The organism is Variovorax sp. KK3, from assembly GCF_001984055.1.
Taxonomy (GTDB): Bacteria; Pseudomonadota; Gammaproteobacteria; order Burkholderiales; family Burkholderiaceae_C; genus Variovorax.
Genome location: NZ_LYVO01000043.1, coordinates 1 through 56,091, shown reverse-complemented (window position 1 = coordinate 56,091; position 56,091 = coordinate 1). Strand labels below are relative to the sequence as shown.

Annotated in this window: 53 protein-coding genes (1 of these 53 only partly in view); 20 read left to right on the top strand and 33 right to left on the bottom strand. The window is 65.7% G+C overall.

All coding sequences use genetic code 11. From position 1 onward, the window contains the following. Positions 1-1,889: the 3' portion of a LuxR C-terminal-related transcriptional regulator gene (locus B0W80_RS20280; protein ID WP_077000965.1), read on the top strand. It extends 772 nt beyond the left edge of the window; 1,889 of the gene's 2,661 nt are visible here — the last part of the coding sequence; its start codon lies beyond the left edge, outside the window; it ends in the stop codon at positions 1,887-1,889. A gap of 26 nt (positions 1,890-1,915) precedes the next feature. Here B0W80_RS20280 and B0W80_RS20275 read toward each other — a convergent pair whose 3' ends face one another. After that, the gene (locus B0W80_RS20275; RefSeq protein ID WP_077000964.1) at positions 1,916-2,815 is read right to left on the bottom strand and encodes a LysR family transcriptional regulator; all 900 of its coding nucleotides are present in this window, start codon (positions 2,813-2,815) and stop codon (positions 1,916-1,918) included. Between the two features lie 124 nt (positions 2,816-2,939). Here B0W80_RS20275 and gcl point away from each other — a divergent pair, with 124 nt between their 5' ends. From gcl to B0W80_RS20260, 3 genes are read left to right on the top strand one after another with little or no spacing between them, the layout of a single operon-like run. Beyond that, positions 2,940-4,733: a glyoxylate carboligase gene (gene gcl, locus B0W80_RS20270; protein WP_077000963.1), complete on the top strand. Its 1,794-nt coding sequence runs from the start codon at positions 2,940-2,942 to the stop codon at positions 4,731-4,733. 31 nt (positions 4,734-4,764) lie between these two features. Continuing rightward, positions 4,765-5,544, top strand: a complete 780-nt coding sequence (hyi, locus tag B0W80_RS20265) for a hydroxypyruvate isomerase (RefSeq protein ID WP_077000962.1) — start codon at positions 4,765-4,767, stop codon at positions 5,542-5,544. Positions 5,545-5,604: 60 nt separating this feature from the next. Further along, complete coding sequence (locus B0W80_RS20260) at positions 5,605-6,510, top strand: 2-hydroxy-3-oxopropionate reductase (protein ID WP_077000961.1); 906 nt, start codon at positions 5,605-5,607, stop codon at positions 6,508-6,510. A gap of 167 nt (positions 6,511-6,677) precedes the next feature. Here B0W80_RS20260 and B0W80_RS35575 read toward each other — a convergent pair whose 3' ends face one another. Beyond that, the gene (locus B0W80_RS35575) at positions 6,678-6,824 is read right to left on the bottom strand and encodes a hypothetical protein (protein ID WP_179106980.1); all 147 of its coding nucleotides are present in this window, start codon (positions 6,822-6,824) and stop codon (positions 6,678-6,680) included. A gap of 169 nt (positions 6,825-6,993) precedes the next feature. On the opposite strand from B0W80_RS35575, the gene B0W80_RS20255 reads away from it, so the two are divergent. The 9 genes from B0W80_RS20255 (at position 6,994) to B0W80_RS20215 (ending at position 18,557) form a co-directional block, all read left to right on the top strand. After that, on the top strand, positions 6,994-8,856 hold the full coding sequence (locus B0W80_RS20255) for a hypothetical protein (protein ID WP_143684705.1): 1,863 nt from the start codon (positions 6,994-6,996) through the stop codon (positions 8,854-8,856). Between the two features lie 91 nt (positions 8,857-8,947). Further along, the gene (locus B0W80_RS20250; protein WP_077000959.1) at positions 8,948-11,248 is read left to right on the top strand and encodes an NADP-dependent malic enzyme; all 2,301 of its coding nucleotides are present in this window, start codon (positions 8,948-8,950) and stop codon (positions 11,246-11,248) included. Between the two features lie 219 nt (positions 11,249-11,467). Further along, positions 11,468-14,020, top strand: a complete 2,553-nt coding sequence (locus B0W80_RS20245; RefSeq protein ID WP_143684704.1) for a hypothetical protein — start codon at positions 11,468-11,470, stop codon at positions 14,018-14,020. A gap of 106 nt (positions 14,021-14,126) precedes the next feature. Then, entirely contained in the window at positions 14,127-15,152 is a 1,026-nt protein-coding gene (locus tag B0W80_RS20240) for an ABC transporter substrate-binding protein (RefSeq protein ID WP_077000957.1), read from the top strand. After that, positions 15,152-16,003 carry an ABC transporter ATP-binding protein gene (locus B0W80_RS20235; protein ID WP_077000956.1) on the top strand — a complete coding sequence of 284 codons (852 nt, stop codon included), beginning with the start codon at positions 15,152-15,154 and terminating at the stop codon, positions 16,001-16,003. Before B0W80_RS20240 ends, B0W80_RS20235 begins: the two co-directional genes overlap by 1 nt. A 7-nt stretch (positions 16,004-16,010) precedes the next feature. After that, entirely contained in the window at positions 16,011-16,781 is a 771-nt protein-coding gene (locus B0W80_RS20230) for an ABC transporter permease (RefSeq protein WP_077000955.1), read from the top strand. Further along, the gene (locus tag B0W80_RS20225; protein WP_077000954.1) at positions 16,774-17,256 is read left to right on the top strand and encodes a nucleoside deaminase; all 483 of its coding nucleotides are present in this window, start codon (positions 16,774-16,776) and stop codon (positions 17,254-17,256) included. Before B0W80_RS20230 ends, B0W80_RS20225 begins: the two co-directional genes overlap by 8 nt. Positions 17,257-17,380: 124 nt before the next feature. Then, positions 17,381-18,133, top strand: a complete 753-nt coding sequence (locus tag B0W80_RS20220; protein ID WP_077000953.1) for a TerC family protein — start codon at positions 17,381-17,383, stop codon at positions 18,131-18,133. A gap of 109 nt (positions 18,134-18,242) precedes the next feature. After that, a complete protein-coding gene (locus B0W80_RS20215; RefSeq protein WP_077000952.1) occupies positions 18,243-18,557 on the top strand; it encodes an EthD family reductase in 315 nt (104 codons plus the stop codon). Positions 18,558-18,576: 19 nt separating this feature from the next. On the opposite strand, the gene B0W80_RS20210 is transcribed toward B0W80_RS20215, so the two are convergent. The 4 genes from B0W80_RS20210 to B0W80_RS20195 all read right to left on the bottom strand — a co-directional run bounded on the left by B0W80_RS20210 (position 18,577) and on the right by B0W80_RS20195 (position 20,762). Further along, positions 18,577-19,632, bottom strand: coding sequence for a lysylphosphatidylglycerol synthase domain-containing protein (locus tag B0W80_RS20210; RefSeq protein WP_083745518.1), 1,056 nt, complete (start codon positions 19,630-19,632; stop codon positions 18,577-18,579). A 92-nt stretch (positions 19,633-19,724) separates the two neighbouring features. Then, complete coding sequence (locus B0W80_RS20205) at positions 19,725-19,934, bottom strand: hypothetical protein (protein WP_077000951.1); 210 nt, start codon at positions 19,932-19,934, stop codon at positions 19,725-19,727. Positions 19,935-19,939: 5 nt separating this feature from the next. After that, positions 19,940-20,269, bottom strand: a complete 330-nt coding sequence (locus B0W80_RS20200) for a hypothetical protein (RefSeq protein WP_077000950.1) — start codon at positions 20,267-20,269, stop codon at positions 19,940-19,942. A 100-nt stretch (positions 20,270-20,369) separates the two neighbouring features. Beyond that, positions 20,370-20,762, bottom strand: a complete 393-nt coding sequence (locus B0W80_RS20195) for a hypothetical protein (RefSeq protein ID WP_077000949.1) — start codon at positions 20,760-20,762, stop codon at positions 20,370-20,372. 167 nt (positions 20,763-20,929) lie between these two features. Here B0W80_RS20195 and B0W80_RS20190 point away from each other — a divergent pair, with 167 nt between their 5' ends. Next, positions 20,930-21,181: a type II toxin-antitoxin system Phd/YefM family antitoxin gene (locus tag B0W80_RS20190; RefSeq protein ID WP_077000948.1), complete on the top strand. Its 252-nt coding sequence runs from the start codon at positions 20,930-20,932 to the stop codon at positions 21,179-21,181. A gap of 48 nt (positions 21,182-21,229) precedes the next feature. Further along, positions 21,230-21,634, top strand: a complete 405-nt coding sequence (locus B0W80_RS20185; RefSeq protein WP_077000947.1) for a DUF1801 domain-containing protein — start codon at positions 21,230-21,232, stop codon at positions 21,632-21,634. Between the two features lie 156 nt (positions 21,635-21,790). Here the strand turns inward: B0W80_RS20185 and B0W80_RS35065 are convergent, their stop codons facing one another. From B0W80_RS35065 to B0W80_RS20150, 7 genes are all read right to left on the bottom strand, one after another. Next, complete coding sequence (locus B0W80_RS35065; RefSeq protein ID WP_143684703.1) at positions 21,791-22,171, bottom strand: hypothetical protein; 381 nt, start codon at positions 22,169-22,171, stop codon at positions 21,791-21,793. A gap of 366 nt (positions 22,172-22,537) precedes the next feature. After that, on the bottom strand, positions 22,538-23,503 hold the full coding sequence (locus B0W80_RS35060; protein ID WP_143684702.1) for a hypothetical protein: 966 nt from the start codon (positions 23,501-23,503) through the stop codon (positions 22,538-22,540). Between the two features lie 166 nt (positions 23,504-23,669). Next, a complete protein-coding gene (locus B0W80_RS20170; protein ID WP_077000944.1) occupies positions 23,670-24,875 on the bottom strand; it encodes a hypothetical protein in 1,206 nt (401 codons plus the stop codon). 891 nt (positions 24,876-25,766) lie between these two features. Then, entirely contained in the window at positions 25,767-25,862 is a 96-nt protein-coding gene (locus tag B0W80_RS35055; RefSeq protein WP_256856635.1) for an NADPH-dependent FMN reductase, read from the bottom strand. Positions 25,863-25,887: 25 nt separating this feature from the next. Beyond that, on the bottom strand, positions 25,888-26,670 hold the full coding sequence (locus B0W80_RS20160; RefSeq protein WP_077000943.1) for an alpha/beta fold hydrolase: 783 nt from the start codon (positions 26,668-26,670) through the stop codon (positions 25,888-25,890). Between the two features lie 155 nt (positions 26,671-26,825). Further along, on the bottom strand, positions 26,826-27,605 hold the full coding sequence (locus B0W80_RS20155; RefSeq protein WP_077000942.1) for an SDR family oxidoreductase: 780 nt from the start codon (positions 27,603-27,605) through the stop codon (positions 26,826-26,828). Continuing rightward, the gene (locus B0W80_RS20150; protein WP_077000941.1) at positions 27,602-27,931 is read right to left on the bottom strand and encodes a nuclear transport factor 2 family protein; all 330 of its coding nucleotides are present in this window, start codon (positions 27,929-27,931) and stop codon (positions 27,602-27,604) included. Before B0W80_RS20150 ends, B0W80_RS20155 begins: the two co-directional genes overlap by 4 nt. A gap of 141 nt (positions 27,932-28,072) precedes the next feature. Here B0W80_RS20150 and B0W80_RS20145 point away from each other — a divergent pair, with 141 nt between their 5' ends. Further along, on the top strand, positions 28,073-28,975 hold the full coding sequence (locus tag B0W80_RS20145; RefSeq protein ID WP_077000940.1) for a LysR substrate-binding domain-containing protein: 903 nt from the start codon (positions 28,073-28,075) through the stop codon (positions 28,973-28,975). On the opposite strand, the gene B0W80_RS35050 is transcribed toward B0W80_RS20145, so the two are convergent. Both B0W80_RS35050 and B0W80_RS20140 read right to left on the bottom strand, forming a co-directional pair. Next, positions 28,935-29,351, bottom strand: a complete 417-nt coding sequence (locus B0W80_RS35050; RefSeq protein ID WP_143684701.1) for a hypothetical protein — start codon at positions 29,349-29,351, stop codon at positions 28,935-28,937. The genes B0W80_RS20145 and B0W80_RS35050 overlap by 41 nt on opposite strands. Before the next feature lie 151 nt (positions 29,352-29,502). Beyond that, on the bottom strand, positions 29,503-31,101 hold the full coding sequence (locus B0W80_RS20140) for a GMC family oxidoreductase (protein WP_077000939.1): 1,599 nt from the start codon (positions 31,099-31,101) through the stop codon (positions 29,503-29,505). A gap of 198 nt (positions 31,102-31,299) precedes the next feature. Between B0W80_RS20140 and B0W80_RS20135 the strand changes: the two genes are divergently transcribed. Further along, entirely contained in the window at positions 31,300-32,067 is a 768-nt protein-coding gene (locus tag B0W80_RS20135) for a helix-turn-helix domain-containing protein (protein WP_077000938.1), read from the top strand. Here B0W80_RS20135 and B0W80_RS20130 read toward each other — a convergent pair. The 8 genes from B0W80_RS20130 to B0W80_RS20095 all read right to left on the bottom strand — a co-directional run bounded on the left by B0W80_RS20130 (position 32,064) and on the right by B0W80_RS20095 (position 40,829). Continuing rightward, on the bottom strand, positions 32,064-32,843 hold the full coding sequence (locus tag B0W80_RS20130; protein WP_077000937.1) for an alpha/beta fold hydrolase: 780 nt from the start codon (positions 32,841-32,843) through the stop codon (positions 32,064-32,066). The two genes, B0W80_RS20135 and B0W80_RS20130, sit on opposite strands and share 4 nt — an antisense overlap. Before the next feature lie 223 nt (positions 32,844-33,066). Next, positions 33,067-33,639, bottom strand: a complete 573-nt coding sequence (locus B0W80_RS20125) for an NADPH-dependent FMN reductase (RefSeq protein WP_077000936.1) — start codon at positions 33,637-33,639, stop codon at positions 33,067-33,069. Positions 33,640-33,657: 18 nt separating this feature from the next. After that, positions 33,658-35,094, bottom strand: a complete 1,437-nt coding sequence (locus B0W80_RS20120; protein WP_077000935.1) for an amidohydrolase family protein — start codon at positions 35,092-35,094, stop codon at positions 33,658-33,660. Positions 35,095-35,098: 4 nt separating this feature from the next. Beyond that, entirely contained in the window at positions 35,099-36,757 is a 1,659-nt protein-coding gene (locus B0W80_RS20115) for a GMC family oxidoreductase (RefSeq protein WP_077000934.1), read from the bottom strand. A 16-nt stretch (positions 36,758-36,773) separates the two neighbouring features. Next, positions 36,774-37,775, bottom strand: a complete 1,002-nt coding sequence (locus B0W80_RS20110) for a tripartite tricarboxylate transporter substrate binding protein (RefSeq protein ID WP_077000933.1) — start codon at positions 37,773-37,775, stop codon at positions 36,774-36,776. Continuing rightward, positions 37,772-38,284, bottom strand: a complete 513-nt coding sequence (locus B0W80_RS20105; protein ID WP_077000932.1) for a nuclear transport factor 2 family protein — start codon at positions 38,282-38,284, stop codon at positions 37,772-37,774. The genes B0W80_RS20110 and B0W80_RS20105 overlap by 4 nt, the downstream gene beginning before the upstream one ends. Before the next feature lie 93 nt (positions 38,285-38,377). Next, complete coding sequence (locus tag B0W80_RS20100) at positions 38,378-39,814, bottom strand: amidohydrolase family protein (RefSeq protein ID WP_083745515.1); 1,437 nt, start codon at positions 39,812-39,814, stop codon at positions 38,378-38,380. 22 nt (positions 39,815-39,836) lie between these two features. Next, positions 39,837-40,829, bottom strand: coding sequence for a tripartite tricarboxylate transporter substrate binding protein (locus B0W80_RS20095; protein WP_077000931.1), 993 nt, complete (start codon positions 40,827-40,829; stop codon positions 39,837-39,839). 93 nt (positions 40,830-40,922) lie between these two features. On the opposite strand from B0W80_RS20095, the gene B0W80_RS20090 reads away from it, so the two are divergent. Next, positions 40,923-41,831, top strand: coding sequence for a LysR family transcriptional regulator (locus tag B0W80_RS20090; protein WP_077000930.1), 909 nt, complete (start codon positions 40,923-40,925; stop codon positions 41,829-41,831). 36 nt (positions 41,832-41,867) lie between these two features. Here B0W80_RS20090 and B0W80_RS20085 read toward each other — a convergent pair whose 3' ends face one another. The 9 genes from B0W80_RS20085 to B0W80_RS20045 all read right to left on the bottom strand — a co-directional run bounded on the left by B0W80_RS20085 (position 41,868) and on the right by B0W80_RS20045 (position 50,207). Continuing rightward, positions 41,868-42,221, bottom strand: coding sequence for a RidA family protein (locus B0W80_RS20085; RefSeq protein ID WP_077000929.1), 354 nt, complete (start codon positions 42,219-42,221; stop codon positions 41,868-41,870). A gap of 65 nt (positions 42,222-42,286) precedes the next feature. Further along, a complete protein-coding gene (locus tag B0W80_RS20080) occupies positions 42,287-43,432 on the bottom strand; it encodes an FAD-binding oxidoreductase (RefSeq protein WP_077000928.1) in 1,146 nt (381 codons plus the stop codon). After that, on the bottom strand, positions 43,422-44,837 hold the full coding sequence (locus tag B0W80_RS20075) for an NAD(P)/FAD-dependent oxidoreductase (protein WP_077000927.1): 1,416 nt from the start codon (positions 44,835-44,837) through the stop codon (positions 43,422-43,424). The genes B0W80_RS20080 and B0W80_RS20075 overlap by 11 nt, the downstream gene beginning before the upstream one ends. Beyond that, positions 44,827-45,204, bottom strand: a complete 378-nt coding sequence (locus B0W80_RS20070; protein ID WP_077000926.1) for a (2Fe-2S)-binding protein — start codon at positions 45,202-45,204, stop codon at positions 44,827-44,829. Before B0W80_RS20070 ends, B0W80_RS20075 begins: the two co-directional genes overlap by 11 nt. Next, positions 45,194-46,324 (bottom strand): FAD-binding oxidoreductase, encoded by a 1,131-nt coding sequence (locus tag B0W80_RS20065; protein WP_077000925.1) that lies wholly within the window; start codon positions 46,322-46,324, stop codon positions 45,194-45,196. Before B0W80_RS20065 ends, B0W80_RS20070 begins: the two co-directional genes overlap by 11 nt. Before the next feature lie 10 nt (positions 46,325-46,334). Continuing rightward, on the bottom strand, positions 46,335-47,132 hold the full coding sequence (locus B0W80_RS20060; RefSeq protein WP_077000924.1) for an ABC transporter permease: 798 nt from the start codon (positions 47,130-47,132) through the stop codon (positions 46,335-46,337). A 17-nt stretch (positions 47,133-47,149) separates the two neighbouring features. Next, positions 47,150-48,070, bottom strand: a complete 921-nt coding sequence (locus tag B0W80_RS20055) for an ABC transporter permease (protein WP_143684700.1) — start codon at positions 48,068-48,070, stop codon at positions 47,150-47,152. Beyond that, positions 48,063-49,130, bottom strand: coding sequence for an ABC transporter ATP-binding protein (locus B0W80_RS20050; protein ID WP_077000923.1), 1,068 nt, complete (start codon positions 49,128-49,130; stop codon positions 48,063-48,065). The genes B0W80_RS20055 and B0W80_RS20050 overlap by 8 nt, the downstream gene beginning before the upstream one ends. A 33-nt stretch (positions 49,131-49,163) precedes the next feature. After that, positions 49,164-50,207: an ABC transporter substrate-binding protein gene (locus B0W80_RS20045; protein WP_077000922.1), complete on the bottom strand. Its 1,044-nt coding sequence runs from the start codon at positions 50,205-50,207 to the stop codon at positions 49,164-49,166. Positions 50,208-50,411: 204 nt separating this feature from the next. On the opposite strand from B0W80_RS20045, the gene B0W80_RS20040 reads away from it, so the two are divergent. Next, entirely contained in the window at positions 50,412-51,323 is a 912-nt protein-coding gene (locus B0W80_RS20040; protein ID WP_077000921.1) for a LysR substrate-binding domain-containing protein, read from the top strand. 11 nt (positions 51,324-51,334) lie between these two features. Here B0W80_RS20040 and B0W80_RS20035 read toward each other — a convergent pair whose 3' ends face one another. Next, positions 51,335-53,566 carry a S1/P1 Nuclease gene (locus B0W80_RS20035; protein ID WP_077000920.1) on the bottom strand — a complete coding sequence of 744 codons (2,232 nt, stop codon included), beginning with the start codon at positions 53,564-53,566 and terminating at the stop codon, positions 51,335-51,337. Between the two features lie 331 nt (positions 53,567-53,897). On the opposite strand from B0W80_RS20035, the gene glgX reads away from it, so the two are divergent. Beyond that, on the top strand, positions 53,898-56,039 hold the full coding sequence (glgX, locus tag B0W80_RS20030) for a glycogen debranching protein GlgX (protein ID WP_077000919.1): 2,142 nt from the start codon (positions 53,898-53,900) through the stop codon (positions 56,037-56,039). Positions 56,040-56,091: the final 52 nt, after the last annotated feature.

The window sequence follows — 56,091 nt, the reverse complement described above, 5'->3', positions numbered from 1 at the left end:
TCGAGTATCTGGCCCAGGAAGTGTTCGAGCATCTGCCGGACGACATGCAGGCGTTTCTCCTGCGTTGCTGCCTGTTGCCGGAACTCACGGTGGCACGCTGCGAACAGGTGAGTGGCAATCCCTATGCAGCCGAACTCTTGCGGCAGATCGAGCGGCGTCGCCTGTTCGTTTCGCTGCTCGACGTCGAAGAGCTGACGCTTCGCCTCCACGACCTGTTCCGCGACTTTCTCGAAGAGCGTTTGCGCCGAACGTGCCCGGAAGAGGTCCCCTCCCTCCTTCGCCGGGTGGCAGAGACCGAGGTCGACCCCGTGCGCCGCACGCTTGCCTACTTGCAGGCAGGCATGTGGAACGAGGCCCTGCTTCAACTGACCGAGGCGACACCGGACATGCTGGCCGCGGATGCGGGCACCGAGGTCATGCGGGTCGTTCGCCAGTTCCCCGCCGACCTGCAGGAGCAATCTCCCTGGTTGGCGCACATACGGGCACTTTGCATGTGGACGCAAGACCAGTACAGCGCAGTCCAGACGGCGATGCACCGCGCCGCAGCGGGCTTCGACGAACTGGGAGAACACGATCGCGCACAGTCATCGCGGGCCGTCGAGGCACTTTCGTTGTTCTTCTGCCGCCGCGACGAGGAAGCACGCCGCCTGATCCAGATCGTGCGTTCCCGGCCCATGAACCTCGAAACCGAGACGCTCAGCGAACTGCTCGACTTCTGGCACGAGGCTTACCACGGCACCATCGATGGCCCTGCGCGACGCCTGTCGAGGGTGGTCGTGCTGCTCCAGCAAGGCGGAAGCGCGGCGCTGTGGGCGCGCTGCATGACCAGCCTCAACATGTTCGTCGGTCGCCCTGGCGTCAGCGCGCAGATGCGGCGCATGGTCGCCGGTGCCATCGCCAAGGCGGGCATCGACGAAGGACGCCAGGCACTTCGGCTGAGCGCGCGCCTGACCGAAATCTGGCTGCTCCTCTGGCAGGCCCGCATCGCAGACCTCGAAGGCGCATTCCAGCGACTGGAAGACGACGCCCGCTGGCTCGGTCAACCTGCCAGCCTGAGGATGCGCCTGCTGCTGCAAAAGGTGAACTACCACGTCATCTGCGACAACAGGGAAGCCGCCCGCGCGACATGCGACGCCATCATCGCGCAAGCGTCGGCGCTGGATCCGTCGAGCCATCTTCCCCCGTCGTTTCTGGCAGTCGTCGTGGGCGCATCCGGCGCCATCGGACACTGGGACCGCGTGCGCGACCTGCTGCCCGACTTCGAGGCTGCGATCGGCAAAGACAACATCCACATTCACGCGTTTCTTCGCACGTTCAAAGCGGAGCTGGCGTTGCGGGAGGGCCGCGTCGACGAAGCCTTGGCCGCGCTTCGTCAGCTCGCGAACGTCTCCGCCCAGCTGAACACGACGTACCTCGATGCCTTGGTGCGGACGCGGCTTGCGCTCGCCGAGCTTGCAGCCGGCTCGCCGACCGCGGCCTGGCAAGCGCTGGGGCCCCTGATCGAACGCACCATGGCGACCGGCAACATCGGCGAAGTGCTCGGCACGGGCGGACAGGTCTTGAACGACCTGGCCCGTGCGTCATGGCGGGGCGTTACATCCGAACCGGCCCTGGCTGCGCTGCGCGGCTGGATCGACGACGCGCATCGGCTCGGATCGGCCCGGGAAGCCGGTCTATTGCCGGATAGGCACGCGCCCGAACTCTCGGCGCGGGAAACCGAAGTCCTTGCGCTGCTGGCCGCCGGTCAAAGCAACAAGGCAGTCGCACGGACGTTGAACCTGAGCCCGCACACCGTCAAGCGCCACGTCGCGCGCATCCTCGATCGACTCGACGTGTCGTCGCGCACCCAGGCCGCGCGGTGGTATCACGAGCATGTCGGCGACGCCTAGGCGATCTGGTGCCGGCATGCGCCGGGTCATTCCCACCACCCTTCCTCGAAGCGCCCCTGCAGGAACGCCACGAAGCTCGACACCTTGCCGGGCAGCAGCTTGGGGGACGGGAACACGGCATGGATCTCCTGCTCCGCCAGCGCATGGCCGGGCAGCACTTCCACCACCTTGCCTGCGGCCAGCGAGTCGCTGGCCACGTAGCGGGGCATGGCCGCGATGCCCAGGCCCTCGCGTGCGGCAGCCAGTACGGCCGAGACGTTGTTCGACCGCATGCGGCCCGACACCGGCACCGTGATCGGCTCGCCCTTTGGCGTGTGCATGCGCCAGACGTCGTCGCCCACCACGCTGCTGTAGATCAGCGCCACGTGGCCGCTCAGGTCCTGGGCGCGCTTGGGCGTGCCGTGCTTCTTCAGGTAGTCGGGCGCCGCCACCATCACCCACGGGTTCATGCCGAGGAAGCGCGCGCCCAGCGACGAATCGGCCAGCTTGCCCATGCGCACGGCCACGTCGATGCCCTGGGCGATGAGGTCGACATAGCGGTCCTCGAAGCTCAGGTCGACCTGCACCTGCGGATGGCGCGCCATGTATTCGAGCGCCAGCGGCACCACCACGCGCCGGCCGAAAGCGACCGAGGTGCCGATGCGCAGCAGCCCCTGCGCCTGCGATTCGCGCCGGCGGACGATGTGCTCGGCCTCCTCGGCTTCGCGCACGATGGTCTTGCACTTGTCGTAGTAGAGCGAGCCGGCCTCGGTCAGGCTCACGCCGCGGGTGTTGCGGTTGAGCAGCCGCACCTTCAGGCGCGCCTCGGTGGCCGCGACCTGCTTGGTCACGGTGGGCTGGGTGGTGTTGAACTCGCGCGCCGCCTTGGAGAAGCTGCCGGTCTCCACCACGCGCACGAAGATCTCCATGGCCAGGAGTCGATCCATGGCCCTGATGGTAGCTCCGCGCGAGCCATTTATTCCACCCAGGAATAGGTTTTATGGCCCGGGGCCGCCTTCTGCGAATGGCCCTGAATTCCTACAGTCGCGGCATACCCAAGGAGACTTCAACATGGCAAAGATGTCCGCGGCCCAGGCCGCCGTTCTGGTGATGGAAAAAGAAGGCGTGACGCAGGCCTTCGGCGTGCCCGGCGCCGCCATCAATCCGCTGTACTCGGCGCTGCGCAAGCAAGGCAGCATCGCCCACATCCTGGCGCGGCACGTCGAAGGCGCCTCGCACATGGCCGAGGGCTACACCCGCGCGGTGGCCGGCAACATCGGCGTGTGCATCGGCACCTCGGGCCCGGCGGGCACCGACATGATCACGGGCCTCTACTCGGCCTGGGCCGATTCGATCCCGATCCTGTGCATCACCGGCCAGGCACCGCGCGCCCGCCTCTACAAGGAAGACTTCCAAGCCGTCGACATCGAGTCGATCTCGAAGCCGGTCACCAAGTGGTCCGTGACCGTGCGCGAGCCGGGCCAGGTGCCGCAAGTGTTCCAGCAAGCCTTTCACCTGATGCGCTCCGGCCGCCCGGGCCCGGTGCTGATCGACCTGCCCTTCGACGTGCAGATGGCGCAGATCGAGTTCGACATCGACACCTACCAGCCGCTCACGCCCTACAAGCCGGCCGCCACGCGTGCCCAGATCGAAAAGGCCATCACGATGCTGAACGCGGCCGAGCGCCCGCTCATCGTGGCCGGCGGCGGCGTCATCAATGCCGACGCCAGCGACCTGCTGGTGCGCTTCGCCGAAGCCACCGGCGTGCCGGTCATCCCCACGCTGATGGCCTGGGGCGTGATTCCCGACGACCACCCGCTGATGGCCGGCATGTGCGGCCTGCAGACCAGCCACCGCTACGGCAACGCCACGATGCTGGCCTCGGACTTCGTTCTGGGCGTCGGCAACCGCTGGGCCAACCGCCACACCGGCTCGGTCGAGGTCTACACCAAGGGCCGCAAGTTCGTTCACGTGGACATCGAGCCCACGCAGATCGGCCGCGTCTTCACGCCCGACTTCGGCATCGTCTCCGACGCCAAGGCGGCGCTCGAGCTCTTCGTCGAAGTGGCTGAAGACATGAAGGCCAAGGGCCAGCTGCCCAGCCGCAAGGAATGGGCGGGCGAATGCCTCGAGCGCAAGAAGACCATGCTGCGCAAGACCAACTTCGACGACGTGCCGATGAAGCCGCAGCGCGTGTACCAGTGCATGAACCGCAACTTCAGCAACGAGACCTGCTACGTCAGCACCATCGGCCTGTCGCAGATCGCCGCGGCGCAGTTCCTGCACGTCTACAACCCGCGCAACTGGATCAACTGCGGCCAGGCCGGCCCGCTGGGCTGGACCATTCCCGCCGCTTTGGGCGTGCGTGCCGCCGACCCGTCGCGCAAGATCGTCGCGCTCTCGGGCGACTACGACTTCCAGTTCATGATCGAAGAGCTGGCCGTGGGCGCGCAGTTCAAGCTGCCGTACATCCACATCGTGGTCAACAACTCGTACCTCGGCCTCATCCGCCAGGCGCAGCGCGGCTTCGAGATGGACTACTGCGTGCAGCTCGGCTTCGAGAACATCAATGCCGGCGAGGACAGCGGCGTGGAGCGCAGCTACGGCGTGGACCATCTGAAGGTGGTCGAAGGCCTGGGCTGCAAGGCGCTGCGCGTCTACCGCCAGGAAGAGATCCAGCCTGCCATCCAGCGCGCCGAGAAGCTGATGGAAGAGTTCAGCGTGCCGGTCGTCATCGAAGTGATGCTGGAGCGCGTGACCAACATCGCGATGGGCACCGAGATCGATGCCATCAACGAGTTCGAGGCGCTGGCCGAGAGCCTGGCCGACGCGCCGAGTTCGGTCGCCGCCGCGATGCTGGATTGAAGACCCCGAGGACCCGAGGAGACATAGAGCAATGCCCCGCTTCGCTGCCAACCTGACGATGCTCTTCAGCGAGCTGCCCTTCATGGAGCGCTTCGAGGCCGCCGCCAAGGCGGGCTTCAAGGCCGTCGAGTACCTGTTCCCCTACCCCTTCGACAAGAAGGAGCTCACCGCCGCGCTGCGCGCCAACGGCCTGCAGCAGGTGCTGCACAACCTGCCCGCGGGCAACTGGGACGGCGGCGAGCGCGGCATCGCCTGCCACCCCGACCGCGTGGGCGAGTTCCGCGAAGGCGTGGGCGTGGCGATCGACTACGCGACGGCACTCGGCTGCCCCAAGCTCAACTGCTTGGTGGGCAAGCTGCCGGCCGGCGTGAGCGCCGAGGACGCGCGCAAGACCATCGTCGAGAACCTGCGCTTCGCGGCCAAGGAACTGCAAAGCGCCGGGATCATGCTGCTGATCGAACCGGTCAACAACTTCGACATCCCCGGCTTCTTCCTCACGCGCACCGACCAGGCGCTGTCGATCATCGACGAGGTGGGATCCACCAACCTGCTTCTGCAGTACGACATCTACCACGCACAGCGCATGGAAGGCGAACTGGGCGCCACGCTGCAGAAGAACATGGCCCGCATCGGACACATCCAGCTGGCCGACAACCCGGGCCGCGGCGAGCCGGGCACGGGCGAGATCAACTACCCGTGGCTCTTCAAGCACATCGACCAGATCGGCTACACGGGCTGGATCGGTTGCGAGTACAAGCCGCGCGGCGAGACGAACGCCGGCCTGGGCTGGCGCACCGCGCTCACCCAGTAGGCAACGACGTCACACATCGAACACACATCGAAGACACATCGAAAACAAGGAACTCACTGCATGTCCAACACGGCACCCCAGAAGATCGGCTTCATCGGCCTCGGCATCATGGGCGCACCCATGGCCGGCCATCTGCTCGACGCAGGCCACACGCTCTTCGTCAACACGCACGGCCCGGTGCCCGAGCCCTTCACCACCCGCGCCACCGTGTGCGCCAACGCCGCCGAGGTGACGAAACAGGCCGACGTGATCTTCGTCATGGTGCCCGACACGCCCGACGTCGAGAAGGTGCTGTTCGGCGAGAACGGCGTGGCAGCAGCGTTGACGAAGGGCAAGACCGTCGTCGATTGCAGCTCCATCGACCCGATCGCCACCAAGGGCTTCGCGCAGCGCATCGTCGACCTGGGCTGCGGCTACGTCGACGCACCGGTGTCCGGCGGCGAAGTCGGTGCCAAGGCCGCCAGCCTGACCATCATGTGCGGCGGCGACGAAGGCACCTTCGGCCGCGTGCGTCCGCTGCTCGAGAAGATGGGCAAGAACGTCACGCTGGTGGGCGCAGCCGGCGACGGCCAGGTCTGCAAGGTGGCCAACCAGATCATCGTCGCGCTCAACATCGCCGCTGTCGGCGAAGCGCTGGTGTTCGCGAGCAAGGCCGGTGCCGACCCGGCCAAGGTGCGGCAGGCGCTGATGGGCGGCTTCGCGTCGTCGCGCATCCTCGAGGTCCATGGCGAGCGCATGATCAAGCGCACCTTCGCGCCGGGCTTCCGCATCTCGCTGCACCAGAAGGACTTGAACCTCGCGATGCAGAGCGCGCGTTCGCTGGGCGTGGCGCTGCCGCAAACCGCCGGTGCCGCGCAGCTGATGAATGCGTGTGCAGCGCTGGGGCATGGACAGGACGATCACTCGGCCCTGGTGCGTGCGCTGGAAGCGCTGGCGCAGCATCCGGTGGCGCCCGACGCGGCCTGAAGCGGCCGGACGAAGTCGCTGTTCATCGAGGCGCGGTCTGCATGCAGGCCGCGCCTTTTTGCGCTTTCGCGCATTTGCATATCTCGCATTGTTGTATCGGGAAATCGATTGAACCAACCGGGTCTGGGGTGTTACGTAGAAGCTCTTGCCACTTCGGACTAAGAGGTTCAGATGTTCACCAACTCCGGCAATGCGGCGAACAAAGGCACGTCCCCTTCGCTCAAGCCGAACGGAATCTCGACCGCAGACGCGTACGAAGAGCCAAGCACGCTGGCGACGCATCGTTCGGACTGCAGCATCTCGATCGCCGACATCGACAAGCATCTGAGCAGTCGACACAGCCCCCGCAGCACACACAGCCCACGCGACCCGAACAGCCCTGGGCTCCAGGATGGCGGCACGGGCTTCCAGAAAAAGCTCTGGCACATCCATCGCTTCAGTGAGAAGTGGTTGCCCCGGCTCACACGGCAGCTGAAGCAAGGGATGGACAACGAAGGCCAGGCGTTCGCGGCCGACCTGCTCAAGGCCGCAGACAGCGTCGTCCATGACCATCTGCCGCAACTGCCCAAGCCATTGCGCAAGGACATCCACTTTCTCGCGAGCGTGATGACGCAGGCTGCGCAAGCACATCCGGGAGACGACCCCGAGTCCCAGCAGCAGCGCCGCATCGCACTGATGGACTGCATGGGCGATCTGTTCAGCACCACGCCCGGTCGATGGCTCGCGAACATCGGCGTTGTGGGAATCCGCGAGGGCATGGTCGTGGCGTTGACGACACTCATGCGCGACGCCCTCGCCTTCGAGATCGGCAAGGCGAAAGCACTCGGCAACGAGCAGGCACTGCTCGGCGGCGTGGCCATCGCTGCGATCGTGCTGGGCCCGGCGCTCAACCTCATTGGCGGACTCAAGTCGATTCCGGAGGGTACGGGCAACGCACGCAGTTGCATCTCGCGCGTCGCGATGGGTCTGGGGAGCCTCGGCGTCATCCTGGCATGCCACCAGACCGGCGTGCTGGAGCCCTTCGCCAGTACCGTGACCTCGCTCGCCGCCTACAACTTCGCCCGCGACGCCTGCAACTTCTTCTTTCCCCTGAGGGACAACACCCGGTCGCTGCCCATGCCAAGCGTGCTTGCCGGCGGCGCGACCTATGGGCTCTTCCAGTGGCTGGGTAGCCTCGCCATGGGCCACGCCACGCCTCGCGCCGGCGCAGGCGCGCTCCCCGGCGCGATCTTCAACGGCACCCTGCCCTTGGAGCAACTGGCCGCCAGCAGCCTCGACATTGCGCACTCGGTCGGGCACGCTGGTTTGAACGCCCTGCTCGAGATCCAGGACGGCCTGGTGCTGCCGGCCATCGTGAAGCACATGGAGAACAGCACGTACCGGGCCGCGAACGCGAGCCACCTGGCCGACGAAGAAGCGCATCGGCATGCCATCCGGGAGCTGGGTGCCTTTGCCGCATTGCTGTTGGGTGTCGAAGGCAAGGATCGCCAAGCCTTGATCGACGAGAAGAACGCGGAACTGTACGCAAGCGAAGTCAAGCGACTGGAGGGCCAGCCCGAGCTGGATCTGAACCAGCGGGACTACCTGACGCAGCTCAAGGACACCCTGGCGAGGCAGGCAATGCTGCAAGGGCTGGGGCTGCTCGAGATGCCCGAATTGCCGCCCATCTCAGTGCTGCTGTCGGACCGGTCGAGCACGCCGGACTTCACGGTGCTCGACCAGCAGATCGAGCGCGAGCTCACGCGCCTCGGGGTTTCGCGCGATGCGCGTGCGCGGATCGTGAATGAGCTCTATGTCTACGAGTTCCAGCGCGCCTATGTTCCGCTGCTGCGCACACCCGTCGAAGAATCGGTGCTGCAAAGGCTGAAGGAAGAAGCCCGAACCGAGCCGATGCTGCCGTCCGACATGATGGACTCGTTGCTCTATCAGGTGAACGAAGAACGACGCGCGGCCACCGTGGGCCTCAGCATCAGCATCGGCTTCGGCCCCCGGATGCCCGACCCCCTCCAACGCTTGTCCCGGCAGCTGTTCATCACGAACGCGATGCGGCAGTCGGCGTTCCTGTTCGCTGTCGGCGTGCTGTACGCGACGAGCGGCGTGCTCGAGAACCTGGACGACGATACCCGCGCGATCGTCGAGCCGCTGATCCTCGGCGTGGCGATTTCTCTGGCGTATGTGCCGCTGCTCATGGCGCACCTGGAAGGCGCGCCAGGGCGGCTGCCTTCCCGGCCCAACGGCGAAGGCGGCCTGCCTCCACTGACACAACCCCGCGAGGCACCGCGGCAAATCCATGCCGGCTCGAGCGACGGCATCTCGGGCGACGAACTCAAGTCCTTCGTCGACTGACGCGCCACGGCCGGCTACGGGAAACGCCTGCCTTTGGCGAGTTCATTTGCGGTAGCCTCGGGCCTGAGCCCCAGAACAGAAGGAGACGCTGATGGCCCACACCCTTTCCCCCGCCGAAGAGGCGCTGCGCGATGCTGCCCGCGAATACCACCGCTCGCCGGTCAAGGGCAAGATCTCGATTTCCCCGACCAAGCCGCTGCTGAACCAGCGCGACCTGTCGCTGGCCTACTCCCCGGGCGTCGCCTACCCCTGTCTCGACATCGAGGCCGACCCGGCCAAGGCCGCCGAGTACACCTCCCGCGGCAACCTGGTGGGCGTGGTCACCAACGGCACCGCGGTGCTGGGCCTGGGCAACATCGGCCCACTGGCCGCCAAGCCTGTGATGGAAGGCAAGGGCTGCCTGTTCAAGAAATTCGCCGGCATCGACGTGTTCGACATCGAACTGGCCGAGTCCGACCCCGACAAGCTGGTCGACATCATCGCCGCGCTGGAGCCCACGCTCGGTGGCATCAACCTCGAGGACATCAAGGCGCCCGAGTGCTTCTACATCGAGCGCAAGCTGCGCGAGCGCATGAACATCCCGGTGTTCCATGACGACCAGCATGGCACCGCCATCATCTCGGCCGCCGCGCTCATCAACGGGCTCGAGCTGGTCGGCAAAAAGATCAACGAGGTGAAGATCGCAGTCTCGGGCGCCGGCGCCGCGGCCATCGCCTGCCTCGACGTGATGGTGGGCATGGGCGCGAAGCCGGCCAACATCTTCGCGGTCGACTCCAAGGGCCTGATCTACATGGGCCGCGCGGGCGGCTTCGACGAATCGAAGTCGCGCTATGCCCAGCCCGACACCGGTGCACGCACGCTGGCCGACGTGATGAAGGGCGCCGACGTGTTCCTGGGCTGCTCTGCGCCCGGCGTGGTGTCGCAGGACATGGTCAAGAGCATGGCCGACAAGCCCATCATCCTGGCGCTGGCCAACCCCGAGCCCGAGATCCGGCCCGAGCTGGCCAAGGAAGTGCGGCCCGACTGCATCATCGCCACCGGCCGCTCGGACTACCCGAACCAGGTCAACAACGTCCTGTGCTTCCCCTACATCTTCCGCGGCGCGCTGGACTGCGGCGCGAGCAAGATCACGGAAGAGATGAAGCTCGCCTGCGTGCGCGAGATCGCCGAGCTGACCAAGGCCGACATCAGCGAAGAAGTGGCCACCGCCTACCAGGGCCAGGAGCTGGCCTTCGGCCCCGACTACATCATTCCCAAGCCCTTCGACTCGCGGCTGATTCTGCGCATTGCGCCCGCCGTGGCCAAGGCGGCCCAAGCCTCGGGCGTGGCCACGCGGCCCATCGAAGACCTCGAAGGCTACCGCCAGCACCTCACCCGCTTCGTCTACCAAACGGGCATGTTCATGCGCCCGGTGTTCAGCACCGCCAAGCTGGCCAGCGCCAAGCGCGTGGCCTACTGCGAAGGTGAAGACGACCGAGTGCTGCGCGCCGCGCAACTGGCGGTCGACGAAGGCCTGGCCAAGCCCATCCTGATCGGCCGCCCCGCGGTGATCGAGGCGCGCCTCAAGAAGGCCGGCCTGCACATCCAGCTGGGCAAGGACTTCGACGTCGTCGACCCCGAGGACGACCCGCGCTTCCGCACCTACTGGGAGGCGTACCACAAGCTCATGGGCCGCCGCGGCATCACGCCCGAGGCGTCGAAGGCCATGGTGCGGCGCTCGAACACCACCATCGGCTCGCTGATGGTGCACCTGGGCGATGCCGACGCCATGCTGTGCGGGCTGGTCGGCCGCTTCGACAGCCACCTGCGCATCCTGCACAACGTGCTGGGCCTCAAGCGCGGCGCGCCCGGCTTCGCCACGCTCAATGCGCTGACGCTCGAGAAGTACACGCTCTTCATCGCCGATACCAACGTGCACGAAGACCCCGACGCGCAGACGCTGGCCGAGATCGCGCTGATGGCGGCCGAGGAAGTGCGCCGCTTCGGCCTGCCGCCCAAGGTGGCCTTTCTCTCGCATTCGAACTTCGGCTCGTCCGAGCGCGGCTCGGCCCGCAAGATGCGGCTGGCGCGCGACCTGTTCGCCAAGATGGCGCCCGACATCGAATGCGACGGCGAGATGCACGGCGACTCCGCGCTGTCCGACACGGTGCGCCACAACGCCCTGCCCGAAACCACGCTCAACGGCGAAGCCAACCTGCTGATTTGCCCCAACCTCGATGCGGCCAACATCCTCTTCAACGTGCTGAAGATGACCGGCGGCAACGGCGTGACGGTGGGCCCCATCCTCATGGGCGCGGCGGGCTCGGCGCACATCCTGACGCCTTCGGCCACGGTGCGGCGGGTGCTCAACATGACGGCGTTGGCGGTTGCGAACGCGAGTTCGCACAAGTAGCCGAACGCGCAAGGCCATGGCCCGGCCTTCGCCGGGCAGGGACGCTGAAACCAGGTTTCGGCGTCTTTTTTTTCGGCTGCACACCTGCGCGGAGCGCATTGAAAATTAACGAGATTTGATTGAATTGTGCGAGAAACATGTCAGGCCGACCTCAGGGTGGAGCGGTAAAACTAAAAGACGAGGCCCAACAGACCTCGCTTTTTCATTTTGATCCCGGACATGCAAGCAATTCATCACCCGACAAGAATTTCGATTTCGCAAAACACCTTGTCTTCAATCGAAGAAAAGTGGCACAACATCAATCTTTCATCCAGCAGTGACGACTCATCGCATGAACGTGCGTCGTCACTGACGACCGCATCCATCGGCGCGCTGGACCGCTACATGAAAGAACGGTCCCCCACACTTGCGGAAAACCATCGACCTCTCTCCAAAGCGCAACTTTCAACCGTTTTCAGGATATCTAAAAATCTCCGCGGGAAATCGCTGAGTCAAAAGCTCGACCCGATCGGCGGTCACTGCGCTCATTCTCTGGGAGATGAAGTCGACCAATTGGTCTCCTCCTCGAGCACGGCCCGGAGCGGCCTTCGAGAAAACGACAGCGCTTGCTATTCAGACATCGATCCCAGCCTGGCCAAGGACATCGCGTACCTCAAGAACCTGATGCGCGAATCGGTCGCCCGACATCCCGACGACAGCGACACCGGCCGACAGCAACGGCGCCTCCATTTGCTGGACTGCCTCGGCAAATTCTTCAAAGCTGAATACAGCGACACGACCACCGGTCGATGGATGACCAACATGGCCATCGTGGGGCTGCGAGACGGCATCATCGTGACGATGGCGACGCTCATGCGCGATGCCATCCTTTTCCAGATCGCGCTGGGGGATGCGTCGGAAGAAGGTGGCGCGTCGCCGGGCGGCGTGAGCATCGCGGCGATTGCGCTGGGTCCGGCATTGAACCTGCTGGGCGGATTGGCTGCTGCCGTCACGGGCACCGGCAATCGGGCCCAGTTCATTTCGCGGACTGTGCTGGGCGTCGCAAGCATCGCCGCCATCCTGGCCTGCTACGAGACGGGCACGCTCAACGACTTCGCGACTTTCTTCGCTGGACAGGCGGCATTGAGCATGGCGCGCGATGCGTGCAACTTCTTTTTTCCCCTGCGCGACAACCTGCGCACGATGCCGGCGTCAGGCGCCGGTGCGGCGGGCGGCCTGTACGCCATGTATCTGTGGCTCGGGGAAATGGCTTCGAACAAGTTGGCGCCCCAGGCGGGTCTGGGCGCGATTCCTCACGAATTCGGCAATGAAACCTTGACCGCCCGCGCGGGCGAAAGGCCGCAGTTCAACATGGGCGATTCGTTGATCGACTCGTCACTGTTCGCACTGGCCGAAATCATGGACGACTTCACGCTGCCGGCCATCGTCAAATACATGGAGAACCGGAGTTACCGCCGAACACATGCGGGCGATCTTTCCGACGAAGCCGCGCATCGAGAATACCTGCATGAATTGAATGAATTCGCCGACGAACTGCTGAATACCGATCCGACGGAGCGCCGGAGGTTGCTGGAAATTCAAAACGGGTCGATCTATCTTCGCGAACAGCTTCGATTGACGGTTCTGGAAGCAAATGGTGACCTGAATAAGGATCAACGACAGTATCTGTCACGCCTCACCGATGCGCTCACACTCGAAGGCAAGGCACAACGACTGCAGCGGATGCGCGAGGCCCCCGTCGATGATTTTGAAACGGCAAGCCGCATGACGGCACTTGAAATGGAATTGGGCGTCTATCGCTGCGATGTCGAACTCGATCGCTTGAAGTCGATATCGCTGACGCCTCACCAATGGGCCTACAAACAAGATCTGGAAAACCGCATCGAGGATTTCGAAGAAGATTATCGACGCCTCCAATCATCCGAAGTCTCCGACAGCGAGGCAGCAGAAAAAGAATTGCTCGAAAAGCGCCGCGGACTGGAAGTCATGCTCGGCCATGCGCCGCTGCCGCCGCTCTACACGCTGCCGCCCATTTCCACGCTGCTGACCGGCGAACGGAATCTGCCGGACCTGACCACCCTCGACCAGCAGATCCGGCAGTCATCGCCGGAGTTGTCGCCGCACGAACTCGATGCCCTCGTTCGCGAAACCTATGTCCATGCCGTCCAGACGACGTTCACGCCTTTCCTGGCCACACCCTTGGAGCAGGCTGCGCTCGAATCGCTGGACGAGGGCCCTGCGTTGCTGCCGTCGGAGCGGCTTGCAGCCATGGCAACGGAAGTCGACAAGAAGCGGCGGGACGATACCCAGGGCCTGAAGATCAGCCTCGGATTCCAGCCCAGCAACGCGGGCATGTTGCGGGAGTTCGCTGCGGCCTCGCTCATCACGACCCCGGCCCACCTTCTCGCGTGGACCATGGCCCTGGCTTTCAGGGAAAGCCTCAAGCCCATCCTGGAAGAGCAGGACGAAACAGTCCGGATGGTGTTGGAGCCGTTGATCATGGGCTTCGGCATGTTCATGGCGTACCTGCCTATGGTGCTGATGCACCAGGAAGAAGAACAGGGCCAGCCGGTGAGAAGGCCGGGCGCCACGGGCGGCATCCCGCCCATCCGGCCGGTTGTCGAAGAGGTCTCCGCTGACGGCACGAGCGCAAGCTCGAATGCGGTCACGGTCACGGTCGCTGACGCAAGCGACGATACCGAGTCCAGCTCCGACGCCGGCTCCGGCTCCGGCTTCGGCTCTGGCTCCCGCTTCGAACCCTTCGTCAACTAACCGAACCTCCAGCCGCATGCGGACCGCAGCCGCGAGGAAGGGTTGGTCCCGGGTACAGGTCGGCACCGAATTTGCTTGAATGCCGCATCTCCCGCATGGAACGCAAATGAACAAGCGCCAACTGATCTCGTCCCTCCTCGCCGCTTCGGCACTTTCTTTCGGTCTGACCTCGGCGCATGCCCAGACCCCCATCAAGTTTCAGCTCGACTGGCGCTTCGAAGGCCCGGCCGCGCTCTTCCTGCATCCCGCCGCGAAGGGCTACTTCAAGACCGCCGGCCTCGACGTGGCCATCGATGCCGGCAACGGCTCGGGCGGCACCGTGACCCGCGTGGCGTCGGGTGCCTACGACATGGGCTTTGCCGACCTGGCTGCGCTGATGGAGTTCCACGCCAACAACCCCGACAGCCCCAACAAGCCGGTCGCGGTGATGATGGTCTACAACAACACGCCGGCCTCGGTCATGGCGCTCAAGAAGAGCGGCATCGCCAAGCCGGCCGACCTGGCCGGCAAGAAGCTCGGCGCCCCGGTGTTCGACGCCGGCCGCCGCGCCTTTCCGATCTTCGCCAAGGCCAACAACATCGGCGCGGTCAACTGGACCGCCATGGACCCGACGCTGCGCGAAACCATGCTCGTGCGCGGCGACATCGACGCCATCACCGGCTTCACCTTCACGTCGCTGCTCAACCTGGAAGCGCGCGGCGCCAAGGCGGCGGACATCGTGGTGCTGCAATACCCCGACTACGGCGTGAAGCTCTACGGCAACGTGATCATCGCGTCGCCCAAGCTCATCAAGGAGAACCCGGCCGCCATCAAGGCCTTTCTCTCGGCCTTCGCCAAGGGCGCGAAGGAAGTCATGGCCAATCCGGCGGTGGCGATCGAGTCCGTGAAGAAGCGCGACGGCATCATCGACTCCGCGCTCGAAACGCGCCGCCTCAAGCTCGCCATCGACACCGTGATCAACAGCCCCGACGCGCGCACCGACGGCTTCGGCGCGGTCGATCCGGGACGGCTGTCGCTGATGGCGTCGCAGGTGTCCGACGCGTTCGGCACCAAGACGCGCGTGAACCCGGAGGCGGTGTGGACCGCGAGCCTGCTGCCCCCGGCGGCCGAGCTCAACATCCTCAAGAAGTGATGGCGGTCGCGGAGACCACGCCCTTCGTCGACTTTCAGGACGTCTGGCTCGCCTACAACGAAGAGCTGCTGCGCGCCAACCACTTCGCGGTCGAAGCCATCGACCTCAAGGTGGCGCGCGGCGAGTTCATCGCCATCGTCGGCCCCTCGGGCTGCGGCAAGTCGACCTTCATGAAGCTGACGACGGGGCTCAAGATGCCGTCGATGGGCAAGATCCGCATCGACGGCCAGCCCGTGACCGGCCCGCTCAAGATCTCGGGCATGGCCTTTCAGGCGCCGTCGCTGCTGCCCTGGCGCACCACGGTCGACAACGTGCTGCTGCCGCTCGAGATCGTCGAGCCCTACCGCTCCAACTTCAAAAGCAAGCGCAAGGAATATGAAGAGCGTGCCCGGCGCCTGCTGCAGAAGGTGGGCCTGGGCGGCTACGAGGACAAGTTTCCGTGGCAGCTTTCGGGCGGCATGCAGCAGCGCGCCAGCATCTGCCGCGCACTGATCCACGAGCCCAAGATGCTGCTGCTGGACGAGCCCTTCGGCGCGCTCGACGCCTTCACGCGCGAAGAGCTCTGGTGCATCCTGCGCGACCTGTGGACCGAGCAGCAGTTCAACGTGATCCTGGTCACGCACGACCTGCGCGAATCGGTGTTTCTGGCCGACACCGTGTACGTGATGAGCAAGAGCCCCGGCCGCTTCGTGGTGAAGCGCGAGATCGAGCTGCCGCGGCCGCGCGAGCTGGAGGTGACCTACACCAAGGAGTTCACCGACATCGTGCTGGAACTGCGCGGCCACATCGGCGCCATCCGCAGCAACGCTGCGACCGCATCGACCGCCGCCCCCGCGGTGCTGCCCCAGTGAGCGCGCCATGAAGAACAACAAGCAACTCGAACGCTGGTCGCCCTGGCTGCTGCTGGTGGCGGTGATCGTGCTCTGGCAGATCGTGTGCGCGGGCTTCGGTGTCTCGGAATTCATCTTTCCGAGCCCGTGGCGCATCTGGACGCAGTTCTGGGAGTTCAAGGAAATCATCGCCGGCCATGCCTGGCGCACCTTCTGGGTGACGATGGCGGGCTTCGGCCTCGCGATCGTGGTGGGCGTGCTGCTGGGCTTCGTCATCGGCAGCTCGCGGCTCGCCTATGCCGCGATGTACCCGCTGATGACGGCCTTCAACGCCCTGCCCAAGGCGGCCTTCGTGCCGATTCTCGTGGTGTGGTTCGGCATCGGCGTGGGGCCGGCCATCCTCACGGCTTTCTTGATCAGCTTCTTCCCGATCATGGTCAACATCGCCACCGGCCTGGCCACGCTCGAGCCCGAACTCGAAGACGTGCTGCGCGTGCTGGGCGCCAAGCGGTGGGACGTGCTCGTCAAGATCGGCCTGCCGCGCTCCATGCCGTACTTCTACGCCTCGCTCAAGGTCGCGATCACGCTGGCCTTCGTCGGCACCACGGTCAGCGAGATGACCGCGGCCAACGAAGGCATCGGCTACCTGCTGATCTCGGCCGGCTCGGCCATGCAGATGGGCCTGGCCTTCGCGGGCCTGATGGTGGTGGGCGCCATGGCGATGCTGATGTACGAGCTCTTCAGCGTCATCGAAAAGCACACCACGGGCTGGGCCCACCGCGGAAGCCAGAATGGATAAGGACCAGGCCGTTCGCGCCCTGCGCCGCGCAGACCAGGTGGCGCGCCGCGCGATGGCCATGGGGCGCCATCCCTTCGGTGCCCTGCTGGTCGCGCCCGACGGCGAGACGGTGCTGGCCGAGCAGGGCAACATCGACACCGTGCAGCATGCCGAAGCCACGCTGGCCCGCACCGCGGCGCTCAACTACCCGGGCGAGTACCTGGCCCGCTGTACCCTGGTGACGACCTTCGAGCCCTGCGCCATGTGCGCGGGCACCGTGTACTGGGCCAACATCGGCCGCGTGGTGTACGGCGCCGAAGAGGGCGCGCTGCTCGAACTGACCGGCGACCACCCCGAGAACCCCACGCTGTCGCTGCCCTGCCGCGAGGTCTTCGCGCGCGGGCAGAAACCGATCGAGGTGATCGGCCCGGTGGCGGAGGTGGCCGAAGAAATGATCGCCACGCATCGCGGCTTCTGGGAGCAGCGCGGCCGCTGAGCACGGCGCGGGTTGGCGCCGCGCCACATTCCCTCACGCCTCAGCCCGGCTTGCGCGGGCTGCCCCGCCCGCCTGTGGCATCCTCCGCGCTGCCGCGGCCGTGACCCGCCGGCGAAAGGACGCCATGCTCGAACTGCTGACCGATCCCCAGGCCTGGATCGCCTTCGCGACCCTGACCGCACTCGAACTCGTGCTGGGGATCGACAACATCATCTTCATCTCGATCCTGGTCGACAAATTGCCGCCCGAACGACGCGAGTTTGCGCGGCGCCTGGGCCTGCTGATGGCGATGTTCATGCGCATCGGGCTGCTGCTGGTGCTGGCCTGGATCGTCGGGCTGGTGGCGCCGCTCTTCACCGTGGTGGGCCAGGAGATCTCGGGCCGCGACCTGATCCTGATACTCGGCGGGTTGTTCCTCATCTACAAGAGCACGACCGAGATCCATCAGTCGATGGAGGGCGAGCACGGCGACGACAAGGGCAGCGCAGTGAAGGCGACCTTCGCCAGCGTGATCATGCAGATCATGATCGTCGACCTGGTGTTCTCGCTCGACTCCATCATCACCGCCGTCGGCATGGTCGACGACGTGCGCGTGATGATCGCAGCGGTCATCGCCTCGGTGCTGCTGATGATGCTGTTCGCGGGCGCCATCGGGCGCTTCGTCTCCGCCCATCCGACCATCAAGATGCTGGCGCTGTCCTTCCTGGTGGTGGTGGGCGTGGTGCTGGTGGCCGAAGGTTTCGACAACCACGTGCCCAAGGGCTACGTGTACTTCGCGATGGCGTTCTCGGTGGTGGTGGAAATGCTCAACATCCGCATGCGCAAGAAGACCGCCAAGCCGGTGGAGCTGCGGCCGCCGCACATGCCCGGGTCTTGAGCCTGCCGCCCCGGAGATGGCGCCGAGCTTGTTTCGCGCCGCGCCATCTCCTATGCTCACCAGCCCTGCCTAACCCGTCATAGACCCCTCATAAACCTGGAGATAACAAATGATCAAGGTCAGCGTCATGTACCCCAACACGCCCGGCGCGCGGTTCGACCACGAGTACTACCGCGACAAGCACCTGCCGTTGCTCAAGGCCCGCATGGGCGACGCCTGCAAGTCGTACACCATCGACAAGGGCATCGCCGGCGGCGCACCCGGCGAGCCGCCGACCTACATCGCGTCGTGCCACATCTTCAGCGACTCGGTCGACTCGTTTCAGGCCGGCTTCGGCCCGCATGCGAAAGAAATCCTCGGCGACATCCGCAACTACACCGACCTCAAGCCGGTGATGCAGATCAGCGAAGTGGTGGTCGGCTGACGCCGCCTCGAACGGCCTTTCAGCCCGCGCCCGGCGCACCGCCCGCACCCGTCGGCGGATGCGCCGAGGCATGCCGCTCCAGCAACAGGTAGAGCAGCAACCCGCCGCCCAGCGGCACCAGGTAGTACAGCGCCCGGTAGGCCAGCAAGGCCCCCATGAGCCGGCCCTGCCCCACCGTACCCGCCAGCACCGCGAGGTACACCGCCTCCAGCACCCCCAGGCCGGCCGGAATCGGCGTCACCACGCCGGCCACCGAGGCCAGCAGCAGCGTGCCCATCGTCGCCACGAAGGCGACCTTGCCACCCAGCAGCAGGTACATCGCCGTGGCCATCAAGGTCCAGTTGGCGGCCGACAGCCCGAGCTGCATGAGCGCGACCCGCGCCGCCGGCAGCTCCAGCAGCCGTCCGCGCACCTTCCATTGCCGGCCCTGCCACTTCATGCAGGCCGCCACGTAGCCCACCGCGATCAGGATCATCAACACCCCGAGGCTGCGGAACGCGAGCTCGCCCAGGTGCGCGCCCGAGGGCGGCTTCAACAGCCCCGACGCGAACACGCAGCCCGCCACCAGCCCATAGCCCAGCCAGTTGGTCGCCAGGCTGATGCCGATGACCTGCGCCACCGTGCCTTCGTCCAGCCCGGCCCGCGCGTACAGGCGCGCGCGCATCGCCACGCCGCCGACCAGCGACCCCAGGTTGAGATTGAATGCGTAGCTCGTGACCGCGATGGCCCAGCAGCGCCAACGCGGCAGCCCGTAGGCCGTGTGCCGACGCCCGATCAGGTCGAAGGTGCCGTAGAGCGCGTGGCTGGCCGTGGCGATGGCGAAGACCGACAGCAGCACCCACGGCGAATAGCGCTGCAGCGCCTGCCAGGCGCCGGCCCAATCGATCTTGTGAGCGTGCGAGAGCAACAGCCCGAGCACCACGATGCCCAGCGCGGGCACGGCCCAGCGCAGGATGCGCGCACGCAGAGACGGCTTGGCTTCGGAACCTTGCTGCGGTTGCTGCGACTGCGCTTGTTGCTGCGCCGGCGAATCAGTTGAGGGGTCGGATAAAGGAACAGCGTCGCCTGGAACCATGACGACAGCATCTGCGAGCCGCTGCGTCACGGCCAGCGCCGCCTGCCGCATGCCCGCGTAGGCTCAAACGCCGGAGCGGCCTCGCTCGCGGCTCATCGCCGGCTGCTGCGCTTTCTGGGGCTCGGCCAGAGCGGCTTCATGGTCCAGAAGTCGACGATCTGCCGTTCCATGTCGGCCTGCGCGATCTTCATCTGCCGCCGGATTTCGGCGGTGGCCAAACCGCGTGATGCACCCACCATGCTGTTGGCCGCGCTCATCCACATGCTGAGCCACGGATTTTTCTGCAGCCAGGGGTTGTGCATGGCGTTCAGTGCCGATGATGCCGCGCCGCGGCCCGCAGCAGGATCGCCAGCGTGGCACCCCCGGCCGCCGCCATCGTGATCGCCCGGAAAGGCTCCTCGGCCACGTAATGCGCGCCCTGCTCCCGGGCCTTCTTCGCCCGCAGCGGCAGGTCGGCCACCGTCTCGCGAAAGTGGCACCAGCTGCGGCCCAGCATCGACTTCTTCGCGGGCGCCATGGCATGCGGCTGTTGCGGCTCATGAACGATGTCGTTGCCCGCCAGAGGCATCGGAAGCGTTTCCGCGTCGGGGTCTGCCTGCATCGAGGTGGGCCGGGTGTGCATCGTTTCGATCTTCATGCTCGGGGTTCCTTTGCGGGATGTCTGTCGATAAAGCTGTCGATAAAAAGCCAAGGGTGTACGAAGCCCGGACTGCGCCGGATCACGCACCGACCCACGTTCAGCGTGCCGGCGCGGGCACCGGCGTGACGGTTTCACGGATTACGCCGCCGCCCATCACGCTGCCACTGGAACTGCTGTTGGCCGCACCACGGATGCGCGATTCGCAATCGGTGCGGTCCGAAGGCGTCTGCAGCAGTTGGCAGCGCGCCATGGCATTGGTCTCGGCCTCGGCGCCGGGGTTCAGGCCGCCGCGCTGCCCCTCTTGACGTGCGGCACCCGCTTCGCGGCGGCAGGCCTCGCGGTCTTGCTGGACGCCGTCGCAGTTGGCGCGCTCGCGCTGCATCTGGGTGGCGGAGCCTGCGGTTTGGGCCCAGGTCGTAGGGCTCGACAGCGTGGCTGCGCCGAGCAACAGCGCAGCAGCGAATGACCGGGTGAGCGTGTGACGGAACATCTTTTATTGCCTTTGACAATGATGTTTGGTTCTAGCTTGGAGAGATGCGCTCGCTTGTCGGACGGGGCGAGGTTCGCACGTGCCGAATCCCGGGCGCCGTGCGCGCGCCAAGTGGCATCAAGCGCCTGCCCGATAGCTATACTCCGCCCCCAAAAATGGAGCCATTCTTGAAAGCTATCCTGGCAGATACGAGCGTCACCGTTGCAGCGCTGAAGAAAGACCCGATGGCCGTGCTTCGTGCGGCCAACCATCGGCCTGTGGCGGTCCTGAGCCGCAACCGTGCAGCCTTCTATCTGGTCGAGCCCCGCCTGTTCGAAGCCATGATGGACGAAATCGCGGACCAGGAAATCCACCAGAAGGCGATTGCTCGCCTCGCCGACAAGTCGCGCTGCGTCGAGATGAACATCGCCGATCTATAGGCCCATGCTGCTCTCCAGGCCCGCTCAGAAATCAGGAGGCTTGCTGCCATGGCGATGAAGATGATCCTCACCCCGGCGCGCACGCCCGACGAATACCTCTGTCATCTGGACGGATGGCAGCAGGCTTACGTCCAGGCGCTGTGGCAGGCTACCCGAGAGGCCGCACCCGTACTGGAATCGCGGCTCAAATGGGGCCATCTAGTGTTGTTCCACTACGGGCCAGTGGCGTTGATCCGCGCCGAGCCGCATCGCGTGCTGTTCGGCTTCTGGCGTGGCAAGCAGCTGCGGCACATCGAGCCGCGCCTGAAGGCCGGCGGCAAGTACGACATGGCGACGCTCGAACTGCGGCAAGACACGCCGCTGGACCGCGAGACCGTGCAGGCTCTTGTGCGGGAAGCCACGCGGCTTAATCGCGAGCTGGGCGATCCGACGGCGAAGGTCGTGGAGCGGTGACGCTGCGGCGTATCCGCGGGCAGTGGAGGTTACGAGCGCCGGTGGCGCACGGCATCACCGCCAAGTAGGCAGGTAAGCACGCGACAGATTGCCGCCTCGCGAGCGAGTACAGGACCATTCGCAGAGCGAGGAACAGAGCGACGCGTAAGCGCTACATCATGATGACTCTGGGGCGCGACCTGCTTCCTGCACCGTCATCGGAAACTGTGGCGGTTCACATGCATGGCCGAGGGACAAGAAGTTCCAGCCCGCCTGGGTGATCTCCCCGACAACCACAGCTGGTTCGGGCAGGCCGCCCCACTCGCTGGGGACGAGTTCCATCTGCGCGCGGATGTGGCCCGCATGGACAAGTACGGCCGACGGCGCGAAGTCCTCATCGGCGTCAAGCGTGCATGGAAATGCCTCTTTGGACAGGCGATGTAAAAGCGCACAGGCCTTCTTGAAAACATCCCGAGCACCTGTCAACAGATCACGTGAAGCAGGCAAAGGGCCCGCAATATGAGAGCTTTGAACTGAAGCCGCTACTTTGATTGGCATGGACCGAGCGTGCTGACGAACGCCTCGGGTGTCTACAGACTTTGAGTAGCACCTTTGGCCATCGGATTGGCGGCGCGCGGCGGTCGCAAGTCTAATGATTGCGGCGATGAAGCTTCGCAGCGGTTGCTGTCGCCCGGCACGGAGGACTCGGATGACTGCACATTGCCACTTTGCTGCCATGCACAGCGCGCCGTTGGGGACTGTCATTCCAAAAACTGGTGCTCGTGCCACTAGGACACGCCCCTAAAGATCGTTGTTAGGGCAGGAAGCGCATGCACAGCCTCGGCAGTGGCCTGCACGATGCGGCGTGAGACGTTCAAAGTAGGGGGCAGCCCTCTCCAACTGGCAGGCTTGCAAGCCTCGAGCCTAAAACTCTGCGTCAAGCGCGATGCTGAGTATCGGAACGGACGTCTTCACGTACGCGTTGGCCTTTTGATCGAAGACCCTGAACCTCACGCGCACGGTTGCCAGCCGAGTGTCACCAGGACGAAGTTCGATGACTTCAGCCTGATACCGAGGGTCCTCGAACTCCACTATGAGGCGCGGGGCGATTCGCATCGGTACTGAGGTGACGATGGTCCAAACCCCCGCTTGGTTTGGCGGGAAAAGGCCGGGCCCTGCCGCAATCATGGCCTCCACCTGCACAGCTGTGACCTTGTCCGCTTCCTGCACCTGGCTAACGGCTGCATGCACATCGTTGGCATACATGGCCCGCTTGAATCGAATATAGACCTGCTCCTCAGCAATGACCTGCGTTGATAGGCCAGCGACTGGCTGCAAGGTCACAAATGCTTCAGCAGGAACATCATCTCGAGTAATGCCGGCGTTCCCTCGCGCCGCGGTGCATGCAAGTGCATAGAGGCCTTCGACGCCAAGACGCACGTATTCAGTGTGCAACGGTGGGAGAACCGCAGGCAAGACCACAAACTCGAAAGTCATCGGGCCTGACCACTCGTCGACGTCTGCGATGTGATCCTCGCGGGCAGCATCCGGCACTTCGTCTAGGCGGTCTATTGAAGGTACGACATAGAGGGCGATTGAAACCGGCCCCTCCAGATCCAGCAGACATGGGATATACCGTTTCCTGCCTCCGCTGAAGTGGTAGTTGACTCGCCCGCTTGTATGGACCGTGATCGATTTGGTTTTCGCTTGTGGGTACGACCGGTTCTCCAGATCGGACCCCTGGTTCACGCCCGCGGAGGTGGACCAGGTCCATCCTTCGGCAGAAACGCCGCTTCGGACCAGATTTAACTTAATGGAACCATCATGGGTGGCGTTTACAGAAGCCAGATGCCGCAGAACGCCTAAATGCCGTAGAAGCAGACGAGCCATGCTGTCGCTTTTGTTGAACGAGGTCGCGGATTCTATGAGCGGGGCCAAGCGACCCCCACCGTTGCGCCACCGGAAAGAGTGGAGGGGCCCGATCCTTCATCGTCACCCGCTCCAACACCTGCTCGTGCCGCATCGAGTCGCGGGAGTGCAGCGATTGCCGCAGAACTCAGGGCGCAGGCGGCTCAGCGCTCTCTTCCCTGTAGACCGACCCCTCGGGCCAGTTTTTTATGCTCTCGCGGATGAGGTTCTCCAGCTTCAAGCTTTGCACGTGACCGAGAACTGTGTGCCAGTACTGATGGTGTTCCTCGTTTTCTGCACTGATGTCGTACGTGAAGAACAGCTCTGTCATTCGAAGCTCGTTCTTGTCTTCCTGCGTGAGGGTGTAGAGCGCATTTGCAGCAAGCAAGCACTTGACGATACGTGAGGTGAACCAACTCGTGAACATCAGGTGGTTTCGGAGCGACCACACCGCAGGGGGATACTTTTGTCCGCCACCTGTGCCGTGCGCGCCCTCATTCCGCCAATGGCAAAAGTCTTCAATCCACGCTTCAAACGGGCGTATTGCTTTGTTCCAGCGTGCTTGCCATTTCGCAGCAGGAATGTGTTCGTCATGCCACTCCGGCGGTCCAAGGTGCGGTTCCATGAGGGCCATGAGCTTCTGCTTCAAATCTAAAGCTTTGTGCCCCGCATCAACCAGCGTGTCCAGTGCGGCGCGCATGAAGACGATTTCAGCCGACTCGGGCACCTCGTTGGCGTCGGTGTTGGCTCGAATGAACATGGTGACCGCGTCCATGATTTTGTTGCGAAACGGGCCGGATGGCACGTTCAGCAAAGCCAGCGCGAAGCCGTCCTCCAAATCGAAGGTATACCTCTCAGAAACGTGCAGCGGCCGCAAGAACACAGGCTTGCCGCGCGTGCCGCTCATCAGATTCAGGCCTGAACCATCGCGCCTTCTGGTGTGAACCGCCGTAGAGGCAGGGTTGTCTTCCACGAAATGCTGCGCAGTGACGAGCAACCCGTCCGCATTGCAGTACTCCAGGAACCAGCCGTAGGTCCGCTTAGAAATGGCAGCAAAGACGAGCAACTGCGTTTGTTGCAAGCGCTCTTGGACCTCTTCATCAGTGAGTTGAGCTACGCGCTCGTCGTCTCCCGGCCAGCGCAGGATGGTCGAGTGCTCAACTGGCGCAGTCGAATCTTTGTCCTGCACGAAGGCGCGGTTTGCATAGTTCCCAACGATTGCGTCAAGCGTGCCTTGGCTGGTCAAGCCAAGGGTGCCGGGCTCAGAGCCGCGCTTGTACGGCACCAGCGAAATAGGCCCAATTTGCCTCGGGCCTTTCATAGCCGTCCAAGGCATGAAGAACAGGGTGGGCATGTGATCTCCTCTTTGTTGTACGGGTCGGCGCGCTAGCTGCGGCTCCTTGCAGGCTCCGGCCACATAAGTCTTTGCAGCTCTCCGACAGCTTGCGGAATGCTGCACTCAAACTTACTCTCGATCTGGAGTCGGGCGCGGCGCACTTCTCGGTCGCGTTTTCCCTTTTTTTTGCTGCTTCTTTGTACTGCGGATAGACCCCCGCCAGCGTCTCGTACAAGCTGTCAATGACTGCGAAATCGCCTCTCGCAGCAATTGCGCGCACCTCTGCATCGCTCCGGTCGGCATGCCTTCAATCAATTGCAGCGCCTCAACTCGCTTCTGCTCTAACTGCACGACGGTTTTCTGGAACCATTCCTCAAAGAGCTTTCGGTCTGCATCGCGCAGCTTCGACTTTTCGTGCGTCTCTTGGTCAGCTTGCCATGCATGCCGCAATGGTCATTCCCAGAGGTCGGCGTACCTCCCGCCGTGGCCCTGCGTCTCTGGCCTGCCGCTCCATTGTTCGACGCCAACTTGTGCAGGCAACATCAACGCTTCTGTAGAGGGCGGTGAAGTAGTCTGAGCGCTCGCGAACGTACGCTTTGTCGGCAGCTTCTTTTAACGCGGCATCCAACTTGCCCAATCGCGCCTCAGCGGCTGCAAGCTCGGCCTCGCGTCTTGCAATTTGCTCCTCAAGAGCCGCCGTCTTGTACGGCGGAATCACGGTGTAGAACAACGTTGCGACGGTGATCGCCAGAACGCCGACCTGGGCAATGTTGCTGCCTCGTACAAGCCAAACATCCAGTCGAGAAGGCGACGAAGACGCTGCTCCATTCGCTCGCGCGTTGGCGCTGCATGGCTTTCGGAGCGTGACCCCACTGTCCTACGACGAATGTTCTTCATTTGGCGGCGATCTTAAAAGACAGCCAGCAACGCATGAATCACCCAGTCGAGGGCGTTCTTCAGCACGCCCGGTATCGAGAAGTTGTAGTCCGGCGTCGCGATCAGCACGCCGTGGCGCGGCGGCGGACATCGATCACTCGTTGTTGAGTTTTGCGGCATCGAGAATGGCCTTGATCACCTCCTTGGGGGTGGAGAGTTGTGGCACATGGCCCGCACGCACTCGGATGGTCGTTGCCGAGATCTTCTTGGCGTTGTCCAGTTGCAGGGCCGGCTGGATCATGCGGTCCTGGTCCGAGACGATGAACCAGGACGGCTTGGTAGCCCACGCAGCGACGCTCACCTTTTCGTCGAAGGCGGCGCCGCGGATCGCGCCCTGCGTGGCCGTCATCAGGCGGTGCTTCGCGACGGGAAGGTCCTGCGCGAAATGCTGGGAGATGCCCTCAAACGACATCGTCACGAAGCCTTCCTTGTCGACGACAACGTGGTCCAGGCCGCTCGGCTTGGCATAGTCCTTGGCCAGGTCGTTGATCGACTGGCCGACCGACGGTGCGAAGGAGGCGACGTAGACCAACGATTGCACTCGCGAGTGGTTGCCGACCTCGGTGATGACCATGCCGCCCCAGGAGTGGCCCACCAGCACCACAGGGCCGGTCTGTGCATCCAATGCGCGCCGCGTAGCGGCTACGTCATCGGCCAGCGAACTCAACGGGTTCTGCACGGACACTACTTTCAGGTCGTGCGCATGCAGCGAGGGAATGATTTCGTCCCAGCTCGAGCCATCGGCGAAGGCACCGTGGACCAGTACGGCAGTCGCTTTCTCGGCCGGCGCGGTTGCGGCCTGCGCAACCGGCGCTACACCCAGAGCAGTGATCCCCATCGCAACGAAGAGGGCGGATAGTTTGAACATGGATTTCATGAAAGACTCCTTGCAAGTGAAGCCGAATAGTGGTCGGCGTTGGAAAGGCGAGAGATGCGCACGAATGGCGAAAAGCCGCTTCGGAATGGGTCTGGCAGGCCCCTCGGCATCGCGCATCGTGAGTGGCCGCGAAATGCGGAGGACCGCGGGGCGTGTCAGGTCGTCGGAACAGTGCCGCCGTCGATCACATGCTCGGTACCGGTGATGGAGCTCGCCCGATCCGAGGCAAGAAAGGCAATCAGGTCGGCAACTTCAGTCGGCGCGGCTGGTCGCCCCAGCGGTATGCCGCCGAGCGACTTCATGATGACTTGCACCGCCTCGTCGTATTCAATGCCGGCTTCCTCGGCAATTCGCACGGCCAGCCCATTGGAATTCGGGCTTGCAATCCAGCCGGGCGACACCCGCACAACCCGGACTCCCTTGGGAGAAACTTCTTTGGAGATGCTCTTGCTGTACGTGTTGAGAGCCGCCTTGGCCGAAGCGTAGGCCGTCGTCGCCTCCGGAAGCGGCAGGCGGTTCTGGATCGACGTGACGTGGATGACGACGCCGCTGCCCTGAGCGACCATGCCAGGGATCAGCGCTCGATCCAGCCTGACTGCTGGGAAGAAATTCAGGCCGAACTCCTTGTCCCATTCGGCGTCATTCAGCGCCGCAAAGCCGCCCGATGGGGCGGAGGAGCCGCCCAGGACATTGACGAGAACATCAAGGCCGCCCAGCTGCCGATGCACCGCTTCAACAACAGCTTGAACTCCCTTGTCGGTGGTCAGATCGGCTTCGACGAATGCGTCACCTTTGAAGTCTGCCGGCTTGGTACGTGCCGTCGTCAGCACACGTGCACCCAGTTCCTGGAAGAGCGCCACGGTTGCGGCGCCGGCACCCAGAGTCCCTCCAGTGATCAGCGCGCGCCGCCCTTGCAATGTGAGAAATGGCGTCATACGGTCACCTCCAACTGGGCAATCTTCTCGTTCTCAAGAACGAAGAAAAAACGCAAATCGACCGGGCTGCCTGGAAAGTCTCCGACAACGTGGCACGTCACCTGGGTCTTCCCGTCTTCAGTGGTGACCAGGAAAGGCTCCATCGTGTAGGTGTATTTCTGCGTGGTCCCCGCCTTCCATTTGCGAATGGCGTCGCGGCCTTCATGGGTCTTTCCTTCATCTCTCACGACGCCGCTTTCGGTGAAAGCTGCAGCAACCGCATCGGGGCCGCCGTCGCGGTCGGCAGTGAAATAGGCTTCGATGCCCTTGGGCAATCTGACAGTCATCGAGTTCTCCGGGTTGTGAACAAAAACAGCGTTGTTTGCTGTGCGTTGGCTCTCAATGGAGCCGACGGAAGGAATTTAGGACCGAACGATTGCCACGACAATCGGGACGAAATAGGATGAGCTATTTCGAAAATCGGGACAATGACGAGATCTGTTTTTGCCGATCTGGATGCCGTCCTCAGCATTGCCCGCCAAGGCACTTTTCGTGCGGCGGCACTGGAACTTGGCATTTCCACGACGGCGCTGAGCAATGCCATCGCGAAGCTCGAGCAGCGCCTCGGGATTCGCCTGTTCAACCGCACGACGCGAAGCGTCTCGCTCACCGATGCAGGAAAGGCGTTTGTGGAGCGGGTGGGTCCGGCAATGGCCGACATCCACGATGCCATGCTGGCTGCTCAATCGCTTCAGGAGACTCCGACCGGCACAGTGCGCATCAATGCGTTTGCGTCAGCAGCTCGGGAAGTGATGGCACCGATGATCCTGATGTTCCTCAAGCGCTATCCCCAAGTGCATGTAGACCTGGTCACGGAGGGGCGGCTTGTCGACATCGTTGCGGCCGGCTTCGACTTGGGTTTGAGGCCGGCGGATCTGGTGCCAAGCGACATGGTGTCCATGTCGCTTGGCCTTCATCGCAGCAATGCCGTCGTCGCATCGCCGGAATTCTTGCGACTTCACGGCAAGCCAAGCACGCCGAGCGATCTCTACCGGTTTCGCTGTATCCGGGCACGTCTTCCCAACAACGCCTTGTTTCGTTGGCGGTTTGAGAAGGATGGAAACGCGGTCCAGATCGACGTCCAGGGGTCCATCACGCTTGATGAGCCGAGCCTTGTGCGAATTGCCGCCAAAAGTGGGATCGGGTTGGGCTACATCATGGAAGCGGACGTGCGCGAAGATCTCGCCGCCGGTCGGCTGGTGCGCGTCCTCGAGGATTGGACGCCACCCTTGGCTTCACTGGCGCTGTACTACCCTGGCAGAAAGAACCCGCCGGCCGCATTCCGTGCATTCATTCAAGTCGCGCGCGAGTTCGTTCAAGGACTTGGCTAGACGAGTCTGGGTGATCTGCGCGAGTGACGTCGCGCGCCTGCTTGCCCTGTGCCTGTCCTGCTGCCGACGCCCCCTGCAAGCTCAGCACACCGGCGCCGGCATAGTCACCGTGCAGGTTGCCTGCGCGAGCGTTGGACACAGCGGCGCGGCGCACATCGTCGCGTGCCAGTGTCCCGCGGGGAACGAAGACGTTTTCGGCGAAGGAGGCCTCGCCCGCGACCGGGTTGCGCGCTGCTTGCCGCGCTTCCTCGAATGCTTGCGCACGTGGACGGTCGGATCGAACCGTCAGCACGCCCTCGTAGGTTTCGGCCATGGCGCTCGTCGAGAAGCCCAATGCGCCGAGAAGAGCGGCGTTCAAGAGTTGCTTGGTGTTCATTTCTGAATGGTTCCTAAGTTGAAGTGAATTAAAGGGCTGGGAAAAAGCAAAGGCCACCCAAGAGCAGTCTGGCCTTGTGCTGTGATGGGCATCGCCGCGAGCGCAGCGATCCTTGAACCGATCGGTTCAACATCCGGCTGCAAGCAGCCGCTCAAATGCCATGGCTGGCGCGAATCGACTCGACCGCGCGTTCGCCGATGACGACACACGGCGCCATCGTGTTGCCACTGGTCACGTGCGGCATGATGGACGCGTCGGCGATGCGAAGGCCCTCCAGGCCGTAGACCTTGAGACCGCCATCGACGACGGACATGGAGTCCCGACCCATCTTCGCCGTGCAGGACTGATGCCAGTAGGTCACCGCTGCATTGCGCGCGTAGTTTTCAAGTCCCCGTGCATCCAGTTTCCCGGGAAGACTCTCGCCTTTGACCAGGCCCTTGAACGAAGCCTGCGCGCCGAGCTCCTGAACAAAGCGAATGTTCTCGATGGCGCTTCGCAGATCTTCCGGATGCGACAGCGTGTTGGCTTGAATGATGGGCGCATCCGTGACCTTGGGGCCGGAAAGCGTGATCCGACCACGGCTTTGAGGATGGGCCAGGCCCGCGAACATGGTCCAACCGTGCGCAGGCACGCCGAGGGTGGCGTTCTCGGCGCTGGGCACCGGAAACTCGACCTGGCAGTGAAACATGTCTGGAAGGCGCAATGCGCTCTGGCTGCTCCAGTACAGCGTGGCCTCCGAGCCGCCATAGCCCACGGCCTGTGGCGATGCGTACTCGAAGATCACGGCGAACGAGACATGATCCTGGTGATTGGCACCGACGCCCGGCAGATGCTGGACCAACGGTATGCCATGGCGTCTGAGTTCGTCTTCGGGCCCCACGCCTGACTGCATCAGCACCTTGGGCGTGTTCACGGCACCGAGCGAAAGCACGACTTCGCTGTGGGCACAAAAGCGCATCGATTCACCGTTGCGCAAGACCTCCACGCCGATGCACTGTTTGCCTTGAAACACCAGACGACTGACAAGTGTGTCCGTCAGAACGGTCAAGTTGGGCTGATGGCGTCGAGGGTGCACGTAGGCACGGTAGATGGAGTTCCGTCGACCATCCTTGACGATGAGATCGTTCAACGCGGCACCACCGCGGCCTTCCATCATCGCGCCGTTCGGATTGTCGAAGCGCGGGATGCCCAACTTCTCGGCGGCCGAGATCATCGCTCCCGCGATGGGCTGTGCGTCGCGAGCGGGGGCGACGTGAACAGGGCCGCCAATGCCGCGACGCGCCGAATCGGGCGTGCCGCGATAGTCTTCCACTCGGCGATAAATCTCGAGGACGGACGCATAGTTCCATGCCGGGTCACCCGCCTCCATGGCGAAGTCTTCCCAATCGTTCTTGTGACCGCGGGCCCACAGCATGACGTTGACACTGGACCCGCCGCCCAATGCGCGGCCCATGTTCAACGGAATCTGCCTGTCGTTCACGTGCGGGTTGGCAGCACCCGAAAAATTCCAATCACGCTCGCTGCCGAGATTCAGATGCCAGTCGGAGGGCTGCTGGATGTGCGGGTGATCGTCGTCGCCGCCTGCCTCGATGAGCAGAACCTGCACGTCGGGGTTTTCTGCCAGGCGGCCCGCCACCACGGAGCCGGAAGCTCCGGCACCACAGACGATGAAGTCGAAGTGGGCATCGGGAATGCCTCCGGAGTGTGTGGAGGGTGTGGATGGTGAGCGGTCGCGAAAGTCTGGGTTCATGGTCGTCTTTTCGGTGTCGTTTAAGTCAGGAAGCTTCTGCGTCGTGATTCGCAGAGGCCGGAGCAAGTATCCTTGAATTCATCAAATCTATCAATTTTGTATGAATATCTGACTATGGCCTCCGGGTATGAAGGCCGCATTCACTGCACGTAAAGTCGCTGGTCTGCGCTCGGGCGCAAAACCAGAGAAGTTCAATCGATGAAAGACGGCGTCCTCACCACAACGGAAACTGCGAAGCTGCTCGGCATCTCCGTCCGGACCGCTCAGCTGCTGATCGAAGGCGGGGGCTTGCCTTCGTGGAAAACGCCTGGCGGGCACCGCCGCGTTCACCGCGCAGACGTCGAGGCGCTCATGGAACAAGCCAAGGCGAACCCGCGGCGCGTGACGCCCGAGACGCCTGCGCGAATGGCCAAGCTATCGCCCGACGATCCGCAGCACGCCTCTGCCTTGGTTTCGGCCTTGGCCGGCGACTTTCCCACCGCGCCGAACGAAGGGAGCCGGCTCCAGGCGGTCCTGCGCTCCGGCCTCGTGGACTCGCCTGCGGAGGTTCAGTTCGATCGGGTCACCTGGCTCGCGGCTCGAGGATTGAAGGCCCCCATCTCCCTGATGACGGTGCTGACCCCCGAACTGCAGTGGTTCAAATCGCGCCAAGGCCTGGACATGATGCAGACACCCCGCAGTTGGGCCTTCTGCAATCACACGGTCCTTCAGACAGGGATCTTCGAAGTTCATGATCTCCAGGAGCATCCGAGCTTTGCGAAGAACCCTGCCGTGGCGGACGCACCGTACTTCCGGTTCTATGCCGGTGCGCCGGTTTACGACCCGGACGGCTTCGCACTCGGGTCGATCTGCGTGATCGACTTCCGCCCACGCCAACTGGACAAGAACCAAAGACGCACCCTCCTCGAACTCGCCGCGATCGCCTCCGATGAAGTGAAGCTCAAAGGCCTGACAGCCAAGTCCTAGGGCTGCTTGCGCCCGACTTGCTGCGCTGCGCGGTCGATCACGTCGGCGACTGCCTTGGGCTGCGTCATGAAGATCGCATGGCTCGCCTTGACCTCCGTGATCGTGGCACCGATGCGCTTGGCCATCTTGTGCAACATCCGGACGTCGAAGGCTTTGTCTTCGGTCGCAATGACAGCCCAACTCGGCTTGGTTCGCCAAGCTGCCTGACTGAGCTTGGTCGCGAAGACCGACAGGTTGATCGGCACCTGCGAGTCCCGCATGAATGCGACGTCGGCATCGCTTGCATCTCCGGCGAATCCGATCTTGAATTTGTCCCTGTTGACGAAGCCGAAGCCGTCAGCCTGCGTGTCGATGACGAAATCGGGCGCCGAGAAACCTGTGTATTGCTCGCTCGTGGTCTCGCCCGCGTCAGGCGACAACGCAGAGACGTACACAAGACCGACGACCTTCGGGTCGACACCTGCTTCGGTGATCACGGTTCCGCCCCATGAATGACCCACGAGGATCGTGGGACCGTCCTGGCGGGCAAGCGCCCTCTTGGTCGCTGCCACGTCGTCGGCCAACGAGGTCAGCGGGTTCTGAACGACGGTGACTCGATACCCTCGGCCCGTCAGCTCGCCATAGACGCCGCGCCAGCCTGAACCATCGGCGAAGGCGCCATGCACGAGCACGACGTTTTTCGGTTGCGTTGGCTGCGCGTGAGCGCCGACGCCGGGGCCGACGATGCTGACGGTTGCCGCCGCGGCCATGACGAGCTTGCGAATCTGGGCGTTCATTTCGTGATTCCTGTGTGGTTGATGGACAGGCGAAATGCTAAAAAATAACGCGATTAATAGGGTTGCGAAGAATCACCGCTAACCGACTCATCGATCGATCAAACTGGAAATCCGCGGCGCCAAGTTGCTCCAACGTGCGATCTACCGCAATAAATGTTCGTTACTCGCCGTGCAGCCCCGCCGCGGCGTTGCAGCGACGAAGCCGCCAGCCGGAACCCGAGGCTCAACCTGCGTCTGTCGTCATCCGCTTCACGGCCTGAATCCACTTATGGAACGACGCCATCTGATCCCGCGCAAACTTCCGCGTGGTCTCGTCGGTGCATTCCCCACCAACGCCGAACTTCGCTGCCGCCCCCCCAATAAAAACCTCCGGCTTCGCCAACACCTGCGCATTCATGAACAGCATCACCTTGCGCAAGTCGTACTGCACCCTCGCCCCGCCCAGCGGCCCCGGCGATGCGGAAAGAATCGCCACCGGCTTCAGCGCGAAGGGCTGATCCTCACCGCGGCTCACCCAGTCGAGGGCGTTCTTCAGCATGCCCGGAATCGAGAAGTTGTATTCCGGCGTCGCGATGAGCACGCCGTCGGCGCGGCGGATGCGTTCGCGTAGCGCCACGACGGAGGCGGGGAAGCCCTTGGCCAGCACGTCGCCGTCGAAGATGGGGATGTCGCGTAGGTCCACCGGGTCCAGGTGCATGCCCTCGGGCATGACCTCTCCGGCGAGCTTCAGCGCCATGCGGTTGATGGAGGCGGCGCGCAAGCTGCCGCAGATGCCGACGATGTCGAGTGGGTTCATGGATTGCGTTTCCTGGTTTCAGTGTTCGTGCAGATTACCCTGATGCTGGGGGCGCCATCCGGCCGCTGCGCTCAGGCGTCGCCCCGATTCGCGCAAAGGCGCGAGCCAGGTTTCGGGGTCGATGGCAGTCTGGCGCTGGTCGACGAGCCGGCCGCCGCGCTTGCGCCACTGGCCTGCCACCATCACCGAGTCGATGTTGGCCAGGCTCGTCTGCATCAGGGCCGCGTTGATGGGGTCGTGCAGCGGCTGCATGTTCGGCAGCCTGGCGTCGATGAGCAGCAGGTCGGCTTGCTTGCCCGGCGTGAGGGTGCCGATGCGGTCGAGCTGGCCCAGCATGCGGGCGCCTTCGACGGTAACCCAGCGCAGGGCTTCGATGGTCGCGATGGTGGATGTCGGCGGGATGACCGGCGATGAATCCACTGCCGCCCGGCGAAAGGCTTCGTTGTCCAAAGATCGCTGATGGACCAGCGCCATGCGCGCGGCCGTGAACATTTCGCCCGAGAGGCCGGACTCCAGGTCGATGCCGATCGATGCGGCCACGCCGCGGCGGCGCAGGCGGCCGATGATGGGATGGCCGTGGCCCTGGGTCATTTCGTTCTCGGGCGTGATCGAGAAGCTGACGCCTGCGCCGACGAAGCGATCGAGCTGCGCGTCGTCGAGGTCGTTGCCGTGCACGATGTTGATGTGCGGGCCCAGCAGGCCCTCGCGTTCAAGCACTGACCAGCCGCCCGGCGCCCGGGCCGCGCCGCCGCCCTGGTGCATCGAGGCGGTGAGCTTCAACTCGCGCGCGAGCCTGAAATCTGCAAGCGCGACATCGAGCATCGAATAGTGGGGGCCGAGCACCGCCATGCCCAGGCTCAGCAGCTTCTCGCTTCCGAACCGCGGCTGCGCCAGCAGGCGCTCCACTTCCTTGCGCGGGTGGTGCACTTCCCAGAAAGGAAGCTCGCCGGGCTTGGCATCGGGCTTGGGGCTGCCGTGGAAGAAAGACGCGCGGATGCCGCTGCGCTCCAGGGCATCGACCGCGGCATCGGTGTGTTCGGGCGTGGGGTTGTTGTGGCACCAGTCGACGAGCGTCGTGGTGCCGCAGTTCAGCTGGTTGAGGGCGCCGGCGAGCGTGGCGATGTAGACGTCGGCCGGCGTGAAGCGGGTCGCCAGGCCGGCATGCATCCAGCGGAAGTACTCGAGCAGGGTCCAGTTGCTGGCGATGCCGCGCAATGCCGTCTGCCAGGTGTGCATGTGCGCGTTGGTGAAGCCCGGCATGACGATGAAGCCCCGAGCGTCGACCACTTCATCGGCGGCATGCGCAGGCATGGGCGCAGCGTTGGCTTCGCTCGACAGCGAGACGATGCGGTCGCCTTCGACGACCAATCGCGCATCGTCGACGACGCCGAGCGCGTCGTCCATCGTGACGACCGTGGCGCCGGAGATCACCACGCGACGAGGAGAGGATGCCATGGCGTCAGGCCCCGATGCGCTCGGCTGCCATCTCGGCCAGCATGAGCGTGGGCAGGTTGGTGTTGGCACTCGGGATGACGGGCATCACCGATGCGTCGGCCACGAACAGGTTGTCGATGCCATGCACGCGAAACGCCGGGTCGACGACCGCCATGGCATCGTCGGCCCGGCCCATCGCGCAGGTGCCGACCGGGTGCCCCATGGGGCTGATGGACGACAGGATCTGCGCGTCCGAGATCGCGCGCCCGCCGCCGCGATGCGCGGCAGGCGCGCCGCTCTTGAAGGCGCGGCCGAAGATCTGGCGGCGCAGCAGGGCCGGTGAACTGGCAGCGGCCTCGGCCGCCAGCGCCAGCATCTTGCCGGCGAGCCCGGGGCGGTTGAATTGCTTGACCGCGAGCGCACCGGGGAGCAAGAACGCCTCGTGGTACTGCGCGGCGACGCCTGCATCGCGAAGCAGGCGCTCGGCCAGTCGCGCGGCCGCGACCATGCGTGGCGCGTCTGCAGTGTCCGACATGAAGCGGAAGTCGATGCGGGGGCTGCGCAGTGGGTCGGCGCTGCCGAGACGCACCGATCCGCGCGACTTCGGCGCGTACAGCGCGCTGCCCACCAACGCGAAGTCGGGCCCGAAGGACTCGCCGCTCACGCGGCCGATGACGAAGTTGAACAGGTCGCTCGGCGGACAGCCGGCCATGCCCGACGACGACCGGATGCCGGCCAATGCAAAGCGCCGCAGGTCCTGTGCGACCCGCTTGCCACGCGGCAGCGTGAGCGCGAAGAACATGTAGGGGTGGTTCTGCAGGTTGCGCCCGACGCCCGGGCGTTCGAGCACGGGGTCGATGCCGAGCGCGGCAAGTTCGTTGGCAGGCCCGATGCCGGAGCGCAGCAGCAGCGCCGGCGAGTGGATGGCACCGCCGCACACGATCACGCGGTCGGCGTTCAGGCGCAGGGTCGCGCCGTTCCGGATCGCGTCCACACCGGTGACGGCACCACCGTTCGTGCGCAGGCGCGTCACGTGGGCGTTCGTCATGATCTCGAGGTTCGGTCGCGCCCTGACCTCGCGTGTCAGGTAGCAACCGGCCGTGCCGACACGCGCCTCGGCGTCGATGGCGTTCGGCATGGCGAAGAAGCCGTCGCCGGGCTGCTCGTTGATGTCGGGCACGAAGGGCAGCCCGGCGCGCCCGGCCGCTTCTTCCATGGCCCGCACGAAGGCCGGCCATTGCGGCTTCGGCGTGCGCGTGATGGCGTGCAGGCCACCGGCTGAATCGGGTCGATCGCGGTCGTTCTCGATTTGCCGGAAGCGCGGCAGAACGGTGGCCCACGAGAAATCGCCAGCGCCCGCGTCGGACCATTGGGCGTAGTCGGCGGGCATGCCGCGCAGCGCGAACATGCCGTTGATGCTCGATCCTCCGCCCATCACGCGCGGCTGCGGATACGGCATTGCCGCGGCGCCATCGGTCGCGCTGGCGGTAAGGCCGCCCCAGAAGTAGTCCGGGTTGAGCGTCGAGGTCGGAAACGGGTCGCGGATGTCCGCCGGCTCGTCGCCCGGCACCACGTCGTCGCCGGCCTCGACCAGCAGGATGCGGCGTTGGGGGTCTTGCGACAGCCGGGCCGCGACCACGGCGCCGGCGGTGCCGCCGCCCACGATCAAGAAGTCGTATTGCATGCCGCGCGTCGCCGCCCTACTCCGGCACGACGCCGGCCGCGCGGATCAGGCTGGTCATCAGCGGGAAGTCCTTGCGCAGTTGCGTGCCGAACTCCTCCGGCGTGGAGCCGACGGATTCCATGCTCAGGTCGCGCAGCGTGCGGCGCACCTCCGCGGTGGCCAGTGCGCCGACCAAGGCCTGCTGCAGCTTTCGCACGACGGCATCGGGCGTCTTGGCGGGGGCGGCGATGCCAATCCAGGGCGACATGCGAACCAGCGGGTCTGCCATGCCTTGCTCGGCGAACGTGGGCACGTCGGGGGCGAGCGGGTCGCGCCGCTCGCCCGTCACGGCCAACAGCTTCACCTGGCCCTTCTGTGCATAGCCCGCGGCCACGGCGGTGCCCAGGAAGGCGATGTCGATGTTGCCGCCCAGCAAGTCCTGCAGTGCCGGGGCTGCGCCGCGGTAGGGCACGTGCACCAGCGGCGCGCCGGCGCGCTGGCCGAGCGCCTCGCCGATCAGGTGCGGATAGGTGGCCGGGCCCCATGAGCCGTAGCTGATCTTGCCGGGGTTGTCCTTGATGGCTTTCAGCACGTCGGGCAGGCCCGCGGCGGTGCGCAAATCGGGCCGCGCCATCATCGCGACGCCGTAGCGCGCGAGCAGCGACACCGGCGCGAAGTCGTGCATCGGGTCGTAAGGCATCTTCTTGACGACGCCCGTGACGTTGATGAAGACGTCGGAGTTGGAAAAGAGCAGCGTGTAGCCGTCGGGTGCCGACCGGGCGACCTCCGCGCTGCCGATGGTGCCGCTGGCGCCGGGCTTGTTGTCGACGATGACCGGCTGCCCGATCGACTCTCCGAGCGACTGCGCGATGCGACGGCCGAGAACGTCGGTCGGCCCGCCCGCGGGGAACGGAATCACCAGGCGGATCGGCTTGCTCGGGAACGGCGCCTGCTGCGCATGGGCCTGCGGAAGCGCCCACGCGATGCACGACAGCATGAATGCGGCGAGCTTTGCACCGGCCTTGGATCGAAGGTTCATGCGGCCTCCGGCGACGTCACCAGCCCCGTGGCGGGCCGCGAGCGGCCCGGCCAGTCGTCCTCGATGAAGGTCACGCGCAGGCGGATGCGCCAGCGGCCGTCGGGGCCGCGCTGCATCGTGTCCACGTAGCGGCCCATTCCCCAGACGAAGGATTTGCCGCCGTCGGCGGCTTCGTCCGCATCGAAGCGGAACATGTAGCTCACGACATCGGCCGTGTCCCCATGCAGGTCGACCGCGCTGTTGAGCACCAGGTGCTTGTGGTACTTGTCGGGCGCGTGGGTGTGCGTGGTCGCGAACTCGCGCGTGCCGGCGACGCCCTGCCAGCGGTTGACGGTGCCGTCCGGCCGGCGCGTCTCGCGCACGGCATCCTCGGTGAAGCAGTCCATCAGGCGCTCGACGTCGCCGTAGTCGAGCGCGTGGCCGTATTGCATCAGCGTGTCGAGGATCGCATTGCGGTCCTCCAGCGCCTGCACGCGGGCACTGAGGGCCGCGAGTTCGTTCTGGGACATTCTTGACTCCATGAAAATGATGGGCAGCAGGCGCCACGCCCTTCGCGTTGCGAGGGCCGGCGAAAAGGTTTCGTGCAGGGTGTGCCTGCCTCGCTAGTCCGTGATGTCGATGCGGAAGCCCTGCGCCCAGCGGGCGCGAATGGGCTCCTGCGGAATCAGCGAGAAGCGCCGGCGGATGTCGTCTTTCGATCGCTCCAGCGACGTGCGAACCGTGGGCCAGTCGATGCCGACCAGCCGGCCATGGCGCTTGACGAAGCGGCCGTCGACCATCACCGTGTCGACCAGGCTGGAATGCCCGTAGCTCACGATCGCGGCGTACGGGTCCCACATGGGGGCGAGGCCCACGGCATCGGTGCGCAGCAGCAGCAGGTCGGCCTTCTTGCCGACCGCGAGGCTGCCCGTGATGGCGCCGAGGCCGATCGCTTCAGCCGCGCGAATAGTGGCGATCTCCAGCACCTTCTTCTGGTGGACCTTGCGCGTCATCTTGCGTGGGTTCTTCAACGAACGCTCCAGCCGCCACACGTTGAGCAGCGCCCGCATCTGCCCGAACATGTCGCCGCCGAAGTCGATGGTCGCGTCGATGCCGAGGCTGGCCTGGCCGCCCATCGCGGTGAAGCGATCGACCACGGGCCAGGCGCCGTAGGTCATCTCGATCTCGATGGCGGAACTGATCGACGCGCCGCCGTCGATGATCATCTGCAGCTCGTCATCGGCCAGATGGTTGCCATGGACGAACAGCAGGTCCGGGGCGATCTCGCCGGCCTCGTGCAGCGCACGCACGACGTTGAGCGGCTCGTGTGCGCTCATGCCGACGTGGATACTGATGCGCGCCGGGTGCAGGGTACGCGCCCAGCGCAGCTCTTCGAGCATCGAAGCCGATTCTGGCAGCGTTTCGAACTCGCGCGTGGCGATGCCGAAACGCACCCGTGCCGCATCGTCGGCGAAGTACGTGTCGCGGATGCGCGCGGCATTGCGCTGGTGCCACGCGTCGAGCGGGCCGTTGACGTCCTGCAACAGGCCGGGCAGGTCTTGCGCCGGCTGGCCCGGCTGGTAGGCCAGGTTGCGATAGCTGCCGTAGCAGTAGATGCCGCGGATGCCCGAGCGAAGGAAGCCGGCGGCCAGTGCGTCCGAGTGCGCCTCCGACAGCTGCAGGTGCGAGTGGTCGACCAGGGTCGTGATGCCGGAATCGAGCGCTTCGAGCGCGCCGACCCAGTTCGCCAGCTCGGCGTCTTCGGGCGAGTAGCTGACGCAGTACATGCCGCGGATGTACGTCATGTAGTCGAGCAGGTTCCAGTCCGTTCGCACGCCGTGCAGCGGGGTCTGCCATGTATGGCGATGGGTGTCGACGAAGCCCGGGCACATCACCATGCCCGTTGCATCGACGAGCTCCGCATCGTCCACCGCCAGTGCCGGCGCGATGGCGGCGATGCGGTCGCCTTCGACGAGCAGGTCGCCCACCGGCAGGTCGGCGCCGCTGCCGTCCATCGTGAGGATGGTGGCGCCTTTGAACAGGGTGCGATGGGCGCTCACGTCGGCTCGAAGATGCGATGAACTACTTGGCGGCACGCAGGTTGCCCTTGTGCACGACGTCTTTCCACTTCGCCATGTCCTTGGCGACCATGCTGCCCAGCGCAGCCGGCGTTCCGCCCACCGGGATGTAGCCGTTGGCCTTGAGCACGGCGAGCATCTCGGGGGATGAAAGCGATTTGTTGATCGCGCCGTTGAGCTTGTCGATGGCGTCGGCTGGCGTACCGGTCGGCGCGAAGATGGCGAACCAGCTGTTGCCCTCCAGGTTGTTCACGCCTTGCGACGCGAAGGTGGTGGCGTCGGGCACGAAGGCCCAGCGCTCGTTGCCCGTGACGGCGATCGGCCGCAGCTTGCCGGAGTCGATGAAGGGCTTGAGCCCGGCCGCGTCGAAGGTCATGTCGACCTGGCCGGCGGCCACCGCGGTCGCGGCCGGCGGCGTTCCCTGAAAGGGCACGTGAAGCAGGTCGAGCCGGGCCTGCAGCTTGAAGAGCTCGGCCATCAGGTGGTAGCCGCTGCCCTCGCCCGCACTGGCATAGGACAACTGCCGGCCCGACGTGCGGGCGTAGTCGCGCAACTCCTGGATGCTGCGGATGGGCAGCGAGGCGCTGACCGCCAGCATCGCCGGTGAGTCGGCCACGTAGGCCACGGGTGCGAAGTCCTTGACGGGGTCGTACTGCAGCGACGGCTCCCACGCGGCCGCGACGCTGAAGTTGGCGATGGTGCCCAGGTAGATGGTGTACCCGTCCGCGGGTGACTTCGCGGCGACGGCGGTGCCGATCTTTCCGGCGGCGCCGGCCCGGTTGTCGACGACGACGGGCTGCCCGAGCTGCTTGCCGAGCTCCACGCCGAGCGCCCGACCCAGCACGTCGGTGCTGCCGCCCGCGGGCCAGGGCACGATCAGGCGGATCGGCTTGCTGGGGTACGACTGCGCGCGGGCATCGAGGGACCCCGCCCCCGTGGCGGCCAGCACGGCGGTGGCGAGTGCGGCGAGAAGCGTGCGTCGTGTCGGGTGTCTCATTGTTTCGGCTCCTTGCCGCTGTTTGTGGACCGCATCGTAGGCAGCGCAGGCACGTCGGTAAAATTAATTCTTTGCGTCCTGTCAGTAGCAAAGATGATCAACGTATCCACCCGCGTGCTTCGTGCGTTCATCGCGCTCGACGAGCTGCGGCACTTCTCGCTGGCGGCCGAACGCTGCAACGTCACGCAGTCCGCGTTCAGCCAGATGATCGCCAAGCTCGAAGCCGAAGTCGGCCTGCGCCTGGTCGACCGCGACCGGCGCCGCGTCAGCCTGACGGGCGACGGCGAACGCCTGGTGGCTTCGGCGCGGCGCGTGGTGGCCGAGCTCGACGAGATCGGCGCCGACCTGCGCGACCGCGCGAGCATGGGCAAGGGGCGCGTCGCGGTCGCGACCTCGCCGCCTTTCGCGGCCCACTGGCTGCCGCCGCTGATCGCGCAATTCCGCGCCAGATACCCCGGCATCCGCGTCGAGCTGTTCGACCACCTGCCGCCGAGGTGCCTCGAACTGGTTCGCGAGCGGCAGGCGGATGTCGCGATCCTCAGCGCGGCCGGCACGATGCCGGGCCTGCAATACCGTGTGCTGCTGCAGGAGTCGTTCGTGCTCGCCTGCCCCGCCGGTCACCGGCTCGCGTCGCGCAAGCGCGTCGGCCTGCGCGACCTCGAAGGCGCGCGCCTGATCCGCTACGCCCGCACCGGCAGCATCGGCCAGCACCTGGAGTACGCGATGCGCGGCATTGCCGTGGAAGACGCCATGGAAGTCGAGCACCTGCCCACGGTGGCCGGCCTGGTTGCCGCGGGGCTCGGCGTCAGCGTCGTTCCGAGCATCGCGGTGCAATTCTTCGATGCGAAGAAGGTGGCGCTCGTGCCGGTGGTCACGCCAGGGCTGGACCGCCCGATCCACCTGGTGTGGCAGGCCTCGCGCGTGCTGGGCCCCGCTGCGCAGGCCTTCGTCGATTTGCTGGAATCGAGCTTGCCGCGCAAGAAGAAATCGGCGGTGGATTGAGGCACGGGCCGCGGCATGCCTCGCATGGCGCCTGACTTACAACGCCGCCGTGATGATGATTTCAACCAGCAGCTCGGGTGCCGCGAGCTTGGCTTCGCAGGTGGCACGCGCAGGTGCGCCGTCGGCGGCAGTCCACTCTTCCCACACCGCATTCATGGCGGCGAAGTCACGCTCGATGTCCTTGAGCCAGATCTGGGCGCTCAAGAGCTTCTGCTTGCTGCTGCCGACGCTTTTCAGGCGCGCATCGATGGTGTCGAGCACGCTCTTCGTCTGAGCGGAGATGTCGCCGTCGCGCACTGCGGCGGTGACGCCCGCGAGGTACACGATGCCGTTGTGCACCACGATGCGGGACATGCGGCGGTTGCTTTCGTGGCGTTGGATGTCGGACATGGGTTGTTGCTCCTTTTGGGATGGTGAAGAAATGGAGGGCGCCGGCGCGGCGCGAGCAGACCGAATCAGTGCACGGCGACCGACGCGAACCGGTCGACGGCGAACGGCGCGATCGGCAGCGTACTCCGTCCTTCGAGGACCAGCTCGCTCACGATCTTGCCGCCGATGGGGCCCAGCTCGAAGCCATGGGCCGAGAAGCCGAAGGCATGCACGAGTTGCGGCGCGTGCCGGCTCAGGCCGATCACCGGGATCTCGTCGGGCATGAAGGCCTCGACGCCGGCCCAGGCGCGCACGACGTTGATGCCCGCCAGGTGCGGGAACAGGTCGGTCACGGTCTGCGCGCTCGACGAGAGCTTGAGGAAGTCGACCTCGCCGTGGCGACGCACGATGTCCGCGCCGCAGCGCAGGCCACCGCCGATGAGCACGGTGCCGTTGGCGAATTGCTTGAAGGACAGCGGCCGGCCCGCCGCGCCGAGCACCGGATCGACGAAGTGCGGCACGCGCTGCGTGATCATCAGCATGAGCCCGCCGGGCTTCATCGGCACCGCGTCGCCCGCCTGCGCGGCGAAGTCACCCGACCAGGCACCCGCGGCATTGACGAGCCATGGCGCGCTGAAAACGCCGAGCGGCGTGCTCACGCGCCACTGGTTGCCGACACGCTCGATGGTCCGTGCCGGCGTGGCTTCGTGGAACTGCGCGCCCAGCCGCTGCGCCGCATGGCGAAAGGCCGTGACCGCACGGTAGGGCACGGCGTGGCCGTCGTCATCGACCCAGATGCCGCCGACGACGTGATGCGCCAGGCGCGGCGCGATCTCGCGCACCTGCTGCGCGTCGACGATGACTTCGTGCGTGAAGCCCAGCGCGTTCAGCTCGGCCACGCGGCGCCGCAGCTTGTCGAGTTCCTGCGGCGTTTCGGCGATCTGCAGTTGCCCGCTGCAGACGAAGGAGCCGTCGTCGCCGATCAACTCGGGCAAGCGGTGCCACAGGTCGAGCGAGGCGCGCGCGAGCGGAATCTCCGCATGGTGGCGGCCCAGCGTGCGCACGCCGCCGGCGTTGACGCCCGAGGCATGCCGCGCGCAGTACTCGGCTTCGAGCAGCGTGACCTTCGCGCCGGCGCGCGCCAGGTGGAAGGCGCTCGACGTGCCGTGGAATCCGCCGCCGATGACGATGACGTCGCTGCCGCGCGGCAGCCCGGCCTGCTCAGGCCTCATGCGCCAGCTCTCCGAGCGTGATCGGCTTGATGGGCGGGCGGATGCGGAAGTAGCCGGTTTCTTCGGGCGTCACGCCGCGGGCATCGGCGATGACCTCGGTCACCGTCAAGCCGCACTGCCGGCCCTGGCATGGGCCCATGCCGCAGCGGCCGAAGCTCTTGGCCTGGTTGGGCCCGGTGCAGCCGATGTCGACGTAGCCGCGGATGTCGCCGGCCGTGACCTCTTCGCAGCGGCAGACGATGGTGCCGTCCGACGGAATGCGGTTGGCCTTCTTCGGGCGATACAGCGCATCGAGAAAGGGCCGGATGAAGAGGTGCTGGCGCATCTCGGCGCGCAGCGGCTCGGCCAGCCGATCGCGCATCGGCGCGGGCAGCTTGCCTGTCTGCGACGCTGCCGCCAAGCCTGCGAGCTCGCCTTGCAGGGCCGCGACGCGGGCGCCGCCGATGCCGCTGCTGTCGCCGGCGACGAAGACGCCAGGCACGTCGAGTTCGCCCCAGGTGTCGGTGACGGGCGACCAGCAGAGCTGCGCGTCGTCCCAGATGTGGCGCGCACGCAGCGACCACGAGAACTGCGTGTTGGGCACCACGCCCTGGTGCAACAGCACCAGCGGGCTCTGCACCGTGCGCGCCGTGCCGCCGCTGGTGAAGCCGAGGCCGCTCGCCTTGTCGTCGCCGAGCACGTGCAGCCCGGTGGCGCCCTTGAAGAAGGGCACGCCGGCCTTCTTGAGCGCGCCCATGAGCGCCAGGCCCTTCTGCAGATAGCGCCAGCCGGCCAGTGCGCCGCCCGCGTGGCGAATGGCGCGACGGTAGTCGGCGCCGTCGGTGGTGTCGACGATGGCCGCGATCGGCACGCCGGCGCGCACGTACTGCCAGCCCAGCAGGTAGAGCAAGGGACCGCAGCCGGCCAGCACCACGGGCTGCGACGGCGCCATGCCCGAGCCCTTGAGCAGGATCTGCGCTGCACCGGCCGTCAGCACGCCGGGCAAGGTCCAGCCCGGAATCGGAAAGGGGCGCTCCATCGCGCCGGTGCACAAGAGCACACGTTCGGCCTGAATGGAATGCACGCCGCCGGACTGCAGGTAGTGCACTTGCCGTTCGGCCGTGACCTGCCACACGGCCGCGCCGGTGACGTGGCGCGCGCCGCTGCGGGCGAACTCGCCGGCCAGCGCGGCGCCGGCACCGTAGTCGGGGCCGAGCACGTCCAGGCGCTCGGCCGGGGCGTTCGTGATGCCGCGGTAGATCTGGCCGCCTGCTGCGGGTTGCTCGTCGAGCAGCACGACGCTGGCGCCGTGCTGGCGCATCGCGATGGCGGCTGCCATCCCTGCCGGGCCGGCGCCGACGATGACGGCATCGGCCGTCTGCATCGGACGTTCGGTGGTCGCGTGGGGCGATGTCTCAAAGGCCATGGGGTGCCTCCACCGCCTCGGCGAGCGCCAGCGCCGGATCGTTCGCTTCGGCGAGCAGATCGCGCATGCCGTCTTGCGTGCGGATGTCCATGCCGGCTTCGAGTTGCACCAGGCAACCCTGGCGATTGGGCACACCGTCGATCTCGAGCAGGCACTCGAAGCACACGCCCATCATGCAGTAGGGTGCGCGCGCATCGCCAGACACCGGCGAGTTGCGGAAGCGCCTGACGCCAGCCGCCAACAAGGCGGCTGCGACGTTGGCACCGGCCGGCACCTGAAGCGGCTGGCCGTTGAAGGTGATCGCGACGGTCGCCGTGGCCGACGCGCCGGCGCGCGCCAGTGGCTGGAAGAGTGAATCAGTGGGCATGGCTGGGGCGGTAATCGGGGTTCAGGAAGCGGCTGCCCGAGAAGGCGGCGAGCCCTTGCGGTTCGGATGCCCCGCCGATCCAGGGCGCGACGCGCAAGGCGTGGACGGCGGCGAGCGTGACGCCGCTGTGGCAGGTGGTGACGAAGGCGCCCGGGTGTCGCGCCGATTCGTCGTAGATCGGAAAGCCGTCGGGGCTCATCACACGCAGCGCGCCCCAGGCCCGCACGAGGCGCAGGCCGGCGAGCACGGGGAAGGTGCGCACGCCGCGGCGCGCGATGTTGGCCAGCACGCTGGTGGTCACGTTGTCGTTGAAGCCGACTTCCTCCATCGAATCGCCGAGCTGGATCGTGCCCTCCTCCGTCTGCCGCACGTTGAGCGTCGGGTGATCGAGAAAGCGCGCCGTGCGTTCACCGATGAGCACCTGGCCGCGGTTGGGCACCACCGGCGCATGCAGGCCGAGCTGCTCGGCCAGTGCGCGGTTGCCGAGGCCGGCGGCCAGTACCACACGCGGCGCCTGCCATTGCCCCTCGACGGTGAACAGGCTGCCGTCGGCGTGCGGCTCGGCCGACACGGTCTTGACCGCTTGTCCGCTGACGTAGTGCACGCCGCGCTCGAGGTTGGCCGCATGCAGCGCGCGCAGCAGCTTGAGGGGGTTGGTGTGGCCGTCCATCGGCGTGTAGCTCGCACCCGTGACCTCCGGGCCAAGCGCGGGGACGCGGGCCATGACTTCCTGCCGGTCGAGCATCTCGAACGGGTAGTCGCCGTCGAGCTCGTCCTGGATGGCCTGCATGCGCTGGCGGCGCAAGTCTTGCTCTTCGTCGGAGAAGCTGAAGCAGAAGCCGCCGGGCTGCGACAACCGGACGTCGACGCCGGTCTCGTCCAGCAACTGCCTCGCGAACTGCGGCCAGAGGCCGGCCGACATGCGCGTCCAGCGCGCATAGGGCGTCATGCCGAAGCCCTTGCCCTGCACCCAGACCAGCCCGAAGTTGCCACGCGAAGCGCGGAAGGCCTGGTCGCCTTCGTCGAGCATGGTGACCTTGGCGCCCTGGTGCGCCAGCCCGTAGGCCACGGCACTGCCGACGAGCCCGCCGCCGATGACGATGACGTCGCTGGTGTTCATCGTGCGGGTGTCAGTTCTTGCCGATCAGCACGCGGTCGAGCCCGACCAGCCGGTCCATGACCAGCATGACGACCAGGGTGCCGACGATGAGCACGGTGGCCACGGCGGCGACCAGGGGGTCGATGGTCTGCGCGATCTGGTTGTACATGGCGACGGGCAGCGTGGTCGTGCCCGGTGTCGCGACGAAGACGGTCATGGTCAGCTCGTCGAAGCTCTGGATGAAGGCCAGCATCCAGCCGCCGGCCACGCCGGGCAGGATCAGCGGCAGCACCACGCGGCGAAAGGCGGTGAAGCGCGAGGCGCCCAGCGACAGCGCGGCGCGCTCGGCATCGCGGTCGAGCCCGGTGGCGGACGACAGCACCAGCCGCAGCGCGTAAGGCAGGATCACGATGACGTGGGTGGCCGCCAGCCACGCGAAGGAACCGGTCACGTTGATGGTCGTGAAGAAGCGCAGGAAGGCGACGCCCAGCACCACGTGCGGAATCATCAGCGGCGACAGGAAGAAGCCCATCAGCACGCCGCGGCCCGGAAATTTGTAGCGCGTCAGCGCCAGCGCCCCGGGCACGGCCAGCGCGACGGCGACTGTCGCCGAGGCCAGGCCCAGCCACAGCGAGAACCAGAAGGCACGCACGATCTCGGTCGAGTCGAAGATGGCGCGGAACCACCGCAGCGAGAAGCCGTCGGCGAAGGGCATGGAAATGAAGCCCTTGCTGGTGAAGGACACCAGCATCACCACCACCAGCGGCGCCACGATGAAGCCGATGAACACGGCGTGGTAGAGCAGCGAGAAGAAACCGTTCTTGCGCATGGGATGTCCTTGGCCGCTCAGGCGTCGAAGACCTGGCTGAAGCGGCGCTCGACCCAGCGGTTGGCGCCCAGGATGATGAGCACGTTGGCCAGCAGCAGCAGCATGGCGATGGTCGCGCCCAGCGGCCAGTTCAGCGTGTTGAGGAACTCGTCGTAGGCGGCCGTGGCCACCACCTTGAGCTTGCGGCCGCCCAGCAGCGCCGGCGTGGCGAAAGCCGAGGCCGACAGCGCGAAGACGATGATGCAGCCCGACAGGATGCCCGGCAGCAGCTGCGGCAGCATCACGCGCCAGAACACCTTGGCCGGCGGCGCGCCCAACGACAGGCCGGCGTTCTCGACCTGCGGATCGAGCTTCTGCAGGTTGGCCCAGACCGAGATGACCATGAACGGAATCAGCACATGGGTCAGCGCGATGGCCACGCCCGTCATCGTGAAGATCAGGCGCACCGGCTCGCTGACGATGCCCAGCGCCATCAGGGTGGCGTTGATCAACCCGTCGTTGCCGAAGAGGATGGCCCAGCCCAGCGTGCGCACCACCACCGAGATGAGCAGCGGCCCGAGGATGACGATCAAAAAGAGCGCGCGCCACGGGCTCTTCATGCGCGCCAGGATCAATGTCTCGGGCACACCGAAGAGCACGCACAGCAAGGTCACGCCCAGCGCCAGGCCACCGGTGCGCAAAAAGATCTCGTGGTAGTAGCCGTCGGAGAACACCTCGAGGTAGCTGGCCAGGGAGTACTCGGGCAGCACGCCCCGCGTGCCGTCGAAGGCGTGGAAGGACAGCAGCGCCGTCAGCAGCAGCGGCACCAGCAGCAGGCCGACGAAGAGCAGCAGCGCGGGCGAGGCCAGCAGCCAGGGCGCGGCCCCTGCGGAGTCGGTGCTCTTGCGGCGCGTCAAGGCGGCTCCCGCTGCGGGCAACGCCACGTGGGCTTCAGCCATGCGCCATCTCCTGCTGGGGCAGCACGCGCAGGTCGTCGTCCGACCAGCTGATGCCGACCGGGCTGCCTTCGGCCGGCGGCACCTCGCCCACGTTGGGCAGGCTTACGCTCATCAGGCCCATGGCCGTGTCGACCTGCAGCATCCAGTGGCTGCCGAGGAAGACGCGCGTCTTGACCTGGCCCGGCAGCCCGTCGCCGGCGGCACCGAGGCGCAGCTTCTCGGGGCGCACGAACACGTGCACCTGGCCGTCGAGCTTGCGGCCGCCGTGCGGGATGTGCAGCTGGCGTTCCTTGACGTCGACGATGGCGCAGCGCTGGTTGTTGGTGACGACGCGGCCCTGCAGCGAGTTGGTCTTGCCGAGAAAGGTCGAGGCGAACGGCGAGCCCGGCTGCTCGTAGGCCTCGAAGGGCATCGCGAGCTGCACGATCTTGCCGCCGTGCATGACGGCGATGCGGTCGCTCATCGTCATCGCTTCGACCTGGTCGTGCGTAACCAGCAAGGTCGTGATGCCCAGGTGCCGCTGGATGGCGCGCAGCTCGATGTGCATGTCCTCGCGCAGCTTGGCGTCGAGGTTGGACATGGGCTCGTCGAGCAGCAGAAGCTGAGGCCGGATCGCCAGCGCACGCGCGATGGCCACGCGCTGGCGCTGCCCGCCCGAGAGCTCGCGCGTGTAGCGCTTGCCGAGCCCGCCCAGGCGCACCAGTTCCAGCGTTTCGCCGATGCGCTGGTTGCGCTCGCTGCGGCCCATGCCGCGCATCTCGAGGCCGAAGCCGATGTTGGCCTCGACCGTCATGTGCGGAAAGAGCGCGTAGCTTTGGAACACCACGCCCATGCCGCGCCTTTCAGGGCGCAGCGTGGTGATGTCCTGGCCTTCGAGCACGATGTTGCCGCGCGTCGGCGTGACGAAGCCCGCGATCATCTGCAGCGTGGTGGTCTTGCCGCAGCCGGAGGGGCCGAGCAGCGAGATGAACTCGCCGCGCTCGACGTCGAGGTCCAGCGACTCGACCGCGACGAAATCGTCGAAGTGCCGCGTCAGTTTCTTGAGTGAGAGGAAGGCCATGGCGTTCGCGTTCGGTGGCTTGCGGTCTGCGGCTCAGCGCTCGATCGTGCGGTTCCAGCGGTTGGTCCACTCGCCGCGCTTCTCGTTGACGACGGTCCAGTCGGTCGGCAGCAGCTTGCCGATCTGCTCGGGGCCGTAGGGCACCTTGGCCGCCACGGCGGGTTCGAGCTTGGTCTTGCTGTTGACCGGGCCATAGCCCTGCGTGTCGGCCAACCAGCCCTGCACCTCGGGCGTGACCAGGTACTGCAGTAGCGCCTGCGCCTGCTCGGGCACGTCGCTCTGCACCACGGGGCAGGCCGTGACCAGCAGCGCCATCGCGCCTTCCTTGGGGTACACGAACTCGACCGGGAACCCGGTGGCCTTGAAGGCCTCGACGCGCCCGCTGCCCCACACCGCGAGACTGACGTCGCCGTTCTGGAACAGCTCGGTCATCTTGCCGGGCGAGGGCTCCCACGCCAGCACGTTGGGCACGACCTCCTTGGTCATCGCGGTGAAGCCGGCATCGATCGCCTTCTCGCTGCCGCCGTTCATCTTGGCGTACATGATCAGCGTGTGCAGGCCGTAGGTGTTCGAGATCGGCGGGATCGCGAGCTTCTGCTTGAAGCGCTTGTCGCTCAGGATCTTCCAGGAGTCGGGCTTCGGCAGGCCGGCCTTCTTGAACGCTTCGGTGTTGTAAGCCAGGCCCGTGGCCACGGCGCCAATGGCCATCGAGCGATCGTCGATGCGTGCCAGCGGATACAGGTCTTTGTAGATCGGCGCGTCCTTGATCTTCTCGCAGAAGCCGAACTGCACCGCCTGCTGCATCGGGCCGTCGTCCATGACCACCAGATCGAGCTCCTGCTTGCCCTTCTGCGCCTGCAGCTTGGCGAGCGTGTCGGTGGAGTTGCCGGCCACGTAGACGATCTTGATCTTGTGAGCGGCCTCGAAGGCCGGAATGATCTTGTCCTTGAAGATCTTCTCGTTGGAGCCGCCGTAGCCAGCGACGTACATGGTGGGCGCGGTCTGCGCGTGGAGCAGGCTCGTACACACGAGGGCACAGGCCGCTGCAAGCCGCGGGGCCAGACGTTTTGCTTTCATCACGGGACTCTCCATCACGGTGCATCGGCCCCACTGTGGGGAGCGAAGCGCACCAGTTCAACACATCAGGTTATGAGTCACACAAGCACTCACGACCCGCCACTACACTCACGAAATGAATGCTAGATGGCAGCGCGGCGCCCAACAAATACAATTTGTTGGCCAGCCCATAATGTTGAGTTATGACTTGTTGAAGGTTTTCCCGTGCGCCTGAGACAGCTCGAAGCCTTCCGCGCCGTCATGTTGTGCCAGACCGTCACGCGGGCGGCCGACATGCTGTACATCTCGCAGCCCGCGGTCACCCGGCTGCTCGCCGACCTGGAAGAAAGCGTGGGCTTCCAGCTCTTCGAGCGCGCACGGGGCCGGCTGCATCCGACGGCCGAGGCGCACCTGCTGTACGAGGAAGTCAATCGCTCGCTGATCGGCGTCGAACGCATCGCGCGCGCGGCCCACGAGATCAGGACGCAGCAACGCGGCGCGCTGCACGTGGCCGGCCCGCCCTCGATCGCCTTGTCGTTCATGCCGCGCGCCATCGCGGACTTTTTGAAGAACCACAGCGAGATCAAGATCTCGCTGGGCGTGTACGACTCGCGCACGATCGTCGACATGGTGATCGCGCAGCGCTGCGACGTCGGCATCGTCAACCTGTCGATTCACAACACCGGCACGCACGGAGACAGCCTGCTCACGGTGGCGCACATCTGCGCCGTGCCCGCAAGCCACCGCCTGGCTCGGCAAGAGGTGGTGGTCCCCTCCGATTTCGAGAACGAGCTTTACCTGGCGCACCCGAGCCACCTCAACACGCGGCTGCTGATCGACACCATGTTCGCGGCCCACGGCGTGAAGTACAGGCTGGCGCAGGTGGAGACGCAGGTGTCGGCAGCACTCTGCTCGCTGGTGGCCACGGGCCAGGGCATCTCGTTGATCGATGCCATCACGGCGATGGAATACAAGGGCAACGACGTGCGCTTCATACCGTTCGAGCCCGCGGTGCCGTTGGAGTTTTCGGTGCTGACGCCGCTGCAGCGCGCGCCTTCGAAGCTGGTCGAGCCGCTGATCGCGCACCTGCGCGAGTTCGCGATGGCGGAGCTGGATCCGCGGCTGGTGATGAAGTAGGCCGTGGACGACTAACGCAGCACGCCGCCGATCTCGTCGAGGTACAGCGACCGGACGAAGGCCGGCTTCTCGTACAGCCCGCGCAGCCGCGCCTTGGCGATGGCGACGGCGTCCTCTTCAGGAACGGTCGCCTCGCCGCCGCCGGCGGCCCAGGCACTCTCCCACAAGCTGGCCAGCGCGACGGCACCGTCCACCATGGTCTGTACCGTGCCGTCGCCGAACCGATCCCACAAAATTCCGGTGACGCGCCGCGAGGCGCCGCCGCCGGCGTCGATGTAGGCGTCGACGAGATCGGCGGGTGGCACGTGGCCAGCCGCCCGGTCCATCAACCGCACCATGGCCACGGCGCACGCGTGGCCATCAGCGGCCAGCGGATGCAGCGGCAAGCCGCCTTGCATCGCATTCGAAATCCCGGTGTGCAGCGCAACGTCCCAGTGGTCGAGCATCTTGGTTTCGTAGGCCGAATGCACGCCCTCGCCACGACCGTCCTCGTACCCGTCCGCCAACACCGAGCCGTGCAGCGGCTGGCAGGCATCGCCGACGTAGTGCGACACCAGCCCCGCGGCACAGACGAACGACGCCATGTCGCCCGCCCGCACCGCAGCGACCATGGCGTCGAAGAACTGCCACACCCTGAATGGGAGCAGGCCGCGCTGCCGGGGCTGTGTCATGCCGGTAGCGTCGTAGAAGCGTTGCCAGGCTTCGACGCTCACGTTCGCAGTGTCTTCGAGGCACAGCGCACGCAAGGTCTTTCCGTCGGGCCCCGCGGCATCGATGTCGGCGTAGTGCACGGGGTGCTCCGGGCCCTGGCCGGGCGAGGGATCACGCCCGCCCTTCATCTGCTTCGCGGTTTTCTTCCACACGATGTCGGGCACGTCGGCCAGCGGCACGAAGCGACGGTTCTCCTTGGTGTCCTTCAGCGCCGCGGCCATCTTTTCGGTGCTCAGGCCCAGCAGCTTGAAGCTGATGCGATCGAGATTGGCGCCGATCAGCCGCTTGAGCTTCGGGCTGCCCACCAGCTCGCAGGCATAGGTGGCGATGCTGTAGTGCCCCATCGTTCCCCAATAGGGTTGCCCGCCCGTGTTGTGGGCGCGCACGAGTTCCACGTCGAGCAAGCGGCAGACGTTGCTGAGGCTGGCGGCCAGCGCGAAGTTGTAGCTGCCCCGGTCGCCGTCGACGAAGGTCTGCCCGCCCCATTGCACAGCGAGCGGGCGCAGTTCGGCGGTGGGCGTGGTCTGCTCCAGATGCCACACGGTGCCCGAGTCGCCGGGCCGGGTCTGCGGCGCGGCGTCGGTCGCAGGGGCGATCAGGAAATCGGCGACGTCGTCGTAGCCTCCGACCGAACGATGCCGATAGAACAAGGCCTGGATGCGCCCGCTCAAGGGCCCCGAGGCCGCGCCGTGTCCGACCACCACCGCGCCGATGAGGCGCAGGCTGATGTTGCGCTCGCTCAGGTCGGCCAGCGCGCCTGCATCGCCCAGGCCGTAGACCTGCGAAGTCCAGTCGCCGAGGTCTGCAATCTCGACCAGCCCGACGTCGAGCGTGAGGTAGGTCCGACGCGCGGGAAAGTCGGCATACACCTCGGCGAAGGGCAGCCGCGTCAATTGCTTGGCGCTCGACTTGCCGACCATCACTTCTTCGCCGGCCAGCATCGAATACAGCGGCAGCCCCGCCGGCCCGGTGACGTGGCGGCTGGTCAGCGCGTACACGGTGTGGCCGTCGGTGACCAGGCAGCCGACGCTGGCCACCCGCCGTTCGCCCTGGGTCTGCGTCACGATCGGAAACCCGCCGCCGATGCGCGAGCGCGGCCATTGCCAATCGGGCACCGCCTCGTCGGAAGGCGCGGCCGCCGACACTTTGATGACGCACACCGGCACCATGCGCCCGTCCGGCATGTACAAGGTCCTGGGGATCATCGACTCGGGATGCAGCTCGCCGGCGGAGGTGCCGAAGCGATGCGCCTCGACCCAATCCTTGACGAACACCTGCACACAGGGCCAGGAATAGTCGCGCACCTCCGAGTTGTAGAGGGTGCGCTCGCCCCTTGGCGCCTTGGCGTCCTTCTGCTGCGCCGTCCGGTCCTGGTCGGGCCAGGGGTCGGTCTTGCGGATCAGGTAGAGCCCGATCGCGGTGCCGACGACATTGGCCTTGTGGATCAGGTGGTAGTGATAGAGATCGCGTGCCTCGAGCAGGTCGCGCAGCGACAGGCTCGCATAGTTGCGTTCGACTCCCAACAGCTCCATGTCGATCCTCCGGCAGAAACGTTCTTGGACGCCGATGCGGCGATGTGCATCGCCGGCCGAGTCTACGGCGGCGGCGTGGCCGCTTCATCATCGGTCTGGAGGATGCGCACCGGCGTCGCGCACTCGAATCAGCAGGCGATCGCGGGTTGTCGCGCGCCCTGAACCTGCGCCGTGAACAATGTCGTCAGCACCGCGGTGACGCTTCGTGCGCGACCGGCACCGCTGCCTGCGCCCCCGCCTACCCACGGACTTCGGCTGCGCTGACAAGCGGCGCGGCGCTCTGGGTCGACGATCACACGCACACCCACTCACCCCCGACCGAGCCCCCTTCATGACCACCCTGCCGCCGCCCACCGCCCAATTCGTCATCACCGAAGGCGTGGCGCATCCTCTTGGCGCAACCTTTACCGGAGACGGCGTCAACTTCGCCGTCTTCTCCGCCCACGCCACCCGCATCGATCTCTGCCTGTTCGACGAGTCGGGCGAGCACGAGATCGCGCGCCTGACGCTTCCGGAATACACCGACGAGATCTGGCACGGCCACGTGGCCGGCCTGAAGCCCGGCGCACGCTACGGCCTGCGCGCGCACGGCCCTTACCAACCTGAACAAGGCCATCGCTTCAACGCGAACAAGCTGCTGCTCGACCCCTATGCCAAGGCCTACATGGGCACCCTCACCTGGGGCCCGGAGCTGTTCGGCTACACCATCGGGCACGACGACGGCGACCTGAGCTTCGACGAGCGCGACAGCGCCCACTTGGTGCCGAAATGCGTGGTGGTCGATTCGCGCTTCGAATGGTCGCAGCCCATCGGCGCGCGGGTGCCCTGGGACCGCACCGTGCTCTACGAAACCCACGTGCGCGGCTACACGAAGCAGCACCCCGCCGTGCCGCCGCACGAGCAAGGCACCTTCGCGGGCATGGGCCACGACGCGGTGCTCGACAGCATCGCCAAGCTCGGTGTGACCAGCGTCGAGCTGCTGCCGGTGCAGATGTTCCTCGACCAGTCGTACCTGGCCGACAAGGGGCTGGTCAACTACTGGGGCTACGACACGATCGGCTTCTTCGCGCTCGACCCGCGCTACCTGGCGCAGCCGACCATCGACGAGTTCAAGGCCATGGTCGACCGCATGCACGCGCATGGGCTCGAAGTGATCATGGACGTGGTCTACAACCACACGCCCGAGGGCAACGAGCTCGGGCCGACGGTGTGCTTCAAGGGCCTGGACAACGCCAGCTACTACCGCCTGATGCCGGCGGGCGAAGGCACGGGGCCGCGCTACTACATCAACGACACGGGCACCGGCAACACGCTGAACCTGAGCCACCCGCGCGTGCTGCAGATGGTGACGGACAGCCTGCGTTACTGGGTCACCGAGATGCGCGTGGACGGCTTCCGCTTCGACCTGGCGACCATCCTGGGGCGGGAGTCGCATGGCTTCGACGAAGGCGGCGGCTTTCTCGACAGCTGCAGGCAGGACCCCGTGCTGTCCAGCGTCAAGCTGATCGCCGAACCCTGGGACTGCGGGCCCGGCGGCTACCAGGTCGGCCAATTCCCCCCGGGCTGGGCCGAATGGAACGACCGCTTCCGCGACTCGGTGCGCGCCTTCTGGAAAGGCGACGAGGGCATGGCCTCCGCGCTGGCGCAATGCCTGACCGCGAGCGGCGATCTCTTCAACAAGCGCGGCCGCAGGCCGTGGGCCAGCGTCAACTTCATCACCGCGCACGACGGCTTCACGCTGGCCGACATGGTCAGCTACAACGACAAGCACAACGACGCGAACGGCGAGGACAACCGCGACGGCCACAGCGACAACCGCTCATGGAACTTCGGCGTCGAAGGGCCGACGGACGACGCCGAGGTGCTGGCTTCGCGTTCGCGCCAACAGCGCAACCTGCTCGCCACGCTGCTGCTGTCGCAAGGCACGCCGATGCTGCTGGCCGGCGACGAATTCGGCCGCACGCAGCAAGGCAACAACAACGCCTACTGCCAGGACAACGAGATCTCGTGGGTCGACTGGGCCGGCATCGGCGAACCTGGACAGAGCCTGCGCGATTTCACCCGACATGTGCTCGAGCTTCGGCGCGACCTGCAGGTGCTGCGCCGTCCGCGCTTCCTGACCGGCGCCGCAAGCGAGGACGGCGGCACGCCTGCGGATGTCACTTGGCTGGCCCCCGATGGTCAACCGATGACGGCCGAGCAGTGGGACGATGCGCACACGCGATCGTTCGCCGTGCTGCTCGACGGGCGCTCGCCCAGTTCGACGGTGAGCGGCGCCGGGCGCGATGCGAGCGTGCTGCTGGCCTTCAACGCGTGGGAGGAAGGCGTGAGCTTCACGCTGCCCGAAGCGCCGGGCCAGCCCTGGCAGCTCGCGCTGGACACCACCGACCCCGCGCTTCGGGGCGACGGCGAGGTGTCGGAGTACACGGCGACGGCACGGTCGATGCTGGTGTTCGTGTCGATGCCGGCATAACCCTCAAACTGGCGCGCTGCGGTTGGGGCGCGCCGCAGTGCGCAGCACTAGG

Bases quoted from the DNA above. Each gene is read 5' to 3' on its own strand.
- B0W80_RS20275 (WP_077000964.1), bottom strand. From the start codon at position 2,815: ATGGATCGACTCCTGGCCATGGAGATCTTCGTGCGCGTGGTGGAGACC.
- gcl (WP_077000963.1), top strand. From the start codon at position 2,940: ATGGCAAAGATGTCCGCGGCCCAGGCCGCCGTTCTGGTGATGGAAAAA.
- hyi (WP_077000962.1), top strand. From the start codon at position 4,765: ATGCCCCGCTTCGCTGCCAACCTGACGATGCTCTTCAGCGAGCTGCCC.
- B0W80_RS20260 (WP_077000961.1), top strand. From the start codon at position 5,605: ATGTCCAACACGGCACCCCAGAAGATCGGCTTCATCGGCCTCGGCATC.
- B0W80_RS35575 (WP_179106980.1), bottom strand. From the start codon at position 6,824: ATGTCGGCGATCGAGATGCTGCAGTCCGAACGATGCGTCGCCAGCGTG.
- B0W80_RS20255 (WP_143684705.1), top strand. From the start codon at position 6,994: ATGGACAACGAAGGCCAGGCGTTCGCGGCCGACCTGCTCAAGGCCGCA.
- B0W80_RS20250 (WP_077000959.1), top strand. From the start codon at position 8,948: ATGGCCCACACCCTTTCCCCCGCCGAAGAGGCGCTGCGCGATGCTGCC.
- B0W80_RS20245 (WP_143684704.1), top strand. From the start codon at position 11,468: ATGCAAGCAATTCATCACCCGACAAGAATTTCGATTTCGCAAAACACC.
- B0W80_RS20240 (WP_077000957.1), top strand. From the start codon at position 14,127: ATGAACAAGCGCCAACTGATCTCGTCCCTCCTCGCCGCTTCGGCACTT.
- B0W80_RS20235 (WP_077000956.1), top strand. From the start codon at position 15,152: ATGGCGGTCGCGGAGACCACGCCCTTCGTCGACTTTCAGGACGTCTGG.
- B0W80_RS20230 (WP_077000955.1), top strand. From the start codon at position 16,011: ATGAAGAACAACAAGCAACTCGAACGCTGGTCGCCCTGGCTGCTGCTG.
- B0W80_RS20225 (WP_077000954.1), top strand. From the start codon at position 16,774: ATGGATAAGGACCAGGCCGTTCGCGCCCTGCGCCGCGCAGACCAGGTG.
- B0W80_RS20220 (WP_077000953.1), top strand. From the start codon at position 17,381: ATGCTCGAACTGCTGACCGATCCCCAGGCCTGGATCGCCTTCGCGACC.
- B0W80_RS20215 (WP_077000952.1), top strand. From the start codon at position 18,243: ATGATCAAGGTCAGCGTCATGTACCCCAACACGCCCGGCGCGCGGTTC.
- B0W80_RS20210 (WP_083745518.1), bottom strand. From the start codon at position 19,632: ATGGTTCCAGGCGACGCTGTTCCTTTATCCGACCCCTCAACTGATTCG.
- B0W80_RS20205 (WP_077000951.1), bottom strand. From the start codon at position 19,934: ATGCACAACCCCTGGCTGCAGAAAAATCCGTGGCTCAGCATGTGGATG.
- B0W80_RS20200 (WP_077000950.1), bottom strand. From the start codon at position 20,269: ATGAAGATCGAAACGATGCACACCCGGCCCACCTCGATGCAGGCAGAC.
- B0W80_RS20195 (WP_077000949.1), bottom strand. From the start codon at position 20,762: ATGTTCCGTCACACGCTCACCCGGTCATTCGCTGCTGCGCTGTTGCTC.
- B0W80_RS20185 (WP_077000947.1), top strand. From the start codon at position 21,230: ATGGCGATGAAGATGATCCTCACCCCGGCGCGCACGCCCGACGAATAC.
- B0W80_RS35065 (WP_143684703.1), bottom strand. From the start codon at position 22,171: ATGCCAATCAAAGTAGCGGCTTCAGTTCAAAGCTCTCATATTGCGGGC.
- B0W80_RS35060 (WP_143684702.1), bottom strand. From the start codon at position 23,503: ATGGCTCGTCTGCTTCTACGGCATTTAGGCGTTCTGCGGCATCTGGCT.
- B0W80_RS20170 (WP_077000944.1), bottom strand. From the start codon at position 24,875: ATGCCCACCCTGTTCTTCATGCCTTGGACGGCTATGAAAGGCCCGAGG.
- B0W80_RS20160 (WP_077000943.1), bottom strand. From the start codon at position 26,670: ATGAAATCCATGTTCAAACTATCCGCCCTCTTCGTTGCGATGGGGATC.
- B0W80_RS20155 (WP_077000942.1), bottom strand. From the start codon at position 27,605: ATGACGCCATTTCTCACATTGCAAGGGCGGCGCGCGCTGATCACTGGA.
- B0W80_RS20150 (WP_077000941.1), bottom strand. From the start codon at position 27,931: ATGACTGTCAGATTGCCCAAGGGCATCGAAGCCTATTTCACTGCCGAC.
- B0W80_RS20145 (WP_077000940.1), top strand. From the start codon at position 28,073: ATGACGAGATCTGTTTTTGCCGATCTGGATGCCGTCCTCAGCATTGCC.
- B0W80_RS35050 (WP_143684701.1), bottom strand. From the start codon at position 29,351: ATGAACACCAAGCAACTCTTGAACGCCGCTCTTCTCGGCGCATTGGGC.
- B0W80_RS20140 (WP_077000939.1), bottom strand. From the start codon at position 31,101: ATGAACCCAGACTTTCGCGACCGCTCACCATCCACACCCTCCACACAC.
- B0W80_RS20135 (WP_077000938.1), top strand. From the start codon at position 31,300: ATGAAAGACGGCGTCCTCACCACAACGGAAACTGCGAAGCTGCTCGGC.
- B0W80_RS20130 (WP_077000937.1), bottom strand. From the start codon at position 32,843: ATGAACGCCCAGATTCGCAAGCTCGTCATGGCCGCGGCGGCAACCGTC.
- B0W80_RS20125 (WP_077000936.1), bottom strand. From the start codon at position 33,639: ATGAACCCACTCGACATCGTCGGCATCTGCGGCAGCTTGCGCGCCGCC.
- B0W80_RS20120 (WP_077000935.1), bottom strand. From the start codon at position 35,094: ATGGCATCCTCTCCTCGTCGCGTGGTGATCTCCGGCGCCACGGTCGTC.
- B0W80_RS20115 (WP_077000934.1), bottom strand. From the start codon at position 36,757: ATGCAATACGACTTCTTGATCGTGGGCGGCGGCACCGCCGGCGCCGTG.
- B0W80_RS20110 (WP_077000933.1), bottom strand. From the start codon at position 37,775: ATGAACCTTCGATCCAAGGCCGGTGCAAAGCTCGCCGCATTCATGCTG.
- B0W80_RS20105 (WP_077000932.1), bottom strand. From the start codon at position 38,284: ATGTCCCAGAACGAACTCGCGGCCCTCAGTGCCCGCGTGCAGGCGCTG.
- B0W80_RS20095 (WP_077000931.1), bottom strand. From the start codon at position 40,829: ATGAGACACCCGACACGACGCACGCTTCTCGCCGCACTCGCCACCGCC.
- B0W80_RS20090 (WP_077000930.1), top strand. From the start codon at position 40,923: ATGATCAACGTATCCACCCGCGTGCTTCGTGCGTTCATCGCGCTCGAC.
- B0W80_RS20085 (WP_077000929.1), bottom strand. From the start codon at position 42,221: ATGTCCGACATCCAACGCCACGAAAGCAACCGCCGCATGTCCCGCATC.
- B0W80_RS20080 (WP_077000928.1), bottom strand. From the start codon at position 43,432: ATGAGGCCTGAGCAGGCCGGGCTGCCGCGCGGCAGCGACGTCATCGTC.
- B0W80_RS20075 (WP_077000927.1), bottom strand. From the start codon at position 44,837: ATGGCCTTTGAGACATCGCCCCACGCGACCACCGAACGTCCGATGCAG.
- B0W80_RS20070 (WP_077000926.1), bottom strand. From the start codon at position 45,204: ATGCCCACTGATTCACTCTTCCAGCCACTGGCGCGCGCCGGCGCGTCG.
- B0W80_RS20065 (WP_077000925.1), bottom strand. From the start codon at position 46,324: ATGAACACCAGCGACGTCATCGTCATCGGCGGCGGGCTCGTCGGCAGT.
- B0W80_RS20060 (WP_077000924.1), bottom strand. From the start codon at position 47,132: ATGCGCAAGAACGGTTTCTTCTCGCTGCTCTACCACGCCGTGTTCATC.
- B0W80_RS20055 (WP_143684700.1), bottom strand. From the start codon at position 48,070: ATGGCTGAAGCCCACGTGGCGTTGCCCGCAGCGGGAGCCGCCTTGACG.
- B0W80_RS20050 (WP_077000923.1), bottom strand. From the start codon at position 49,130: ATGGCCTTCCTCTCACTCAAGAAACTGACGCGGCACTTCGACGATTTC.
- B0W80_RS20045 (WP_077000922.1), bottom strand. From the start codon at position 50,207: ATGAAAGCAAAACGTCTGGCCCCGCGGCTTGCAGCGGCCTGTGCCCTC.
- B0W80_RS20035 (WP_077000920.1), bottom strand. From the start codon at position 53,566: ATGGAGCTGTTGGGAGTCGAACGCAACTATGCGAGCCTGTCGCTGCGC.
- glgX (WP_077000919.1), top strand. From the start codon at position 53,898: ATGACCACCCTGCCGCCGCCCACCGCCCAATTCGTCATCACCGAAGGC.